We start from the raw sequence: 57,671 nt of genomic DNA on the forward strand, positions 1-57,671 counted from the left end.
AAAACTCCTCTGCTTCTTCCCTTTCATACTTACCCCCTCTCTACTCTTCTATCCTATCTGTTCTTCTATTTATCTCCAATATCCTTGCGGGGTAAATATGTTTTTTTCGGTGAACGGAGAACCGCTCAACGGTCAACCAGTTTCTCTTGATTTCCCAGCCCCCGACGCCGGTCTTACAACTCACAAGTTGCATCTTGGAACTAATCTTGGTTTTCACATTCTCTTTTCGGCTATCGAAACATGAGTCAAGGTAACTGGACATTCCTCTGCACTAAGAACTACTTCCCAGTTCTTTCCTCCGTCTTTTGTGCGCAGTATCTTTCCGAATTGTGGGTATCCGGCCGATGAGCCGACAACCAACGCGTTACTCCTGTCGAGAGCATCTATTCCTAACAGAAAGGAATTGCTCGTTCCTGCCGGAGGCTGCTCCTCCCAACTTATTCCACTGTTTTCAGTAAGGATTATCGTATCGAAATCGCAGGCTGCCCAGTAAGTTGAACTATCCAGCATTACCAGAGAGTTCAGGTCTTTAGCGAAAAGAGGACCTCCCGTAACCCATTGTTTCCCACCATTCGCGGTTACCACATAATGGCCCTGGCCACCGTGGATAACTATGTGGTTTTCATCTGTGGCCTTTACACCTATCCATCCATTGTCATTGTAATTGTTTGGCAGTTCAATCTCTTCCCAGGTCTGGCCACCGTCTTCGCTCTTCAGAACTATGCCGGCTCTGGGTGTTGATTTGTTTCCAACAGCATAAATCACGTCCTCGTTTATTGCATGGATTCCTTGAATAATATACTCTGAAGCCATTTCTGGAAGGTCACATACTGTCCAGCTTCCACCGTCGTCATCAGAGAAGATTACAAGTCCTTCGTCACCGCTTACCCAAATTCTATCTTCAAAAATCGAAAGGAAAGAGAAAAATGAATCAGTAGCAACTTCCGATACTCCAACTATCTCCCAGTCGGAACCGCCGTTAGTCGTTTTCAGTAATAACCCGTCTGAACCGCAAGCCCAGACTGTATTCTCATCTACGGAAAGAACGTCCTCCAAACTCTTACCTTCAGGCAGGATGTCCATGGCCTGGCGTGTCCAGGTTTCACCGGAATCGTCCGAGAAGTAAAGCATTGCGATTCCGTTTGTGTCTGTCTGCCCCACTACCCATGCGCGGTAATTCTTTACTTTGGGAAAAGGGATGCAGCTGCTCACAAGAAATAGAATCACCAGAAAACCTACAAATGCTATCAGTATCTTCCTCTTCATTTTCTCCTCCTTTGAATTCACTCTACAAGAGTAATGGTCGCCACTAAATGTTATCGTGGGAATATTAGAAAGCTGTAGTCCGCATTTGACGGAACGGATTTAGAGCATCTCGTTCATATCGTCTCTAGTAACTAAGAGCTATATGAATGACGACAGTAGAATAATAGCACTTTCACCTTCTTGAAGATGAGTGTTATAGAGTTAGTATCCTTGGAGGAGGGTTCATTCTCGCAGCCCCATGCTTCATGAAAGTCGTGAAGTCTGTCGGCTGTGAATTAATTTTTGGGGTAGTCATGTCAAGTAGATTCAGGATTCGAGCAGGGGTTTGCAGCCCAGTCAGCTTTATGTATCGTCTACCAAACTCAGAGCTATTCAGAGTGAAGAGTGTTTCGATTCCGGTCATTTATATTGATGAAAGACTTGCTATAACCGACGGGCATACAAGAGCCGTTGCGGCAATCATCGAAGGTCAGGATTCAATGCTCGTCGAGATAACAGATGAGAAGCTGGACGGCATATGAGGAAGGTTTGAAGTGGTGCTTAGAGGAAGGGATTTTTACGCCATATGACCTTGTTGGCAGAACAATTATCCACGAGGATTACAGAATGTTCTGGTACGAAAGATGCGAACGTCTTCACGAATAGTTGAAGTCTAAGCGAAGTAGTACGTAGTGAATATCCTATCGGCCGATCAGTTTAGTTTTATCGCTAGGTCTGTTTCTAGGTCTTGCCTGCCTTTTGCTCGTTTAGTGGTCCTTGATAACTAAGCGTGCTTATTACGAAGAATAGTATTGCGGCCGCGAAGCCTCCTGCAACAAAAACAAATGCCAGATTATAGCCACCTAGGGCTATCAAAGAACCTATAAGACTCAAGGCAAGCGATTGAGAGAGCACCATTACTATGTTATTTAGGCCGAAGATCTTTCCCTGATTTGCAAGGGAAACCGTATCTGAGACTATTGTCACGTTGAGGGCGAGAACGATTCCTAAAGCAAAGCTGAAGAGAATCAACACGATCAGCATCAGAAATGGGCCAAGATCCAGGAATCCGGTGTAGAAGACACTCACCAACAAGAAAACGCCGGCTAGAATAGAAAGCGCCGTAATGTGCAGCCTTCTCTGTCCTAGCATTTTGCTTAGAGTGCCAGTCATAAGAGAAGTCACGCCACTCACAAGAGTTGATATTCCCATTATTGACGATGCAGTGCCAAGAGACACACCAATATCGCTGCTGATGAAAGAGGTCAAGTAAGGAAGTATCCCACCCATGGAAAACCATAAGCCAAACTGAGAGATCATCACAAAGACTATCTTTCTGTCAATTCTGAATCTCAAGTCTTCTTCCCTAATACCTACAGCGGCATCATCTACTTGAGAACCAGAACGAAAGAAGAAAATCGGAATAACTAGGACAGCAGCAGAAATCGAGAAAATCACAAATGCGGTCTCTTCGCTTCTTGAAAGGGCGACTCCAATGAACAGGGAACAGAGAAAGGTCGCTATATTCATAACACCCATCATGAATCCGTAGTTTCTGTCCTTTCTGCCGGGCTTACTCACGTTGCTGACAAGGGCAGAGTATGGAGTAAGAAGACTGAATATTGACATGGTGAAAACGACAGCAGCAATACCCAACAAGATTTCATTGCCTGTGCTAAGCATGAACATGCTGGCAATTGCGATGATGAAGAGACCTTTAATGAAGAAAAGGTATTTCCTGTTTCGGTCGCCTAGATAGCCAATTAGCATTCCGGTGAAGATCGTTATAATCATTCCTGCAGAAACCAGGTTTCCTGCCAGAGCGGTTGAGTGAAACTTGCCATTGAGATACGGGATTAGAACGAAATTGAAGATTCCATAGATGATCCCCACAGAGGCACTTCCGGACAATAGTCTAATCATCTATATCACTGGTCTCCTCTACGTATCGCACATACTTCTCCAGATCAAGATTTTCGTTTGTTTTCAATACTCTTTGAGTTATGAAGTGAGGGATATTGTTAGTTTCGCCTTGGAGAGAAGACAGTGAACCTGCTATTGCTGCAATGGTATCGGTGTCTCCGCCGATCGAGGCACCCATTCTTATTGCTTGCCACACATCATCTCTGCAGAAAAGGCCGATGGCAATCGCTGCAACTGCTACGTCTACCGCCTCCATAGTCGTGCCAAACAGATAGTAGATTCTGTCGAGAAAATGGTCAGGCAATTCGCCGCCTATGAGATCTCTGATCAAAGAAAGTCTTTCACCGGCAGAAGGTCCTACGAATTCGGCGCAAGAGAGTTCTTCAGCTAATCTTGAGCCTCTAATGGCTGCTTCGATAATCCCATTGACACCCTGCCCCTTTGCTGCATAGTAGTAGGCGAATCCGACTGCGAGGGAAGCTTCGAGAGCAAGATTCGTGTTATGAGTAGGGACCGTGCATTCTATTATTACTTCAATTAGATGCTTTTCACTTTTGTTGAGGCTGCATAAGACTGGAGCAAGCACTCTCATTGGGGCCCCACTGGTAGTGCCCAGACTCTCGAACTCTTCTTTGTTCTTGAAGGCTTCGATAGCTCTTTTAGTGCTTGGGCCTATGTATCCCTTCGCAATAGGGTCACGCTCGTCGGCCCATCTGCAAAGAGCTTCCTTGACCGTCTCCTGTAAGAAGTTTCTTTTCTCATTGTAGAGCTTTATCAAGTATAGCACCTGCTCTGTGTCGTCAGTTATCTGACCTCTTGTTAGGTTTTTGTGGATAGGTGAGTGTTCCGGTTCTAGCAAATCACTTACGAAGTCGAACCTGGCAGAGATTTGCCGGCGGGTCATGAATTCCGTTACCATTCCCATCGCATCGCCAACGGCGAATGCTTCAAGTGCCCTGAAAATTCTGTTCATTCTTCATCACGTCTTTTCACGCCAAGTCCTGCCCTTCCATTTATTTTCACTTTGATTCCCTTGGATGCTGAAAGATCCACCCTTGGATTTCCATCGATTACGCAGAAAGCTTCGAAGCCGGACAAACTTACTGTATCACTGTTAGTTAGAATGAACTGCTTGATCTCCGCAGAGACTGTCTCGCCCGGTTCAACCATAGTTATTATCGGTCTGGAAGAGACAATCATTGCCGAGTTACAACTCGAGTAAGGCAGCCAGCAAAGGAGGCCGCTTACTGCCTTATAGGCGAACAATCCCTTAGTGTCTTTGGAAAATGGAGAGATAATGATTTGAGATGTACGAAAATGAGGTGAAACCTCCTCTCCGTTAATCTCCAATCTGCTTGTTTCTGAAGCGATTGATACAGGTTCTCTCGGTGTTCTCTCATTCCTGTAGAAGAAGTTCGAAGCGTCGATTGTTAAGTTCTTTCCTTCTACTGTCGAAATCAAAGTTTCGGAAATGACTACATCGTTGAATGCCGAACTTATGTAGTCCTCTTCGAAGACATCCAGTCCCGTTACCCATTTAGGCTCTATATTCAGGAAGTCAAAGTCAAGTATGTCAGCGGCCGATCTGAAGACGATCAGTGGTCCGCAATTGGCCGTTCCTAAAGCCACACCCGCAACTGGCGCAAGCCTTCCAGTCAGCCGCATACCGGCGACAACATCGGATGCAGTTCCATCCCCTCCGATCGATATCACCAGATTCATTTTTGAAAGGGCGTTACCGGCGTTTATGGTGTCTCTGTAATCGTTGTGGATCGTCCCCGATCCGGTTACTTCTAGATTGAAATACTCTTTCAGGTGAAGATGGGTAGATTTCGTGCAGAATAGGTGCAATTTCTCAAACTTCTTGGCAAGAGCCTTCATGAGATCAAGGTCTTTCTCTCGCTTACCAGAGTTTGGATTGTAGACTAATCCGATTCTCATATTAACTCTGCATTCGGAGTATTTGAAGAGCAGTACTCCTATCCGTTACGATTGAATTGATATACCCGGCCTTTATTGACGCATAAATTGCCTGAGCTTTCTCCTTGCCACCTGCAATCCCAATGACCTCTGGTACTTCCTTCAGCTGATCAAGAGATATCCCGAGGATATTCTCATTTCCGGAAACGCAAGGCGTTCCGTCCGCGTTGAAGAATCTCGCTGCAATGTCGCCAACTGCCGCATGTTTCATAAGGTTGGCAAGGAACTCCTTGTCATAGATGTTCTTGAAGGCGTTGGACAGGGATATAGGCTCCCCTATCCCGACAATGGCCAGATCTAACCTCTTCCACATCTCCGACATGAATCTTATAGAACTGTCTTCAAGCATCATGTTTAGAGTCTTCGCGTTTTCTATGAAGGCTGGAGCGAAAAGGTAGTAACGGTTACTGTGAAAGGAATTCGCAATCTTTTCGACAATTGAATTCATTTGATACTCGTGACGCAACTGGCCGACACCGCCGATTAGGGGTATGAATGTTGTGTTTGGAAGCTCCCCATTGAATACGACTCTTTCAACTGTCTCGTACAGAGTTCGACCCCATGAGATCCCCACAAGCTGTCCATTCTTCACGTAATCGGGGAGGAATTTCGCTGCAGACATCGCAATTGAATTGATAGTTCCTCCATCCGATGCTTCGTCCGCAACGATGACGTTCTTCAGTCCGAATCTCTCTTTCATTTCTATTGAAATCTCTTCGAGATTTTCCACTTTTCCCGAATCAATCTCTATCCTAACGACTCCCTCATTCTTGGCTTTTGTGAGCAGCCTGCTGACTTGGGGCCTGGATATTCCAACCAATCTGGCGATCTCGCTCTGTGTCTTGTCCTCAATATAGTAGAGTTTGCAAACTTTCATCATTGTGTCTCTATCAGCCATAAGCCCCTTCATCTTAAATCTTTCCTCCCTTCTACGAGGTTGGGTCCAATTACAGAAACCGCTTCTGCCGCCTTCTTGTGGCCGTAATAGATACTCTGGATTGGATCACCGCACTTCGTGAACTTCTCCATAAATCCTGCGGCGAAAGCATCACCGGCTCCCGTAGTATCCAAGATTTCTTCAGCGATTCCTTCAACCTCGAAGGAGCGGCTATTCTTGTTTCTGTCCATCCAGATCGTTGCAGCCGATCCTCTGGTTATTATAATATTCGAAGAGATCTCACTGATCCTTGTCTGAAGGTTCTCTGCTTCTCCTTCCGACAAAATAGTGTAATCCGATAAACAAGCTACCTCAACAACGGTATCGGCTCCAAAATACAGACCACATCCACCTGGTACATAGACTTTCAGAGATTCAGCTGTCTTTCGGAATGCATCGAGCGCCACTTCTTTGAAACTGTCCGCCACGCAAATCGCATTGTATCTCTTTTCGTCGATTACACCACGAAAGAGAGCATGGCCTCCAAGGGATATGATTCTTCTCTCTCCATGTGAATCTATCATTACTAAAGTCTCAGCGCCAGATCCATTTTCCACGACGTAACTAAGATTCATGCTTGACAAAGAGAGCTTCTCTAGAATCCACTTCGAAGATAAATCATTTCCCGTTCCGAAGTAGAAATCAGTTTCAACGCGACGCGAGAGATTCAAAGCTATGTTTGCTCCCGAGCCTCCGATGAAATCATGTGTGCTTCTTGCAAATACCATAGAATCTCTTTCAGGAAATGAATCGAGAATCACATACCTGTCGATAGAGGCGGCTCCGATGACAGCGATTCTCATTTTATCGCACCTCTCGTAAGCCCTCCGATAAGATACTTCTGTGATAGTAGAAACAGAAGGATTGGAGGAAGAGCAGTGATGAGAGCGCCGGCCGACAGAGCGCCCCACTCTACGGCACCTCCAGTTCCAACAAACCTTGAAAGGAAAACGGGAAGGGTACAATTTGCATTCTCTCTCATTATTACGAGCGCAAAAAAGAACTCATTCCAAGAGAGAAGGAACGCGAACGTTCCAACGGCGACTATCCCCGGAACTGCCATTGGCACGATTATCTTCCTCATTGCCTGAAATCGATTACAACCATCTATCATTGCAGCTTCTTCAAGCGCCTGGGGAATCTCATCGAAGTATCCCTTAAGCAACCAGCTGCAGAACGGAATGGTAAAGGTAGTGTATAGAATAATCAAGCCCAGGGGGTTGTTTTGAAGGGAATACCGGTTCAGGAGAGAAAAAAGACCGATAATCATGAGAATTCCCGGGAAAGCCTGGGAAGCCAGAAGCCATAGTATCAAAGGATTCTTGCCCTTGAACTTGAATCTGGACATTGCATACCCTGCCAGTGTAGTGATAATTATGCAGAGTAGAACGGTGACGAGGGTAACCGTCATACTGTTTGTGAAGTTCCTACCGAAACTGGTGTCCTGGAAGATCTTCGAGTAGTTTCCCAGATAGAATTTCTCCGGAAGCTTCAAAGGATTCTGATAAATGTCAGTAGTTTCTCTGAAAGAATTTAGTATTAGCATTAAGAGAGGAGAGAGAATTAGCAGAACCACTAAAAACGCCACGATGTTCATTGTTATTACTACGCTTCTCTTAGGCCTCATTTCTAACCTCCCTTATATAGAAGGCAACAGGTAGAAGGAGTATAAGCAAACATATGACGCCGATTGCAGAAGCGTATCCCTGCTGGAAGTATGCGAAAGCATTTTGATAAGAATACAGCGATAGTAGCATTGAAGAGTTCCCCGGTCCGCCGTTGGTCATTGAGTAGACTATGTCGAACATGTTGAAAGTCCAGATCGTGTTCAGTGTAACAAGGATAAGAATCAGACTTTTCATTAAAGGCAGAGTGAGATGGAAGAACCTCTTGAATACTCCGGCACCATCTATCTCGGCAGCCTCGTATACATCAGAAGGTAGGGACTGCAATCCAGCCAGAAGAGTCACAATAACGAACGGGAGGCCTATCCAGATGTTTGCGACTATGCAGGCGAAGAGAGAATAACCCGGGGTCACCAACCAATTGGGAGGATTTGCAAAGCCCACTGCATTCAGAAAGGAATTAAGCGGTCCCATAACTCCGAAGATGTATCTCCAGATAAGTGCCGCTACAACGGGGGTTGTCGCCCAGGGCAGAAGGATCAGCGCTCTGTATAGACCTCTTAGCCTTATGTATGGTAGATTGAGCAGCAGAGCTATCAACATACCCAGAACAAGCTCAAATCCGACACACGCAGCCGACCATATAAGGTTATTCTTGAGCCCGGTCCAAAACAGATTGTCAGACACGAGATCTTTGAAATTATCAAGGCCGGAGAAGTACTTTCCTCCTCCGAAGACAGCGTCGGAAAAGAAGCTGTTGTATATCCCGTTGACAAATGGGTATACGCTTATTAGCGCTACTACTACCAGTACTGGCAGTATATATGGCATTGCCTTCGCCGTTTCGCTCTTTCTGATTTGTCATCACTCCCGGCAGTTACCGAGTGAATCGGTAGAATGTATCTAGTAGTATGCCATTTTCGCATTTTACTAGCGAACACACGCTGCTAATACGAAAACCACGAAGAAACGTCTCAGAAAAACTCAGTCTGAAGTGCTGCGAGCTTATGTAGTGTATTCCTTTCATTCTCTACAAGTTGCAGCAAATCATTGAAGCCCGAGTTTCTTCAGCATTTTGTTTCCCTCAGTAACTGTATCCTTCAGGGCGGCGTCCAGACTCATGTTACCCAGTATAACTTTTTCGAGATTAGGTACAAATAGCTTCCACTCGAAGGAGTAGAATCCTGGCATTCCTGGTTTCACGTTGTCCGAGTATTGGAGCCAGGCCTTAGCAACATCCCATTCATTTTCTGGAGAGCTGAATCTTGGATCTTCAAGCGAAGACTCTCTGACAGGGAAGAGATAATCACTGTAGCTTATCTCTGCTGAGTTTTCAGTATTTGTCATGAATTCTATGAATGCAAAGGCTTCATCCTTGTGTTTGGACAGCTTCGATATACCAAAAGCCTGGGGGTCAGATGCATTGATCCTGTTGTCTTCATTCTTGACAAGAAGCATACCCCAGTTGAAACCTTTGTTCTGAAGCAAGAAGCGTCTGTTCCAGCAGCCAAAGGTGACCATTGCGTACTTGCCGTTTATGAACCCCTGCATAAGAGAGGTGTAGTCTATGCTTATGACGTCTCTAGGCATCACCTGGTGTTCAGTTATTAGTGAAAGGTAAAACTCAATTGCCTCTATAGCTCCCTCATTGATCTCAACCTTCCATTTATGATTGCTGTCCTTTGTAAGTATCGTTCCATCTTTCTGAGCGATCAAGGTCCAGTGAAACCTTTCCATAAGAGGAGCAAGGATTCCCCAGGTTATTACATTTTCGTTCTCATCTTTCTTTGTAACTCTTTGAGCAATATCAAGCAGCTCTTCCCACGAAATCATTCTGTCGAGAGGCAACCTGATTCCGCTTTCTTCGAATATGTCTTTGTTGTAAAAGATCACCTGTGTCTCCTGGCACCAAGGGATCCCGTATAAATTTCCGGCAAAATCGTAGCAGTCTTCGAATATATGAGCAGGAATGTCGCCAATTATTTCGTCACTCACGTAACTGTTAAGGGGGGCCGCATATCCCATCATTCCATATTCTCGGAATTTCTCGGCGTCAGTGTGAAAGACATCCGGCGCGTTTCCGCCTTGAAAACTTGTCAGCAGATACTGGTCTGAAGACTCCCAGGTGCCCCAGATAATGTTCACCTGAACATCTGGATTATCCATGTTCCATATATCGACCAGATCGTATATCTTGTCAACGGCTGCAGGCTGCCAGGCAAGACAGTAAAAGTCCAGGGTAATGGCGAAGACCGCCGCAGTAATTATTAGAAGTAATGAAATGACAAATACCTTCTTCACTCAAATCCCACCTAGCTTGAGACCTTAACGACAATCTTGGCTTTGGTCTTGTCTGTAGCATCATTGAAAGCTTCTACGATATTCTCGAGGTCCCGTACTTTGGAAATCAGTTTAGAGAAAGAATCTGGATCACTGGTGATGAAGCCGAAGGCCTTCTTGAAATCCTTCTCGGAGAAACCAAACGTGCCGACGAGGTCTACCTCTTTATAGTGAATAAAGTAAGGATCTATCTCCAGGACTGTGTCTCTCGACATTCCACCAAACAACTCAAATGTTCCACCTGGATGGACGAAAGGCAGAAGCGAGTTGACAAGTTCCTTTCTATCATTTGCAAGGATGATTGAATCGAAACGAGGATTACTGTTCTTGAAGCTTTCGAAACCAGACTCACTGAAGTCTATCGTTTTGAGGCCACAGTTCTCAGCCATAGATAGTCTGTTCTTATCGATATCGGAAATGTATGTCTCGCATTTCATGTTTTTCAGAGCGTTTCCTAGGAGCAATCCCATAGGACCGCTTCCAACAACCAGGACTCTGTCTTCGGCGGTTATCCTGGCTTTGTCTATGCCATGAATTGCACAGGCGAGCGGTTCTGTAAGGGTTGCGGTGCTCTCGGGGACATGATTAGGGATCTTCAGAGTTGCCCTTTTCAGGATCTCTAATGGAACTTTGACATACTCGGTGAATGCTCCTTCGACCCAATGTTTCTTTGAGCAGAGCTCGGGAACTCCTTTCTGACACATTTCACATTTGCCGCACTCTATGTACGGAGCAATCACGTAGCTAGCATCACCGAAATCGTAGTCTACCGACGCTCCCTTTTCAACTATCTTTCCGGTGAACTCATGGCCTAGAATGCAAGGCGGTTTGAACATGTGATGCCCTTTGTTGAATGTCTTTATGTCTGTGCCGCAGACGCCAACCATACCTATCTTCACGAGACCTTCGTCTGCCTGGATAACGGGCTTGCTTATATCATCGATTTCGATCTTCCCGATGCCCTTGTAGATTGCTGCTTTCAAATGAACCACCTCTTATCGCAGATAATGGGGGAGTTGCCTCCCCCATCACGAAATCACATCTCAACCCTAACTTCGATTACGTACCATGCCCAGTTGTCAGACGGATACTTGTCGGTGATCTCCGGGAAGTCGTTGATCGGATATGCAAGCTTTATAGGACCGCCCTGGCTCGCAGGAAGAGCCCTGAGGTTTTCTCCCGATCTGGTTGAGTGAGTCAGCATTATAGGATACTTCAGTGCGTCTTCGTAAGCTACCGCGAATTCTTTCTCGTCGGAGCAGACCATCACTACGTTCTTCGCGCCTGAAGGAACTCCCACGAACTTCAAAAGATCGGCGAGAGTCACTCCAACATATGTCTTGTCTCCCATCCACGGATCGGTTACAAAGAACTCGGTTTGGGGCAGTTCTTTGAACTCATCCAGCGTGAGTTGCCAGGCGCCTTCCTCATTTCTCAATGCGATCACGCCACTAATTTTGATTACAGGATCTGCGATTACCGCAGCAGAAATGAGAAGCATTGCCGCAAGAACAACCAGTAAGGCTTTCTTCATACGTATTTCCCCTCCTTATTCTTCCTGAACAATTCCCTCGGCCACCAACAGCTTGATCGGATCAACCACTCTCTCGCTGTTTCTAAATATTCCGTACAGAGAGTATTTATATTCTTTTGAAATGGTGAAGGGAACGTCCAGATTGGTTATTTGAACCATGAAAGTATCACTACCATCGTTGAATGTGTAGGTTTTACCCCACTGACCGGTATTGGCACAATTCGAGACAAGCACAAGTGATCCCTCGAAGTATTCTGGATTGGTTTTCATAGATTTGATATCTACCGAAGCGCTTCTAACGAAGAGCTTCTTTCTGAACTCTCTATCTCCAGAGTGAACAACTATCTCATTCAGGCCATCGTCACAGGAAGAAAGATTGACGTTGAAGTAGTACTCGCTCCAGAATCTCATCTCTTTCTTCAAAACATCACATTCGACGACACGGTCATTTAGAAGTACTACGATATCTTCTGTTGAAGGAAACGTGCAGAATCTGATGTACTCGACTCCCGAATAGGGGGACTCTCTGCTCATGTCGAACCAGCCGGAACGATCGTATGTAAGAGTTACGAAACAGTAATTTAAATCGCTTCTCTTCATCTCAAAAAGAGTGAACCCATACTCGTCACCAGTTGGAGAGGGACCTTCCCACCATGCTCCAGAAACGGCGCCACAGGTTAGCTCCACAAATGGAGCATCGAAGTACTCAATCATTGTGTGCTTGTGACCGGTAATGTGATATGAACAGTCATCAGCAAAAATCTGCATCAGTTCGTAGTAGTTATCGGTCTTGGCTAGACTGAATACCGGTTCATGTGAAAAGATCACGATTCTATTATTATTGGCAACTAGCTCAATGTCCTTCTTCAACCATTCAAGTTGCGGAGAATCGATTTCATAAACGAAACTGCCTTCGATGATGTTGTGAGTATTAAGAACTATATAGTGTGTTCCAAAGCTATTGAAAGAGTAATATTCGGGTCCGTAGACGTTGTGAAAAATGTCGTACGGATCGGCCTTCTTCTTGTTTGTCTCGTGATTTCCAACGGAGTAATATACAGGGATATTCGAGATGGTTAGATAGTCTTTAACCTTTGTAGCCCATCTGGTTGCAATTTCGTCATCGATGTCTTTGATACTTGCACCCATGTCTCCGTTGCAGACGATAAAATCGGGCTTGACTATCTCGAGAATCGAAACAAGCTTGGACATGTATTCATCTGGGCTGTCAATCATTTCTCTGTCCCCTAGAGATTCATAGAAGAGGTCGGGGTCATCCGCGTAGTGAATATCGTTTACAACGGCAAAGATACCATTCTCCACGGCTGGCATCAGTAAGAAATCGTGATTCTCAAGTCCCTTAACATACCATTCGCTGCACACATAACCGTCCGGTTTGATCAGGAATATGAAGCCATCCGAATCAGAGATACTGTAGAACCCCTCGCTGTCTGAAGAGACTATCTCAATTCCATTTGAAATAAGGCAACCCTGAACTGTCTGATCCTCCGGGTCGAGTATCCCATTTGAGTTCAGATCAACAAACACATGGCCCTCAATTCCGAAAACAGCGCTGAGAAAAAGAAATAGGAAAACCGTCAAGAGTGCTTTCTTCATAAACGCCTCCTCATTTCGGACTAGCCGTGAACAGTTTTCAGAAGTTTTTCGACATATTCGGTCTGATCATCGGCTTGAAATACATTCCTGCCGTAAGCAACCCCCTTTGCGCCGAGCTTCAGAGCCTCCCTCGCCATTTCGAAGGCATCCTTTCCCTTCGGTCCGCCGGCAATCACGACGGGCACAGGGACTGATTCCAGAACCTTCGTAAATGACTCAAAGCCCGTATAATAGACTTTTACAAGATCGGCACCCAGCTCATACGCTACTCTCGTTCCTAGTGCAATATACTCCGGATCAGTAAAGTGATCCGTGGCCTGCGGAAGCATTTCTGCAATCAAGGGCATTCCTAGCTTGCTGCATTTTTCTGCCACTTTTCCTATAATTTCAAGCGACGCGTTTTCACCGTCTCCACCTATGAATCCCATAACAACCACACCGTCGGCTCCTATTGACAACGCATGTTCGACGGAAGTAGTGATTCTGTGGTAGTCAAACTTTGTGGAGTAGTTAGTAGAGGCTCCCGTTATTCTACATAGAATCGAAACCTTTCCTCCAAGCAAATCTCCGTTCTTTTCGATGACGCCAGGATTTAGAATTATTGCATCGGGCCGGCCAGCGACTATGTTGCTCAACGTCCTCCTGACATCCCTGATGCCTTCTATCGGACCCTGGAACTGCCCGTGATCCATAGCGACGATTACCGTCTTTCCGTCTTCTCTAAGTATCCGGTTCATTCTAATCAGTTTTCCCGTCATGACATCTCTCCTATCATTTGTTCAGAACATATGTACCTAGATTATAGTACATTCCTTAAAGAAAACAAAACTGAAGCAAAGGATTTGGTAGTTTCATTTTGCGTGAACAATTAGGAATAGGAGTGAAAATTGGTTTCGGCGTTTGGACACATGAAGGTTTACTACTGTTCAATTTCCGTTCTTTTCTACTGCAGCAGATAATCAAGTTCTGGGTTAGCTTTGACACCAGATGATTCCGGACACGGTTCTATGATGGAATGAAGATTGTTACAGATGCCTTTACTTTGCTGTTCTACAGATTCTGAAGCCGAGATTTGTGATGGCGTGATCTGGCAAACCCTTAGATCTCACATCGATACTGACACCGACGGGGCAGTCTATCCAGCTGCCACCTCTCTTAACTCTGTAAGCTGAGAAGCTGTCAACATATGGATTCGCTTCTTCTGAACAGGAGTAGTCTGTGTGATAATCGCTAACCCATTCCCAAACATTTCCCAACAGATCGAAGATTCCCAGTTCGTTTGGAGCTTTGGTTCCTACCGGATGGGTCAAGTTCTCTGAGTTAGATTTGTACCACGCTACCAGGTCAACTGAGTTTCCTACCAATCTTGTGTAGCCTTCACTCGCGTTACCGCCTCTCGCCGCAAATTCCCACTCTGCGTCTGTCGGCAGCCTGTAACCCTTAACTTCGGAGGGATCAGTCGTTCTTCTGCCCATTGCATCAAGAATATGGCCCTCGGAGTCATAGGCTAGGGGTAACCCTTCCTTAAAGCTAAGCCAGTTACAGTAAGCTATCGCGTCCCACCAGCTTACGTTGATTGCTGGTCTGGAGTCTCTTCCCCATCCGGAATCGTCAGGAACGTTTCTTCCTGTTTCTTCACAGAAGGTATCGAACTCGTCGAAGGTAACTTCGCGCTTCCCAATGAAGTAATCATAATTCAGATTGATCCGTCGAACCGGCTCATTATCCACACCTTCCTCTCTCCATGTCGTTCCCATGAGAAAGCTTCCGCTATTTACGAGAACCTGTTCCGGCATTGAAGCACAGAGGAAAGAAGTGAAAAGGACCATAATAGTAAGCGAGAGCAATCTGTTCATGGAAGCAGCCTCCGGCACAGACAGTCTCCTAGAATACACAAATCCTAGAGACCGCGATGATTTTGTCTTCGCTACTAGTATATCAGTCGAGAGGATCGTGAAGCCTTTACTCAGGATTTGAGCTTTCGGCATTACCAAATCGTTCGTGGAAATTGATGTGTTTTCAAGAATCTTCGTATTGAGCGTGACATATTACTTTAGCTGCTGAGTGAATCGCAACCTGCTGTTAGAAAGAGGTCTCCTGGAAACGAAGTGTCTCTTTCAAATCTGTCTTAACCTATTAGCTCTGGTTTTGAAGTAGAACTAGGCCGAAAGTGTGATATTGATCTGCATATAAATAACTCTGTTATTGTTTGTTAGAAACAAGAAGCAAGATCTTCTACCAACCTCTCGATTTTTCTCTCTCGACCAAAGCTCCACCATCCCACGCTACCCTCTCCGCAGATCTCCGCCCCTTTCTCTCTGCAGATTTTCTTCATGTAGGTCAGTGTCTGCTTCCTTCCCAAAGCGGCTGGAAAGAGACCCGTAGCCATAACGGCAACCTTCTTGCCTTCAAGGGACTTCATTTTGGCAAGGTAACTCTTCATGGCATCTGCGGGTGCTCCGCCATTAACTGGAGAGCAAAAGATCAGCCCATCATATCTTTCGAGATCAGGAGTCTCCGATCTCAACCTTACCATAGATGCTGCTTTCCCTGCAGAAGTCAACTTATCTCTTAGCTTTTCAGCAACATACAAGGTATTTCCTGTTTTTGAATAAGCGATTATTCCGATTCTCACGACTATCACCTGCCTTTCTGGTCAGTATTCCCTCGACTTTGCACATTCCACACATTGTCGATAGGTTCCTTCTCAAAATCCAGTTCCATGTGCGAGGCATTGGCCCAATCTACCAATTCGAGTGAAAGTGATCCGTTATCTCTTTGAGCTTTCACAGTTGTTATTGCGCAGTTGGTTATAGAAATACCAGATCTTGAGAAGAAACTCTTAGGGTCGATCCCGTTGCAGACGAAGGGAAGTGTCATTGACAGAAAACCTCCGTGACTAACGGCCAGGACTTCTCCTTCGGGACATTCCCTTACCACTGTGTTCATAGCCTTCCAGAATCGATCGATAACTTCTCTGTGACTCTCTCCATTGGGGATTTTCTCATCTATCCTGCCATCAATCCAACTTTTAACGAGTTCAAGGAATGCCCTTTCTGCTTCCCCCTGAATGAGCTGACCCTCAAGTTCGCCAACGTGAAATTCACGGATCTCATCAAGTAGTTGAGATTTGATTCCAAGATCAGATGAGACTATTTGTGAAGTCTCCCTTGCTCTCAGTATGGGCGAGGTGTAAATCTTGCGAATATTCCTGAGCTTCAAGTGGCGCGCGGCCATTTTCGCCTGGATTCTCCCATCATCAGTCAGGGGAAAACCATCGTCACCATTTGCGAATACCCTTTCAACATTTGCCTGACTCTGTCCGTGTCGCATGAGATATATTGTTGTCATTTTTTGCCTCCGTGAAGTTACTCAAGAAGATGATAACAGATTTGGTCTGAAGGTTTTTTGGTCAAAACTCACAGAGTATTATGCGATAACTCAGAGTGCTCGACCCGTTTTGATGAGACTTGGGTTCCAGAGGTCAATATGTGAGATGAATATATCGATTCTAAGGCAGTTTTAGAAAGATAACTCTTGCCCACTTGCGGATTTTACGAATATGTCGGCCTAACGCCTAGTTGCCTCCCATGTTCCTTCGGCTGAAGGTTCGAATCTAGTGAAGGTTCCGGACATTGTTCCTTTCTCAGCGACTCCAGCGAAATCTATTTTGCTTTCAGAGGTCCAGGTGTTGATATTTACCCTGTGATCGTTGGAGATCATCCCAAAAAGCTCTTTACAGGTTGAATCAAGACAGAATTTTCCCCTGTAGTTATAGATTATGTGCTGCTCGATATGAAAAGTAGATGTCTTCGAGGCTCCACCAGAATAAGTCATTACAACATCCCAGCTTCCATTCAAATTAGGAAGTCCAAAGAACAGACACCCAGATGCAAGGAAGATTATCGCCAATATCGAGAGTGCGGTCAAAAAGCTTTTCTTCATTCTCAATCCCCTCCGTGTAAAAAGCACATTCTTTTTTGGGCTAACTACGGAATCTACAAAGAGCGCGAATTTGCTCCAATTATACAGTGAATTAAGCTTTGAAAGGGGAATCTTAGTCGCTGCTGAACAGCGATTTTCTATGAGAAAAGACGATAGTACTACTGATCAAATATAGCAATTCCGTGTAGTTAAAAAGAAACTATGAAGCAGAGGCCTCGGAGACAATATCATGTGGAAGCGACATAATTTATGCTGATATTATTTGAACATTACGCCTATTGCTCATGTTGTGATGGATTCATTTTTGCTTGGAAGTTCATTAGATATTGTGATCTAATTAACATGAATTAGAGGCCGGGCTTCCCATACAATCCCTATTCATCCTGACTTCATCTACCAGTTTTTCGACGATTGCCAGACGGTTTTAGATTCATTAAAGGTCAATGATAGAGCAAATTCTCCGAGATGATTTCCAGAATCTTGTGGGTCTAGAAGAATATGCGTGCGGCAGGATATTGAGTTCCATCATCCATAATAATGATGAGAGGAGGAAGTGAAGTGTCCGGGAAAAAAGGAAAATTCGTGTTTAACGCGGACTTTATCTACAAGATGCCGGTGCATTTCGGTGGGGCCCCATTCTACCCGGTTAGAGTTGTCTACGGTGATAATACAGTTATCTGTGTTGACTATGAAACAGACGAAAATGCTCTATTAAGCTACATTCCCGAGGACTTCGAACTTAAGGAGCCGGTTGTCAGTGTCCAGTATACCAATTGTCGGGATGTGGACTGGATGATTGGGGGAGAGTACAGGCTCATTCAGGTGACGACACCTGTAAAGTATGTTGGAAACTCAGAGGGTCTTGAAGGAGTCTACGCGCTTGTAGTGTGGGAAAACAAGACCTGCCCGATAATCGGGGGACGTGAAGAGGATGGAGTACCAAAGGTGTTTGCAGACATCTCGTCCGAGCGTCATCTGGAGAATCACTGGTTTGTGGCGGCCAGCTACGAGCAGTTCACATTCCTAAAAATCGATCTTCAGAGAGGTGATGAGGTAAGTGAAGAGGATCTGTCGGAGCTAAACAAGGATTCGAAGATCAATCTGTTTGGGTGGAGATATCTGCCTAATTTGGGAAAGGGTGGTGCTACTCTGAGCCATGCTACTCTGTATCCTCAAGAGATGGTGTTGAGAAAAATGTGGATTGGTACAGGCGCTGTGAAATGGACTGGCCTGTCTTATGAGCAACATCCTTTGCAGACAAGGATCATAAGATCACTGGAGGCTTTGCCGATCAGAAGGGTTAAATCGGCAAGTATGGCAAAAGGAATTGTGAAGTTGAATGTCGGCGATTCCAGGATACTTCCATGAATTACCGGAGGAGGAAGAGATGAACGAATACTTTGAAAATAAGGTTGCGGTTGTCACTGGAGCGGCTTCGGGAATCGGACTCGGTTTGACCGAGGAGATGCTCTCGAGGGGCGCGAAGGCTGTATTTATGGCAGATGTAAGCCAGGAAAATCTCGATAGAGAATCGGAAAGACTGAGTTCAAAGTATGAAGGGGAAGCAGTACCATTCCTTACCGATGTGACAAAAGAAGAGCAGGTAGAGAAGCTCATCAAATCAGCAAGGAAGTACGAAGGTCATCTTGACTTTGTCTTCAACAATGCCGGAATAGGTATGACTATTCCAACTGAGATGGTGACTCTCGAGATCTGGAAGAAAGTGATAGATATCAATCTCTGGGGAGTGATCTACGGAACGTACCACGCCATACCGATTATGAGGGAGCAGAAGTCGGGCCACATAATTAATACAGCTTCCATCACTGGATTGGTTCCTGTCCCATATCAGGCGCTGTATGCATGCTCAAAGAGCGCGGTTAAAACTATGACTGAAAGCCTCTATTATGAGCTTTTCAATGAAGGATTGAAATTCAGCGTTGTATGCCCCGGAAATGTTAGAACGGCTATCTTCGGAGGGCTTACTCCTCCACCGGACTCAGTATCCGTTGAAGAAGCGGTGAATTACATAGTCGAAAAAATGGAGAAAGGAGATCTGCTGATAGTCTTCCCCCAGAAAATGCGCGATTTTGACGAGCTTTATCGAACAGACAGAGAAAAATTTGATGAATTTGCTTTCAATTTGGCAGCTGAAAGACGGGAGAACTACAGAACCAAAGGAACTTATTATTGATAAGGTCTGATGCCCATGAATCTGACAAAGGTTTTTGATGAATCGGAGCTGTCTCTGGAAGTAGTAATCTTGATGATTGCCGGACTCATCCTGCTTATTACAGGGATACTGCTCTTTCCTGTGGCTACCGGAGGACTTTCTTATTATGAGAATGGTCTTTACGGACTTCTGCTGGTCATGTTCTCCCTGCAGATCATCTCAATGGGGAAAACCCCCTTTGGCGACTTGAAACGATCGAAGCTAGTCTTGCTGGCGGGACTTGTCGTTGGGGGGATTGGAACGATAACTTGTTTTGTTCCGGATGCCTTCAGCGATATTCCCAGATTTATGCTATTCCTTTTCTTCGGCCCGGGAGGAGCTCTATTGCTTCTTCAAATGATCCTGTCGAAGGATAAGCTCAAAGCCTGGTTTGAATACGGTGGAATCTTCAAACACTTGATTGCCGGATGCACGGTGGCATATGTTTCATCGATTCTCATATCAATACTTCTTTGGAATCAGAGCCTATTGAGTGTACAGATGACGGCGATCTTTGTTCTGATCTATGGAGCGGCTATCGCATATCTTTCGTTTGTCCTGAGAAAGATATACAGTAGTTACCCGCAAGAACAGAAAAGAAAGGATGGAGAAGTCGAACTTCCCATCGACAGGGCTATGATTCTATTTACAAGTGTTTTTATGATTATTCTGGGCGTCCTGTTGATACCGGTAAATCTAGGTCTCTTACCGTTCTCAGGAAGTGCCCAGCTTGGTCTTCTGATGATGATTTTTGCGATCCAGATGATTGCTTCGGGAAGCACCCCGATAGGGGTCTTTCCAAGGTCGCTACCTGTAATCCTTATAGGTTTTGTATTCGCTGCCCTTGGAACTGTGTCGTGCATCATCCCAGAGGTTCTGGTGTATCCTCTGACCGTTCTTGTTGGGGTTCTAAACATTCTAGGCGGAGCGATTTCAATTGGCAAGTTCCTTGGACAGCGGGCGAGCAGTACCGATCAACAGAAAGGTAAGATTCCAAAGATACTGGTGAAGTTGAACGTCTCTCAGCTGATTCTGAACGTTCTTGCAATTGCATTCGGTTTATCTATGTTGATCTCTCATCTCTTGCCGGGACTGGTTATTGGCGTGGTTTTGGCGGCTAATGGGGTGGTGCTTCTGTATTTGCTACACATTTTGTTAGTCATAGATAGAATACAAAAGGAGATGGAAACTAGATAATTTTAGAGTATTATCAAAGCTAATCAACTGAATTCAGAGAAAAAACACCGGTTGGATTGGTTCATACCGAAAAACTTCATTCTTAACAACTTGATAGTACTTTTGGAAGCTGTCGTCCGGAAAGTCGGCGGTCAAATTATGGATCATTCATGAAGCAATGCAGATCCTGATCTCTTGAGCGTTATTTGAATTCCCGACTTTTCAGTTTCATCGAAAGTGACTTAACTCTCTTTACCTGTACCACGAACGATTCAAGTCGGCTTTCTACAGTTGGAGTGAACGGGTTTCCATCGGACTCAAAGAAGAGAATCGGAATATTGCCAGCGTTCTTGAAGATCTCCCTCTTGAGTTTGCTGGAGTTTTCTCTCAGGTGTTCCAGACCTCTTTCCGCAATAGCTTCGGCGATCCTTGTAGGCATACATCCAAATGGGCCTATAGAAATAACTCCATCGTAAGTATCTATCGATTCGAACAAAACGGCTCCAAGAGTCAGTATTGCCTCTCCGGTAAGCTTCGGATTCAAAAAGTCTTTAGAAGTGTTTACCATGGACTCGATGTCGACGAAATGTGATTTGTACAGTCCACTCTTTTCAAGAATCTTCTTGATTCTTTTTTCAAATGACTGTTTTACAAGGGTTTCAACGTGTTTCGTTCCCCTCTTGAGCAGACCGAGTTCGGTAGGTACGTATTTCTTCAGCAGAATGTAATCGAGATAATATATCCATTCTTCAATTGGAGAAGCATGCATGATTATTCCGTTGTCAGCAAAAAGTAGCTCCAGAGACTTCCTGGAAAACTCATCATTCCTGACGTAAATCTCTCCCGAGAGAAGGACTTTCGGTGCACTTTCGAAATCGCCCTTTAGAGGAATGTGAGAGATACTCTCGCAAATCTCCTCCAGTTTCTTGGTCATTTCGGTAAAGGAGTCTCTTTTGACACTCTCAAGCATAATCTTGCGGGCCTCTTTGGTCGCTTTGGCTGCTTCATCTCTGTCTGATGCCAGTGTAAGCAAGGCATTTTCAACATTGCAAAATTCGTCGGCAATAATCATGCTCGCCCAGATTCGTAATTTCGCCTTGAGTCCTATGCCGGCATAACCGTTTTCAGAATTGAGAGAGAACAGGAGAACGTTGTTCGCGTTGTTCTTGTCTAGCCAAAGATCTATGTAAGTGCTGTACTGTCCAAATCGGCAAGGGCCGCGAGTGTCGGGCATGAAGTACATTAATATGCTTTCGTCGTCCTTGTTTTCCTCGAGGTAACGAATTAGGCTTCCCAGAGTCAAGTGAAAAGGCAAACACTCCTTGGATAATGAGTTAGATTTTCCCAGTTGAAACTCTAATTCTGTCGGTCTCGGGAGAACGTGAGTGTTAATACCGACCTTTTCGAATGCCGCCGCTATCAGCTGGGCCGCAAACTCGCCCATGGTAGGGACAATTACTTTCACAGAAGGATCTGTAATGGGTATGTGTCTTCCATCCTGCAGCTCTATGCTGAATGTCCCGTTGTTCGGGAGAAGTTTTGGTCTCTTCGCCCTTTTCTTCTCGCCCAAATCAGTCTTTCTTTCGAGGGAGCTTCTGACGACATCGGCGAAGGCTTCGATCCTTGTCTCTACTCCGGCATCTGACGTATGACTATCCAGTTCCAGAATCAGGGACGGCTTTTTCCCCATAATGTCTCTGAAGAAGGAAATCAAGAACGAGTCAGGTCCACAGCTGAAGTTTGTTATGTAGAGTGCGAATAGCTTTGGATTGTTCCTTACATATCTGGCCGCTTTCAAGTTCATTTCACCCCAGGCCCAGTACATCTTCTCATACGATCTTTCGCCTTCATAAGGAAGAGCGTCAAAAGTTACCACCGGGATTCCGCGTGAAGCTAGTTTTTCTGGTATCCCCATGTTGGCGTCACTGGAAAAAGCATTGTAGGCTCGGCCGAAGATAACGACACCAAAATCCGAATTCTTTAGGTTCTCAAGAAACCTCTCTCCAATTTGCTTTATCCTTCTTACACTATCTTCGTAGGATTTCACTCCGTTGGAAAAGGCTGCCAAAGCTTCTTCGCGGTTCCTTCCCATTGACTTCGCAAGTGAAACGAACTTCTCCTTCTCTTTCTCAAAGCCCTGCGAAAAGTCGAAGAAATCTGTCAGGATCCTTTTCGATCTGAGTTCCTCGAAACTCCCCATTAGCCAGTCCGGCTCGCTCTGGACAAATGGACAGAAGACCGAGTTTTCAACGGAGTTCTCAACCTCTAAGCCCTTGACTGCAGGAATGAAGAAGTAGTCTGGATTCTTATCCAGAAGATCATAAGTATAACCATGCGATAGTTCGACTGGAAAACAGAATTCAGATTTCTTTCTATCCCAGCCCCTGGGGTCGGACTTATCCGGTACGACAATTCTGAACCCGAGACTGCTGAAGAAATTGGAGAACAGGGGGAAGAGGGTATTCATCGAGAGAGACTTGCTGATTCCAATAGTCTCCAGGCCCTTTTCTTCTGGCAGCTTAAAGACTATCTTCTCTCTTTCGGTAGTATATATGTATTCGTTTCTGTTTATAGGAAGGTTAAGACGAACATTTTCATATTTGTTGCAAGCGCCGCCGAATGGAAACTTCTTTCCTCCAACTTCAATTATTCGGATCGGGCACTTCCTGTCACACTTCTCTGCTCCACCGTCACAAATGAAGGTGTTGAGATAGCGTACTTCTTTTGAGATCAAGGCTTCAAGCTCAAAGCGTTCTTCTTCCAGTTGACCCGCTCGAAGCTTTTCCTTAACCATTAGTGATACACCAAAGGCACCCATGAGTCCAGGATGAGGTGGGACGATTATCTCCTTTCCAGAAACTGCCGCCATTGCAACTGGGACAGCTTGATTGAGACATACACCTCCCTGCATGAAGACTTTCTTCCCAACCGGTCTCATGGCTTTTACCCTGTTTGTGTAGTTCAGACAGATAGAGTAAACCAAGCCGGCGCAGATATCTTCTCTGGAGATACCCTCGTTGATTGCAGTCTTTATGTCGCTGCTGATAAAAGCCGCACACTGATCACTGAAGTTTGGGGGAGATTGACCCTTGAGCGCATACTCTCCAATCTCTCTGTAATCTATGTTCAGAGATTCCTTTGCGGATTCTTCGAGAAACGAGCCTGTACCAGCAGAACAGGCTTCGTTCATTGCATAGTCAAGGGCAACGCCATTGGATAAGAAAGTGTATTTGGCATCCTGGCCGCCAATCTCAAATATCGTGTCGACTTCTCTATCAAAGAATGAGGCAGCCCTTGCGTGAGCCATGATCTCATTGTAGACGGCACTCGTTTCGCAATAAAGACCCACTATCTTCCTTCCGGAACCGGTGACCCCGAGACCAATTATCTCGATGGGAACGTCCAGTGAATTACAGATCTCATCCAGGCACTGTCGGGTAGCGTTTATCGGATCTCCCATAGTCCTTAGATATGAACTCGCTAGAATAGCATTGTCCCTTGCTCTCATAAAAACTGCCTTGGTCGTAGTCGATCCAACGTCCACGCCGAGAATGCAAGAATCGCCGCTTTCAGCTGTTTTGAAAGGCATGTTCTTGAAATCAACCATGTTAACGAACTTCGAAAGGGGCTCGTTCTTCGGGAAAGTCATTACTCCTTCCTTGAAGACACTCTCTTTCTCTATCTCGATTTCTTCTAGAGTATTGGCATGTAGATAGGCACCGAAGGCCTCGAAGAAGAGAGCCTCTTCTGGTATGGTGATTTCTGCGATTTCTTCTAGATGGTTGAGCATGAGTCGATTTTTTGTTACTCCGCCAACTAGAAGTATCTTCTTTACTCCAGCTCTGTGCATGAGTTCGCCGATCTTATCAGACATGACCTTTCCAAGGCCATTGAGGACCGATTCTTTTGGTGTTCCCTTATTGAGAGCATGTGTGCAGTCGCTCTTGCAGAATACGGTGCACCTTGATGAAAGCTCGTAAATCTCGTCTGTTTCAACGGCGTTTGCATCATCAAGGTCGATATCCATTCGCTTCATTTGCTGGAGAAAGAACTCGCCAGTTCCTGAAGCACATTTGCTGCCTGTAAATACGGCAGTAATGTTTCCCTTATCGTTTAGCTTATACAGGGTAAAATTCTCCCCGCCCACGCTCATAATCGCTTCATGATCTCCATACTTGCTTTTCAGTTCTTTGTAGGCAAATTCAGTAGCTTCAACTTCGGGGATCTGGGGGAGATTCAACAGTTTTCTTCCCTTCTTTCCTGTTGCTACAACCAAACCTGTTTCAAGAATCTCTGGAAGAAAGCTCTTGAGTACTTTCAGTGGATTTCCTTCGTGCAGGAGTCGCCTGGGTGTTTGCCCATCATACCAGGAAATAGTGCTTGAGCCTATGCAAAGTCCGATTCTATTCAAGAAGTTCACCTCAAACCATTAAACAGTCCAATGATAGCATAGACAGAGATTATTGTATTTCAGGATCGCAAAAATCTTCCGCTATGTGATTTACAGTTTTTTAAGTGGACTTTATTGCAAGAAGATTAATCTTCAAAGAAATGGATTCCAATGAAGACGATTTCGTAGATTTCGTCGTGTTAACCAGGTAATCTGTTTCATTTCAGGTCTCCACATTTCGCCTCTTATTCAAAGATTCGAATTCTCTATATCATTAGGATGTTCGAATTAAGACACACCAGACTAATCTCGCGGTCTTCCTTTCTCCACTCCTGGAGGGCAGTACAGAGGATCAAGAGCTCTTGGTGAAGGCAGGTACATTCTCAAGGACAAAGAAAAAGGTCCGTCAGGGGCGGGGAGCCAGTTGCTTTCGAGATCAATGCCGGGCGAATCATGCTGGATATAGATGTCGAGAGATCCATCATCGTTGTATAACAATCTCGACCGATTACCAATAGAATATCTGTCTATCGGGTTGGGAACCATGAACTCGTCATCACCGTACACTGTAATCGACCAGAACCCACCGGGTTCTGTGGGAGGTATTTCATGGCTTTCGAAATGAATCCTGTAATCGTACTTTGAGCCGTCATATGCTTCATTGTCGGCATCGACGTAACTTGTGGGGTAATATGCCTCTTCGAGATCATTTCCATACAGACCCATATATGCTGCTGCCGCCCTGATTTCGTATTTTCCCTGCATTTGCTGACGACTGCCGAATATACGTTTCGTTAAATTCCACCCGTTCTTTGTAACTCCCATCTTCTCGGACGGCCGCAATATGATCCTCATCGCATCTTCGATCCCCTTTTCAATCGCGATGATCATCTCAGGTTGCAAGTCGTTTTCACTAAATGGAAGGTTTGGGCCTATGCCGATTAGACCAAAACGCTCAATGAGAGCCTTTTCAGAAGGATGTATCTCAAGCTGTCCAAGAAGGAAGTTCAAATACGAAATAAAGCCTGCCGATTCAGCTTTTTCCTGACTGAACGGCGGAAAGGCTATCGGTTCGACAGCTGAAGAAGTTTGACCACCGTAAAATGCCCCGAAGGGTTCAATCTTGAAGTTGTTTTGAATCTTCATAACAGCATCAATATCTCCTGGCATTTCGGGATTTACGGAAATTCTTACGATGCAGAAGACGAAATTCCCTTCGCTGGTGAACACCTCATCGATTTCGTTGGGAATCTCAACGAAAGAGGACGGGCCACTGATCATTACTGTCAATTTCCTGCAACCGGTGGTTCTCGTTCCTGCGTATGCGAAGTTATGTGTGTACATGTCGATGAACTGGACTGAGAAATATCTTTCACAGATGCTTGGAATCTCTATTATTACCGGTTCGTTCCTCAGATCAAGCCATGCAGCCGAGAACAACATATCGTTGTTTGGTCTTGCTATTTCTCTGAACTCCGGCCCCAGTAATCCTTGAAGATGTTCAAACTCGTTGAATGAATTTGGAATCACTGCCTGGAGAACCATAGTTCTGTAGTTCTCAAGCATAGGAAAAGCGAAAATATACGCTTGCCTTGCAACTTCCCTTGCTTCTTCGTAGTTGCTTGTTACCGAAGTCGATTCTGCACCAATAATGACAGCGAAAACCAGAATCGCAGATATTAATGCCAGAGAGTTTTTCATGCCCATTTCTCAATCTCCTCACGCAACCGCTCTTTGCCGACTATTCTCGGTCCCCAGTTTTGAACCTAGGATGTTCAGCAGTTTAAAGGGTTCAAACCTCAGCAAAAGATACTTGTAGATATCAACTAGTATTTGTCTGACTGTCCATTGAAAGAAAGAGTTTGCTTTTCTTTTGGATCAGAATTACTAATCCCACGACAAACCCATCTCTTTGATTTCTAAACAGGTCTTCACTCACAATTACAGCACGTGGAAAGCTTCAGTGACAATATAGTGAAGTTACTTACATCAGTACAGCACAAGAGTAATAATAAACCCCTTGAGTCACTCTGGACGTTCAAAGAATCCTGAATCGGCGTAACCATCAACTTGCTTGACTATTACTCAACGTAATAGTATATCCTTGTGATTATGGGAGGAAATTTCTTGAACGCAAAACAGGTTGCCGAGCTCTCAGACCTTTCTGTCAGGGCGCTTCATCACTATGACGAAATCGGGCTCTTGAGACCCAGGCGTAATGCTGAAAATGGATACAGAGAGTATTCGGAAGAAGATCTCGACAAACTTCAGCAGATTCTCTTCTTCGAACAGTGTGGCTTCTCTTTGGAGAGGATCAAGAAGCTTCCAAGCAACCCGAGGTTCGATAGAGTCAAGACCTTCGAGCTTCAGAAGAAACACTTGATACTGGAGAAAGAGAGAATTGAGGCTATGCTCAGCACACTGGAAAGGACGCTCAAGACTTTGAAAGGAGAAGATTCGATGAGTCAGAGAGAAAAGTTCAAAGGATTCGATTTCTCCTACAACCCCTATGAAGAAGAAGCGAAACAGCTTTGGGGTGATGAGACAGTCGAAAAGAGTAACGATTTCATCACTTCGAAGAGCGATCGGGAGAGGAAGGACATGGAGAAGATACTGGATGACCTTTTCAAAGGACTGGCAGAGATTCGGATCAAAGATCCCGATTCAGATCTTGCCCAGGAAGCAATTGACAGAATGTATAGAGTCTTTAACGATAGCTTTGGACATTACTATATTTTTGAGTCTTTTGCCGCTCTAGATAGCATATGTGTAATGGATGATCGGTTCAAAGCAAACACAGATAAGTATGGTGAAGGGTTAGCGGAGTTTCTTTCAAAAGCGATGCGGGAGTATGCAGACAGGGAATCTGAAGGATGAACCGAAAGTGTCGGTGATAGAACTGGTTATCTATGATCATGGGAACTATCACCTGAATTCGACCAGTTTCAAACAAGAGCAAAGCTAGCTGCTGAGATAGGTTCGAAGACTTCCAATGGTCTCTTCGATTTGCCTTTTGTCTATGCAAGGTGAGCAACAATTCAGGAGGTACTCCTAACTCCTGACCTGAAGGCGTTGCGACCAGTTTGTACTGGCTAATTCATCTTAACGTCGCAATTGAAGAGCTATAATTGTGTTACTTGTTTCGGATTGTGTGACCTTCCGCAGAAGCTACTATAAGCATGATCCACATTTATAAGATAGGATCATGAATAACAGAATATAAACAGGCAGTGGACTTGCCTCATGAGCGGGGGAGTTCTTTGAAGAGGAGTATCGCTTTTCAGGGTGAACACGGAGCTTATTCAGAACAGGCTATAAGAAAATTGTTCGGGGAATCACCTACTACTTTTCCATGCAGATCTTTTCGGGAGATGCTGAAACTTGTAAGCGAAGAAAAGGTAGACTACGCAATGCTGCCGGTCGAAAACTCCCTTGCTGGTACTGTGATTCCAGCATATGATGCTCTCATAGAAAGCGAGCTATTTGTTCATGCGGAAGTCATGCTTAGAATTGAGCACTGTCTGATGGCACCAGAAGGGGTAAAAATTGAGGACATAAGATACGTGATCTCCCATCATCAGGCTTTGTCACAGTGCATGAGACATATTGAAGAGGAGGGTCTTGAGGCGAAAGAGTATTATGACACTGCTGGCGCGGCAAGGGACTTGGGCACTTTAAAGATGCCATTTACGGCTGCAATAGCCAGCGAATTGGCGGCCAAAACATATGGGCTGGAAATCCTTAGAAGGGGTTTCGAGGACCTTGATACGAACACGACGAGATTCTTCTTGATGGGAAGAGAAGCCAGAAAGTGCGAGGGCAGGTGCAAGACTTCAATGATATTTACCACTGAGCACAAGCCGGGAGCTTTGTTCAAAGTTCTAGGAGAACTGTCGGATCGCAATTTGAACTTGACAAAGATAGAATCAAGGCCATTTACGAAGGAAATGTGGCACTATCTCTTCTTCGTTGATTTCGAAGGAAGTGTATCGGAAAAGAGAGTTGAAGAAGCTGTCAACGCAATAAGCAGTCGCTGCAGCTACTTCAAGCTCCTGGGTTCCTATCGATCTGCAAATGATGTTGAGCTAAACTCAAATCAGTTAACATAGATAACGTTGACACGGGAAGTGGTAACGGAAAGTGCAGGTAAACTGATTATGCGGTGAAAATTATCATAAGTATGTGGTAATCGATAATTATAAGAGCTATCTATTAGCAGTGTTTCAGTTGACGCCTTTTCAGAACTCTCAAAAAACAGAGGCCTCCTCTCTACAGATTGCCTTGAAAAGAGGCCCAACTTAATCTCTTCTAAAATATAGTTATTCATTCTTCAAAATAGGGAAACTGAGCTATTCTCAACCGTGCCGCACCGTAAGGAATCAAACATACTTTCTCTAACGGCCCCTCTGGTCTTACAGGGCTTTCTGGGAGAGTCCCGGCCGAATTCCTTTCCCACGACCATTCCTCTACCTTGGCTGCATCGGCTTCAATCAAGACTGGAACTAGATTCTGATCAAAGGGTTGTTCAGACAATTGTTGTGTTCGCTTGATAAATGAAAAGCTCTTTTCTGGGTTCTTAAGATCCACTTTCAAGGCGTAATTCCATGGACTGGTTGTATAAACCTCATATTCAGGAAACTCCCCGTCTTTGTTCGTAGTGTTCCACTTTTCATCTAGTCTCAAAGCGAAAAGAAGAGGACCTTTCTCGACACTAAGTGAGTTTTTGAACCATTTAGAGGTTCTAACCCTAGACCGGAAAACCAACTCGACCCTATCACCTCTGTTCCATAAACGTTTTATGGTTAGGTAACCCTCATTGTTTTCCGGATCAAACGCTGAACCATTGAGAGTAACTTCACTTTTTGTGGCCCATCCTGGAATCCTGAAGTGAAGTGGTATTTCAAAATCAGCATTATTATCAATAAGAATTTCGATTTTGTCGTCAAAAGGATAATCAGTTACTTCTCTTATCAAAATAGTCTGCCCCGCTACGGATGTTTCTATCTTGCAAGGACCATAAACGCCGAAAACCAGTCCGCCGTCATCACTCTTGTAACATAGATTCTTAACGAATTTTGGCCACCCTTGATGCATGTTCGCTGTACAGCAACCAAAGTTCGGTTCAAGTCCGAAGAGATTTGAGTCATCTAGATTGTTATACCAATTGCGTTTGGCGTGACTGCACATAATCTGATTCACTTGTTGATCGTATTGGTGTGTGAGTAGCTCCTTATCAATTGTTGCAGGCAATGCGTTGTATGCAATTTTCTCGAGAATATCCGCGAACTCTGTATCGTTGAAAACTCTAAAGAGTATCTCGAGTGAGAACATATACTCAACCACCGCACATAACTCAGTTCCTCGCGATGGATCGTTTCCATTTAAGTGTTCGTCACCTGTTACCATTCCATTTGATGTTCCGTGGTAATCAATGAGCTTTTTTATTCCTTCTTTGACTATTTTTAGCTGATTCTTCTCTCCGTAGAGTAGGTACCTTAAAGCCGGATACTTAACACCCATAACTACATTTACTACATGAGTTTCCTGAAACAACTTAGAATATGTAGTGCTGTTCGTTCTTTCCTCGTATTCGTAAAGCCCTTCGAGTCCCTTTCCGCCCGTAGCTTTCATAAATTTCTCCCAGTCCAGATACTCTCCGGTCGGTTTTGTGTACTTGAAGTTTTCGAAATAATTGGACCAGTTCATTGACTTTTCAAAAAACCTTTTGGCTAGATCTATCAGGAACCCTTCTCCAGTGATGCTATAGAGCCAGAGTATCACGTAAATATTCTCCACACTTCTTGTGTTTTCCCAAATTGCGAACTCTCTGGAATCTATATTTTGCAGTTGATACATGAAATACCTGGTCATGAAATGAACTACACGCTGATCCTTAGTGTATTCAAAGTAGTTCTTCAAAACCTTGAGCATGACCATTCTTGGCCACCAATCATCATTATCCCTGGGCCCGAAGAACCCCTCCTCGTTCTGGCTTTCCAAAGTCCAGGATATCCATTTTGCTGCCTTTCCCTTCAGTTTTTCATCCTCTAGTAGATAGGCCAGAGGAATGAGACCATCACAGTAATATGGTCCTCTTTCCCAGTTTTCACCGCTTCCCCCGAGCCAGCCGCTATCCGGTCCCACATCTTTCCAAACCTCTTCCAGTCTTCCTGTCAAACCTTTTGCCTGAATCTTGAGTTGTCTTTCCAGCCACCCGGCAGGTCGAATCTCACCAAGAGGCAGTTCCATAAGCTCCACATCTATCATTGTTTCACTTCCTTTGTATTCATAAAGCTTTTCTATTCTTTGTTAGTTCCTGCTGTCATGCCTTCTACATAGTATTTCTGCAGGAGAAGGAACACAAGAATACTGGGTATGATGCTGAATGTTGCGCCAGCGTTTATAAGTCCCCAATCGCGCGTAAATCTAGTTGTAGCGAATAAGGTAATTCCAACCTGTATGTTTCTAACGTCATTTGAGCTGGTGAAGTTTAGAGCGAGTATAAAATCGTTCCAGGTCATCAAGAATACATAGACTATTACAGTTGCAATTGCAGGGAGCGCAAGCGGTAGATGTACCTTGAAGAGTATTCGCATTTCTGAAGCCCCGTCTATAAGGGCGCTTTCCCTAAGAGTATTTGGCAATGAAGAGAAGTAATTCTTCATCATAAAAATGCAGAAAGGCATGGAATAAGTTGTGTAAATAAGCGAAACACCAAACAACGAATCTAGAAGTCCCATCGCATTCATCAGATCATACAAGGGAATCAGAAGAGACTGATATGGGACCATCATTATAGACAGGATTATCACAAAGATGATATTGCTACCTTTGAAAGCGAGCTTGCTTAAGGAATAACCTCCCATTATACTAAGTATCAGAACCATCCCTATACTTAATCCACAAAGGATGAAAGTATTTAATACATATCTTGTGAATATGGAATCCCCGGCCGTGAAGAGCTTCGTAAACTGGGCTAAGGTTGGTTGTTTCGGTACTAAACTGGGCGGATATGACAAAACTTCACTCGAGGGTTTAAAGGAAGTTATCGCAGCCCAGTAGATCGGTATTACGAAAATTATCGAGATTATGATTAACGTAATGAAGAGTTTCTTACTCATTCTGGAATCCTCCCGCCTTCAACTGCAAATAACTAATGAGAAGCAGGATTCCCAAGAATATTACCGACACCGCCGAGCCAAATCCAATGTCGTAAAATTCGAATCCGATTTTGTTTATGTACATTACAATAGTCTCTGTAGTTTTTAGTGGGCCTCCCTTAGTCATTATGTAGAAGTGATCGAAGGCTTTGAAGGAACCAGCCAGTGAAAGAATCAAAGCCAGTACCAGTGTAGGACGAAGAAGAGGAAGCGTTATGTACCTAAAGACTTGTGATTTCTCCGCCCCATCGATCGAGGCTGCTTCATAAATCTGGGGGGAAATACCCTGCAACCCTGCAATGACAATTATCATAGTGAATCCAAGAGTCTTCCATGCAACCATTATGGAAACCATAACTCTTGACAACCATGTCTGCCCAAGCCAGTTTATTGGTTGGCCTATCAAGTTAAGAGATATTAAAATGTAATTCAGTATTCCATAGGAATCGTTGTAAATCCATTGCCAAATATAACTAGCAGCAACAAAGGAAATCGCATATGGTATGAAAAAAATCGTTCTGAAAATTTTTGTGGAACGTGAAGTCTTTTTCAAAGCGTTGGCCAGCAAAACTGCAGGAACAAAAATCATTGGGGTAACTATTATTGCGTAGATTACGGTGTTCCAAAGGGTTTTCCAGAACTCATCATCTACGAGTGCCTTCTTGTAGTTTGACAAACCTACAAAACTCGATCCCCCCATTATCTTCCATTCTTGGAATGACATCAACACTACCTTAATCAAGGGATAGATGAAAAATATGCTAATCATCACAATAACTGGAAGAAGGAATATGAACCCAAATAATCCCTTCCTTGTCTTCTGTTTCATTGGCGGTTCCTCCTAAAAAAATCGGGATGGTAAAATGCCATCCCGATGAGGGAAGAAATATTTATTCTGCAAGTATCTTCTCTATTTCCTTTGTGCATTCTCTTACTGCTGTTTCTGCATCCATCTGACCTAGAAAGACGCTCTCAAAGTAATAACCAACTGGATCATAGATTTCATTGTACTTAACAGTGTATGGAGTTTGCGCTATGCCAAGTATATCTGCGAAACGCATCATCTGGGGGATGTCCTTGTAGTATTCGTTATCATAAAGGCTAGGTCTCGCCACTAGCTGTAGACTTGGAGCGAAGGCACCGACCTGGGCTTCTTCAGAGAACGCAAATTCCATGAATTCTTTCGCCGCTTCAACATTTTTGCTTTGTGAGGTTATTCCGAGAAGGCTTCCACCACCGAAAGAAGCGAATTCCCCTCTGTTCTTAGGGATCATAGCTACTCCAAATTCCATATCAGGTGCATCTTGTAGCAGAGACGTTATGTTGAAGTTGCCGCCGAGGAACATAGCGAGTTTCCCTGAAACGAACGCATTGTACCTGTCGCCAGAACCATACTGGACAGATGAAACAGGAGCAATCTTGTGCTTATGAACAAGATCCGCCCAGAACTGTAGAGCTTGAACTGTCTCATAAGAATCTAGCGCTACGTTTCCTTCATCATCAAACATTCTTCCGCCGTTACCCCAGACAAAGGGCATGAACCAGAACATATAAGCGCCAGCTCCGCCACCTGCAAGGTTGAATCCCCACTGATCAATGATTCCGTCTCCATCTTTGTCAACGGTTAGTTTCTGCCCCATTTCGACAAGTTCGTACCACGTTTGAGGTGGCTGTTCAGGATCCAAACCTGCCTCTTCAAAAAGGCCCTTATTCCAAAGCATTGTTGATAGGTCAATCTGGTAAGGCAATCCGTATATCCTATCATCCTTCATGCCAATTTCTAGCATTCCTTTCGTTAATTCATCAAAGAAAGGTAGTTCTTTGGCCCATTCCGTAATATCAGTGAACGCGCCGATTGAAATAAAGAAAGGAAACTGAACAAGATCCATTCCGTAGAGGTCAGGAGCAATTCCAGCGGAGAGGGCCGCCATGAACTTCGGAACCATTTGGTCGTAAGGTATCAGCTCAAGCTTCACTTCGATATCCTTTCCTTCTGCCTTCATTTTTTCGTTGAACATCTTGACTATGTCTTCCGTTGCTGCGAGCTGGTCCCACATGACGAGTGTCGTTTTTGCCATTAGGATGCCAGAAAAAGCAAGAGTCACCACCAGGATCAATACCAACAGTCTTCTTGACATAATGAAACCTCCTTCTTGGATTATCAGTTGTAGTCCTGTCCGAAATTCCATCACTTGAGAACGTTCCCGGGTGCGTTACCACCCTGATTCTATCATAGTTTTCGTTTCAATCAAAACCAGCCATAACTAATCTCATCGAGTGAGACGCCGTCTATCTCGATAACTACACTGTTTCTTGCTTTAGCGCGATCTTTCCACACCGAAAAACTCTGATAGAATAATATTACTTGGTCCAGTAATGAGGTGATGCTTTGAAGAAGAACTACGCTACCATTAAAATGATTGCTGAAGACCTTAATCTTTCAACTTCCACAGTTTCGAGGGTAATCAACAAGCATCCAGATGTTTCGCAAGAGACTAGAAGGAGAGTGCTTAAGAAGATTGAGGAGTTAGGCTATGTAAGAAACGCTACAGCTACGCTTATGCGAAATAATGTAAGCACGACAATTGGAGTTATCTTCGAGGCTGAGTACGATCCGTTCTTTTCTGAGATACTACAGGGAATTGAGAAAGGTATATCGAAGTACAACTATAGAATGATTTTGATCAACACTAAATTGAGATCTGCAGAGGCTAGGAGTGCAGTAAACATGCTTCTTGAGCATCGAGTTGGAGGGATAATAATTGTCCCAAGCAATCCCGAGATCTCTTATGCTAAAGATCTAGTCAAGCGTCAATTCCCGGTTGTAGTAATCGGTAGAGATTACAAAGAACTTGATGTAGATGAAGTTTTTACAGACGACTACCATGGCGGTGAGCTTGCTGGAGAGTATTTGGTATCTCGTGGAGCAACTCGTCTTCTGATGATCAATTCCAGAGATTCCGGTTCTGCTTCCAGTGAGAGGGAAAAGGGTTTTGTAAAGATTGCCGAGGATAAGAAAGTGTACTATGAAGTAATAAATGATCGTGTTACGGATTACGATAATACTTTCAAGATAGTGAGATCTATCTTTTCAGAGTCAATTCCTTTCGATGGTATCTTCTGTTTCAATGACACTAGAGCCTTTGCAGCTATCAATGCTCTAAGGAGCATAGATGAGTCGTTGCTTAGAAAGATATCTGTAATTGGATACGATGACATTATCTTTTCCTCTATTTTCTCTCCAAAACTAACATCCATCAGAATAGACAAAGATATGGAAGGATTCGAGGCTGTGAAGTTGTTGGATCAAAGGATCAGAGGAGTAAGAAAGTCAGTGAAAAGAGAGGTACTGAACGTATCTTTGGTAATAAGAGAAACTTAGTTGCTTCATATGCCGTTTGTCTTGCTGGTTCTATGAAGAAATGAAGATTCTCTTGAATACGCGATTTTTCTAAATACAGATGCATTAATTCTTTCCGAGAAATCGGAATCCCTAAGTAGTCAAGATTAAAAGTAATGCTATCTTCAACACCAGGGTTATCAAAATGAACAGCCGGAGACATTCGCAGTCCCCGGCCGGAAAAGCTTTCTTCGTTAAAGTTATTACTGGCCGAGCATCTTCTCCATTACTTCTAGCGCTTCGTCAGACAGAAGTACCATTGCGAGTCTTTGAGTAGTGAATTTGTTTTGCACGGGTCTCTCAACTATACCTGGTCTGCTGGCATTGAGCCTGTCGGTCATCTTCTCTTTCATGACTCTCGTTCTTTCGTCAACATCGAGATTCTTGAGGCGTTCCTGAGCTTCGGGAGGGAGATTTCTGAACTGCTGTCTCATCTGTTCCTCAATCTCCGGAAGTCTTTCTTCGATTCTCCCTATAATGGGTGCATTTTTCTCATGCACTTCAGAACGATTGGCTAATGGCCTTTCTCTGAAGTATTCAGCAAGATTCTCGGCCTGTTCGACCGTGATAACTGATTTCAGACCGCTCAGATAATTCTCGACTATCGACTGCATTCTTGTCCTGGTTGAATCAATTTCTGGAAAAGTCGCTTCTTCGCCTGAGATTGCTTTTTCCAGAGTTTCTTCAAGAGTATTTGTGACTCTTTCCTTTAGAGCTTCGAGTTCGTCGCGGGTGGATTTTGCGAGATCGTACACTTGACCCAGCTGTTCAGGAGAGAGGTTGGCTGCATTTATTGCATTTGCAATCTGGATTTGCAGACGTAGTTCCAAAATCTCCCCATCCATATCATTTCTAAAACCGGGAGAAGCTGTGGCCACTACTCCTAAAATCAGCATTAGGATCGAGAGAACTGCTATCTTCTTCATTTCTGTCACCTCCATTTGAGACTAAGACTATTATAAGAACCTGTAAGTGGAAGGAATGTGAAATGGTTTAACGTTCTTATTCCTCATTCGTGATAAGGCTCCTCAAAGCAATTGAAAACAATATTCAATATGGGGGACGAGGTTGAATCCTTTTTTGGGGCTTTTTGTCAAGGTTATTTCTAATTGATCATTTTGAGTTGTTTTAGCACGGATTGAAGAATCTGGTGATCTCCTTTTCAGCTCGAATAGACGGGCATATCTTCATCTTTTCTACAATGGCGAGAAGGCCGCCAAAGATCAGGCAGAGATGAACGATTATCTGAGCAGACTATACAATGATCTGGTAAACAACACACGTGAAGAATACCGCATGAAGGACTACGACAAATACTTTACTGTTTCCAGTAAATCCAGGAAAATCACACCGAATGAAGAGGCGATGCGTGAAGCGGCAAGAAACTATGGCTATTTCGCACTGCTCTCCAATGAAGTCAACGATCCCTTCGAGGCCTTATCTCTCTATCGCAGTAAAGACATACTGGAAAAGGGGTTTGGGAACCTAAAAGACCGGTTGAATTTCCGTAGAATGCAGGTTTCATCTGAACTATCACTGAATGGAAAGCTGTTTGTCGAGTTTGTCGCCTTGATTTATCTTTCCTACATAAAGAAGAAGATGCAGGACACCGGTCTCTTCGAGAACTGGACATTGCAAGATCTCCTTGACGAACTTGACACCATTGAAAGGTTTGAGTCTCCCGAACATGGCCGCTTGATCGGAGAAGCCACTAAAAAGCAGAAGGATATCTATGTCAAGCTGGGGGTGAAATCACCCTCGTTATAATTTTCGGGAATGTCGGCAGCAAATGAACTCTTGCTTAGAAAGATCTGTATTCCCAACGAAAACATCCACAGGATCAGAGGTGAACTCTCTCAATAAGAGGCTGTCTCCGAATATAGAAACGAGCCGATAAATTACTTCAGAGGGTGTGACGTAAGTTTCGATCTTGTCATACTAGGGTTTGGAGAGAATGGGCACACTGGGTTTTTTTCCCGGGTCGAAGGAAATTAGCGATGTCCGTTCCCTTGTTCTTCCCACTGAAGGAACTTATGACGAGAGGCCTTCAAAAAGGATTACTCTCGGTCTTCGAGCACTGAATCAGTCCAGGAATGTCATCGTTTTGGGCACGGGAGTCTAGAAGGCCGATATCGTCAAGAAGGTCTTTCTTGACAAAGATTCCGAACTGCCGGTCTCAAAGATTTCTCCCGAGGAAGGTAGATTAGTCTGGCTGCTGGATAAAGACGCAGCTCGATCTCTGCCATATAAATTTCTCTCGCAGTCTTCATGACGGATTCCAAAATCATTTGAAAGAAGTTGAGATCCCCAATATTCATCGAACTCGAAGAAAGATCTTCTTCCTGAAGAGACAACCCTTGAAGCGTATTTCTCCTTCACTTTCACTCTCATTAAGAAAACTTCCTGTTCACTCTCGTAAGATCCGTAACCATCACTTCGATCAATTTCCAATAAACGCAGGTCCTTCATTTAGAGCAAAGAGATTTCGCTCAATCAACTTCTGACACTGAGAAAAATAACAGTGTTTCGATTCCCGTTTCTTTAAATAAAGTTCCTGTGATTAGCGTGATAAGCTGAAAAAGCTCTATTCGGACGAAAATAGAATCACAAAAGACTGCCTTTGCGGAGGAATTCGATAAATGTTGGGATTAATCGATCGCCTGCGATTCTAGTCAGTCCAGAATAGACCTCAACGAGTTTAGAAAAATGACCCACAAGGGAATAAAATTTCATTGAAAGAAATCACGTTTCATTAAATGAAATATTAGGAGGCGTATTTATGGACGTTGTTGGCAAGTTTGGAAGGATCCTCATACCAATGAGCACAGCATTTGCAGCTGACTATTCCATTGACTATCCAATGACAAGAAGAATTGCCAGTTACTTGATCAGTAAGAACTATTGCGATTCTCTGGTGATAGCCGGAACAAATGGGGAATTCTATTCGATGAGTTTTGAAGAGAAAGTTAGACTCTTCGCAGAGGTCAAACAAGAGGTCGGAGAAAGGGTGCCGCTTATAGCCGGTACGGGCACTGCTAACACTCACGAAACAATTGAGTTGACAAAAGAAGCGGCGAGACTCGGTTATGATGCAGCTATGGTTGTTGTGCCTTATTACTGTCACCCTACACAGGAAGGAATTTATTATCACTTCTCTCAGATATGCAAGAACACGGATCTTCCCATAATGGTCTATAATATCCCGCTTTTCACTGCTTCTAACATTGATCCTTCTACCCTTGCAAAACTCACCGAATTTGAGAATATCGTGGCGGTCAAGGATGAAGCGGGAATAAATCCTCTGCAAACCTCTGCCTTCTTGAAAGCAACCGAGGGAAAGATAGTTGTCTATTCCGGCGATGATCTGATGGTTCTCTCTGTCATGAGCCAGGGAGGAATTGGTGTGATAAGCGGAGGATCCCACGTTATCGGCGATATGATGAGAAATCTGATCGAGGAATTCCTTTCAGGCGACGCCACGAAAGCAACTGGCAGTTTCAAAGAGTTGTATTCGCTGTTCAGCGCATTCTTTGGAAGGAACAGGCGTTTAGTAAATCCATTGCCGGCGGTGAAGAAGGCCTTTGCATTACACTCCGGACTTGATGTCGCACGTGTAAGGCCACCATTAATGGAAATCGAAGAAGACGAAGTGGCAGTATTGAAAGATACACTCAGAAAGTTTGGAAAAATCTCCTGACTTTCAGGAACAAAAAACCGAAAGGGGGTTTGGCGATGAAAAAGGCATTTATCTTAGTTTTCCTTCTGCTCACAGTGTTCGTTTGCTTTGCCGTTGAGGAGACCTATACAATTCGCTTCAATACGGTGGCTGCACCGACTCAACCGCAGGTCCTTGCAATGAATAAGTTTGCCGAAGTTGTCGAGAATCTAAGTGGAGGCAAAATAGTTGTCAAGGTCTTCCATTCAGGTCAGCTCGGAGATCAGCAGACATCTTTGCTGGCAGTAATGAGGGGAGACCTCGAGATGGCCGGTGATGGAGCGCCATCGTGGTTCGCCGATCTTGGGAATATGCCTAAGATGGGAGTGCTCAATGCAGCCTACATTTTCAAGAGCCTTGACCACATGTATTCCGTCATGAACAGCCCGATGGTAAAGGGATGGTTCGATGAACTGGCCTCGAACACCGGAATGAGGGTTCTGGATACATGGTATCTCGGTATGAGGCAGCTCAACACAACCGAAAAGGCTGGTCCCGTTTACAAGCCGGAAGATCTCAAAGGCATGAAGATCAGAATGCCAAATAACGAGGCCTTCATGGACATGGGACGCGCAATCGGAAGCAATCCTACTCCAATGGGCTTCGGAGAAGTATATCTAGCACTCAAGTTAGGTACTATCGACGGTCAAGACAATCCGCTTCCCACCGATCTCTCGGCAATGTTTGTTGAGGTAACGAAGTACATAATCCTAACAGATCATTCTATAGGAATGATCAACCCTGTGATTAACGAGAAGTTCTGGCAGTCTCTGCCTTTCGAGTACAAGACTTACATTATTAAAGCGCTTGAAGTTGCCCGCTACTACATGAACTATCTTGTTCTGGAGCAGGAATCAAAGCTTCTGAAGCAGTTTGTAGATGAATACAACATGGAGATAATCGTGCCCGACAAAGAAGCCTTTATGAATCTGGCGAGGGATTTCTACTCAGATGAGAAGTTTGACAAAGCCTGGGGCGAAGGAATGTATGAGACGATCCAGTCGTATCCTCTGAACTAGAAAGATGAGCTAGTTACCCTGGACCGGGAAGACAACCGGTCCGGGGTATCGTTTTGGGGGTTGTCATGAAAAAGATATTCTTGTCGCTTTTGAAGACATTACAAATTCTGCTGAATCTAATTGAATCTTGGGGCGGGACTATTTTTCTCGGGCTTCTGTTCCTCAGCATTTTCTTCCAGGTGATTTTGAGGTATGTATTCAGCAGTCCCTCCCCGGAGCTATTCGAGATAGCGCAATATAGTTTCATCTGGACGATATTCCTGGGCGCCCCTTACGCAAGAAAGTTCGATGCTCATATAAAGTTCGATATTCTCTTCCTTAGGTTTTCCAGGAAGGTGCAGCTGATACTCCAGATAGTGTTCGACCTTTTCTTCTGCATAGTCCTTCTGGTCTCTCTGGGGCCAGTGCTTGGCGATGTGATCTTTTACAAAATAATAAAATCAGAGGTTCTCAGAATACCCTGGACATATCTCTTCATGTGCTTTCCGATTTTCATGGTATTGACGTTCATTCACAACGTGATCTGGATAGTGAAGAGCTTCCTGGAACTCATTTCCGGGAAGACATTTGCTAAGGAGGTTGAACCATGGGATTGATACTCTTTTTTATTATATTTGGTGCAACCTTCGCTCTGGGGTATCCGATAGCCTTTGGGATGATCATGGGGGGCTTTGCCTACTTCATTACTTCCGGAATGGATCTGGGAATCTTCCTAGACATAATGGCAATCGAACTGAGGGCCCAGGACGTTCTCCTTGCGGTTCCCATGTTCATATTTGCCGCGAACGTTATGAATGATACTGAGATTACTGACAGGCTTTTTGGCTTTTTGAAGCAACTCTTGGGAGGTGTAAGGGGTGGACTTGCGTACGCAAACATTGGCGCCAGCATTATCTTTGCGGGAATGAGCGGATCGGAAATAGCTGATGTTTCAGGTCTCGGAACAATAGAGATAAAAGCGATGATGGACGATGGTTATGACGGTCCATTCTCCTGCGCGGTAACGTGCGCTTCGGCAACGATTTCGCCGCTGATCCCTCCCAGTATCCCCATGGTTATCTATGCTATGCTGACAGGGACTTCGCTCGGATACCTATTTCTGGCGGGAATTGTTCCGGGGCTCTTTCTGGGTTTTATCGAGGCCGGTATGGCTTTGTACCTCTCAAAGAAAAGGAACTATCCCAAAGGGCAGAGATACCCACTCAAGGTAATTGCCAGGAGTTTCGTTAGGTCGTTCCCGGCTTTGCTCGCCCCAGTCATTTTGCTTGCTGGAATATATGGCGGCATATTCACACCGACTGAATCGGCGGCGGTACTGGCTGCATATTCAATTCTCGTTAGCATCTTCATTTATCGCACGCTTGGATTGAAGAAGCTACGAAAGATAATGCTAAAGACAGTGTACAACGTTGGCGCAATAAGCTTCATGATTGCCGGCGCCTTTGTTGTGAAATATGTCCTAGCAAGAGAAGAGATACCGCTGTTGCTCACTAATGCATTCGTGGATATGGGCCTTCTGTCAAGTGCCTGGGTGCTTCTTTTGAGTGTTAATGTTCTCTTCTTCATCCTTGGAATGTTCTTCGACGTATCGGTCATACAGCTGGTAATTATACCGATCGTCTTTCCACTTGTGAGGGCTGCAGGGATAGACCCCGTTCATTTCGGAATCGTAACCACTTTCAACCTTATGCTTGCGCTGGATACGCCTCCTTACGGACAAACCGGTTTCATAACTAGTGCTATCAGCAAAACTCCCGTCGGAAAGGTCTTCAAAGAGATGCTAAAATATTGGATACCGATAGAAGTTATGGGACTTGTAATAATTACTTACTGGTCCGATTTCGTTTTGTGGCTTCCAAGATTGCTTGGGTATGCGCATTAAGGTCAGATCATAGTCGAGGGGTTTATATGCAGAGTGTTGAAAGGATCGTCAAAATTCTCAGTTCATTCAGTCTTGAAGAATCGAGACTGAGTCTTGATGATCTGACTAAAAAGAGCGGTTTGCCCAAGGCAACCGTGTATCGAATCGCGGAGGCCCTCTGCAAAGAACATGTTCTTAAAAAGGATAGCCAGACACCCACATATAGAATAGGGATCAAGCTTTTTGAGCTAGGAAGTCTTTATCTCTCTTCAATGAAACTGAAGGATGTGGCCTTTGCCGAAATGGAGAAACTCCACCTTCAGACTGGAGAAACGATACACATGGGCATACTCGACGGAACGGAGGTTGTCTCGATTGAAGGCTTCGAAAGCTTTAAGTCGCTCCACACCAAGTTATACATAGGAAAACGTGCGCCTCTCTACTGTACCGCCGTGGGAAAGGCGATACTTGCCTTTCTTCCCGAGGCTGATCGCGAAGGACTTATTGACACTCTTGACCTTATTCCCCAGACTTCGAAGACAATAACAGACAAAGCCAAGCTCAGGGAAGAACTGGAAAGGATAAGATCAAGAGGGACGGCCTTCGATAAGGGGGAGAATGAAGACGGTATTGCATGTGTCGGAGCTCCAATATTTGATTCATCGGGCGTAGTTGTAGCGTCGATAAGCATATCCGGTCCTATCTTCCGGATGGAAGAGGAAGTTATGAAGAAATACTCCGATCTCCTCAAGAAGGTTGTGTCAAGGATCTCTTCAGCACTTGGGCATGGATTACAGCAATGAGGCAATGCATCATAATTAAATCTACTCAAGAGAGAGTTAATGCATCAAAATAAAATCTACTCGAAGTCGAGATGAAGGAGATTAAGAACACCTCCCTTTGAGTTAGATTTGGACTTCATTATCTGTATGTCAACCAGTGATTCTTGAGAATGTGCTATATTACTCTTGAGTTTGTATAAATCTAGGGCTTCGTGAACCTTACGAAGCTCATCTTTTTTTGTACAGTCAATCCAGGGAGAGTTAAGCACTCTTTCATAAGGAGTAGCGAACTTGTCGTATTTCTTCACTATCCTTGTACCATCTCTGGTCTTTTCAATCATCTTTTGAGTAGGCTGGAAATGGTTGTTGTAGAGATTCAAGCTTTCATATAGCTCATTCAAGATACTCAGTTCCTCCAAAGTGTCATATCTGTAATAGCCAACGGCCCTTCTGACCAAAGACCAGTTCTTTTGTTCCACATGAGGATTGTCGTTCTTGTTGTAACTCCGGCTTCTGGTAAAGACCAATCTTTCATCCAAACAATACTTATACAAATGAGCGTTAATGAACTCCGAGCCATTGTCGGAATGAATTCCCAAAAGAGGAAAAGGAAGTAACTCTCTCAATGCAATTATAGCTTCGAGAGTCCATCTTTGAGCCTTGTTCCTTATCGGTGCAACGATACTCCAACCACTGGCAACATCCACCATATTCAGGCTATAACAGAATTTTCCCGAGCTATTACCCCTATCAGAATCAATCATTAACCTGAAATAATAGCTGGATAGACTGACGATCCTTTCTCTTGGTGGATTTGATAATCGCTCCGGCGCAACAAATTGATCGTCCCGAGTCTTTTGGAGGTCTCAGTTTTCCAATCCGTTCTGAGTTCGAGCAAACGCACCTACTACAATCTTGATTGCCAATAATTCTTCGTTCGAGCCTCCATAGTATCAGATATCTGCAGTGATCTATTAGAGAGTTTTGTAAGAGGCTTGCTTCATCAAAAAAAATGGATGAAAGTCTAACTAAACGCACATCGGTTCTCTCTTCCGAGGTAGATTCCACAAAGAACTGAGCATCAACTCCTATCTTTCTTCTCAACTTAAAATATCTTGTGATTGCCTTCATTATAAGACTTCTACAAAAGCATGCGTGGACGCTGACGTTCTTCTCTTTCCCGTGAGCATTTATGAACAGATTGGATTGCAACCACTAATGGATAAGGGCAACCAATGACTGAATGACTGTTGATAATGATTTTTTCACAAATGCTCGGGAATATAATACGTTTGAGAGAAGACCATGAACCGAGCAACATAAATATGTATTTCGGAGGTTTTTCTTTGAGAACCTACAGGAATAGAAAACTCAGGTTTCGGAAACTTATGATCTTCGTTGCAGCAATTTCTTTTATCTTCCTATCTACTGAGTGTATCTTCAAGACCGTAACTCTAACTATGCTCGAGCCAGATGAGGGAGGCGAGGTTCAGCCCCTTCCCGGGAATCATAAATACTTGATCAACACGTCTGTAGATATTCAGGCCATGCCCGATGATGGGTGGGACTTCGACCGATGGGAAGTAGATGAGGAATTCTATTCAAATGAGAAAGAGACGAAACTGGAAATGGATTCCGAAAAGACAATCAAAGCTTTTTTCTCGAGACAACCGGTTACCTTAACTATGGAAGATGAAGAAGGAGAGGGAAGTATTTCACCGGTACCGGGAGAGTATCAGTTTGATTATTCTACCCTGGTCGGTCTTTCAGCTACTCCGACAGAAGGCTGGGAATTCGACCGATGGCAGGTTGACGGCGTTTTCTATTCGAGTGAAGAAGAGACGGAATTGTCTATGGACGCAGATAAGATAGTAGAGGCGTTCTTTAACGAGGAGCCTGTGGCTTCGGTCACTCTGTCTATGCACGAACCAATTGGTCAGGGAGCGGTTGCTCCGACTGTCGGAGATCACAAGTATGATGCAGGAAAGTCTTTAACACTTCAAGCGACACCGGCAGAAGGGTGGCTCTTTGAACACTGGCTTGTTGAAGATGCAGTCTATTCCTCTGAACATGAAGCCGAACTCACAATGAACACCGATAGAAATGTTAAGGCAGTCTTTGTCCGTAAGACACACACGCTTACAATGCTTGAGCCCTCCGGAAGCGGAAATGTCGAACCTGCGGTCGGTATAAGTATATATAAAGAGGGTTCAGTTGTTACCCTTGTGGCTACACCTTCCAACGGCTGGGACTTTGATTTCTGGCAGATAGATGGAGCTCTCTTCTCATACAATTCGCAGATAACGATCACCATGAATGCCAGCAAGACAGCTAAGGCGTTTTTTGTTGAAGAACCGCCAACAGTTTTCACCCTGACAATGGTTGAGCCAATCGGTCAGGGTTCGGTCAGTCCTCCGGTCGGAGATCACACATACATAGAGGGAACCTCCGTGCCCCTTTCGGCTACTCCCGCAGACGGATGGGAGTTCGAGGCCTGGTACCTTGACGGTACTTTTTATTCAGATAGCGAAACTACTTCGATTATCATGGACCGTGACAAATCAGTCTCGGCAGAGTTTGTGCAAAAAGCAGAGAAAGTAACTCTTGAGATCTACAAATATGGAAGAGGGACCGTCAGTCCTCCCGAAGGAACCTACGTTTACGATAAAGGATCCTCAGTTGATCTAAGCGCGACGCCTGATTCCGGATATCATTTTGAAGAATGGCTCGTTGATGGAACGACCTATGAGGTCCCGGAAATAACTATAACGCTTGAATGGGATACTATTGCGCAAGCAGTTCTCAGATGTAATTGCGGAGGCTCATGCGAGAAATGATGAATAATTGCTTTTTGCGTCGACTTATGATGGTGAACTGACTCTCAATATCTCAAGAAACTTTTCTATCACGGCTGGATCGAATAGCTTTCCGGAGTTCTCTAGAAGGTACTCTACGGTTTTCTCTTTGCTCCAGGCTTTTCTATACGGCCTATCTGAAGTCAGAGCGTCATAAACGTCTACAACGGCAAATATCCTTGCAGCCAGAGGAATCTCTTCTCCTTTAAGTCCGCGGGGATATCCGCTTCCGTCCCAACGCTCGTGGTGACAGTAAGGAATATCCAGCGAAGGTCTAAGGTACTCGACTTGGGACAACACTTCATACGCCGTTGTCGGATGAGTTTTCATTACCTTCCATTCGTCTTCAGATAGAGGTCCTTCCTTCAGTAACACGCTGTCCGGAATAGAAATCTTCCCAATGTCGTGCAGCAGGGCGCCTCTGTACATGTTTTCTATTTCTTCTTCCGATGCCCCCATTTTCTCGGCAAGCCAAACTGTAAGATCGGCTACTCTCCTTGAGTGTTTCTTGGTGTTCATGTCTCTCATTTCCAGTGTTCCTACAAGAACTTCCAAAGTCTGATCGTAAGCTTCTGCGATCTTCCTGTTGCTGTCTTTCAAATTATCTATCATCAGAGCAACATCTATCGCTAGTGAAGCTTGTGCCGCAAGCATCTGCAGAAAATCATTCCATTCACTGTCTCTGTGAATTTGCATCATGTCGAATGTTTCAAGGACTCCCAGAATTTTTCCTCTCGTTTCAAGGGGTACGGCATGATAGTCCTTCACTTTCATATCTATCAGGTTCTTGAGCCTCGGGCATTCGGGATTGCTAGAGGTGTCCAACGGACCGGAGTAAGGCTTTCCCGACGAAGCAACCGAACTAGGTATAGTTCCTTCCATTGGAAGCTCTCTGAAGTCCATTTCTCCAGTGACTATTCCCTTTCCATGAGCGAATCTCAGAACACTTCTTTCTTCGTCAATTAAGAAGACATCGGCGCCATCTACGCCAAGCCTCGAGATCAATCTTTCGAGAAAGACATCCAGCATCTTTTCAAGTTCGAGGTGATAGCTGACGGCCATATCTATTTCGTGCAGTGCGCGAATATTTGCCAATCTATGCGTTGCGCTTCTTTCTGATTCTACCAGTTGAGTTATATCTACACCTGTCAAAACGAAGTAATCATGTTCCCCTCTCCAGCTTGTAAGATTGCTCAATGCCCATCGGATGTGTAGAGTAGTCGACGAGGTTTCTAAATCGGCCTCATAGAAGTTCTCTATCTCTCTATCCAGTGTCTTGCTTGCGGTGTTCTCGATCCAGTTTGCAAGATCAGGGGATGCGAAGACTTCGGAGCAGTTCTTTCCAATTATATCCTCCGATTTGAGTGAAAGAATCTCCTCAAAAGTCTCATTTGTGAAGACAATGACCCCTTCGCTATCTAATACTGCAACAAAAACGCCCACCGTGTCGAGGACTGCGTCGGAAAGGTCTTTCTGCTTAACGAGTTCGAGTTGAGTCTTGTTTTTCTCGCTGAACTCACGGTAAATGAGAAAGTAGAAGAGAATCCCACTGAAGATAACAAAGGCCCAGCCCTTGTAGGTTTGAGCATGAGCAACAAGATCTTTTTCGACAAACATCAAATCGACGATCATATCAGAAAACAAGATCCATATAACACCAAATACAACGTATAGTAACGCAACTTTGAGCGCTGGATTCTTCATATTAAAATCTTACTCAACCGTGCCGGAAAAAACAATTAACGAATGCAAAGGGATCTCTTTGAGTAGATTTATTTATGATGCATTAAGGGGATCTAATCACTATCTACGCGGTGATATGCGAATTTCTAATCTTTCCTTTCTGTGCAATCTATGCTATTTCAATAAGGTTTGCCGAGAAAACAAAACAACTTCAGGTTATCTCTCATCTTTTCCCATACTTCTGCGACAATACTCCCAAAATCCTTTCTTATAATCTGTTTGAAGATGAACTGAAGAACTCTAAGGCGAGTATGAAACATAGAAGTACAATTAGCGACAACTAATTACCAGGCGCAGCAGAACTGACAGAGGAAACCTTCATTACCTTTCTCACCCCATCCCTTAAAGCCGGACCAGATAAGGTCCGGTCTTCCTATTGTCTTTGATCTGATAAACAAGGATATTCTTGCAGGCTTATCTAGGATAATAGATCATGGGGTTCAGATGGGAGTCATTCAAGACTGGGGATCTTCAGATACCATTTTTGCGATAGGCTTCTGAGTATTGATGTATGAAAATCCGTCGCGGAGCTAAGAGGAAAATGACAGTGAGCAGAGTACGGAAAATCAGCAAGATCTTGACAGAGGTGTGCCTCTGTTGATAGGGCCGGAGTAAAACTCGTTAGGGTTTTGGGTCATAGAGACGTTGAGGATTTCGACCCCTTTCTATTGCTTGACGCCTTTGATTCCACTGATCCGGAGGATTATGTCAAGGGCTTCCCTTGGCATCTTCACAGGGGGTATCGAGACCGTAACTTAACTTATTAGCGAGATTATCGAACACGGTGACAGCCATGGTAACAAAGGAGAGATACTAGATGTTGACTGTCAGTGGATGACCGCGGGTTCGGGAATTATCCATCAGGAGATGCCTGAGTCAGCTGAGAGGATGCTTGGGGTTCAGTTGTGGTTGAATCTTCCGGCAAAGGATAAGATGACTGACCCGAGATACGGTGATATAAGAAGTGAAAACGTTCGATTGTAACTGAAGAATGCGTAAGAATACGAGTAATAGGCGGGTCTTAAAAGGAATCGGCAGGAGCTTTTGAAGGCAGGTACGTGAAAGCCACATATCTTGACGTGTGGGTCGATGCAGGGAAGGAATGGTTATACGAGTCTGAGAGTCGCACCACTCTTTTCATATACATTCTTCAAGGTAGTGGGAGTTTTGATCCTGGCCAATCTGAAGCCAACGAAAACGCGGTTTTTCTTCGGTGAGGGTGAGCTGTTCTGGGCCAAAGCCGGCAGAAGGGAATGAGATTTCTTCTGTTTTCGGGAAAACCTTTGAAAGAGCCCATAGCATGGGAAGGCCTCATAGTTATAAACAAAAATGAGGAGCTTGAACTTGCTTTCAGGGAACTACTCGATAATTCCTTCGTCAAGAACGCCGGCAGATAACTACCGGTAGCGGAAATGACATTTCGAGAAGACCCTTTGAATGCTTCAGATGATAAACTACTCATATGAAGTCGTTCTGACGGTTCTTTTGAAATCCATCTGTCATGTATGTAGTTAACGATTGGATTGACCTCACCTGTTTCTTGAATGTGCAGACTTGTTATTTAGCCAGCTCTGTTTGGAGCATTTAATAGGGGGAGAGCAACTTGAAGAAATATATCCTATTCGTTCTGTCTTTGTCCTTGATTTTCCTGCTGCTCGGATGCCCGGCCATGAACAAATCGCCAGAAGTTGTAAAGCTCGATGGAGCTAACGGCAAAGTGACAACAAGCAGCTGTACATTCCTATGGTCGGGAAGTGACACCGACGGTTCAATTATCAGATATGAGTATAGAAAGGACTCCGCTGACTGGGAGAGCAACGGAAACGAAACCGTGTATACCTGGAGCGAATACTCTGAAGGCGAACACACATTTGAAGTAAGGGCTCTCGACAATGAAGGGGCCTATTCGGAGACAATCGTGTGGTCGTTCAACTACGACCCTCCCAACGTGCCTCCAGCAGTGACAAAGACCGGAGGAGTTGAAGGAGAAACGGAAGAGTCGAGTAAAAACTTTCTCGGTGAAACCGAAAGCGAACACACGTTTGAAGTGAGGGCGCTCGACAATGAAGGGGCCTATTCGGAAATTACTATCTGGATCTTCAATTACGACCCTCCCAACGTGCCCCCAGTAGTAACAAAGACCGGAGGAGTCGATACAGAGCTTTCCGATGAATACACATGGAACGGTTATTCCGAAGGCGAGCATACATTTGAAGTAAGGGCTCTCGACAATGAAGGGGCCTATTCGGAGACAATCGTGTGGTCGTTCAACTACGACCCTCCCAATGTGCCACCAGCAGTGACAAAGACCGGTGGTCTTGAAGGAGAGACAGATAACGCCACAAACGCCTTTTCCTGGTCGGGCAATGATCCCGATGGAACAATAGTTGAATACGAATACAGAAAAGATACTGGGGCCTGGATCGTCAATGGAATGGAAAACGAATACGTCTGGGGCGATTACTCTATCGGGAATCACTCTTTTGAGGTTAGGGCTAGAGACGACGAAGGATTGTATTCTCCAACTCTTGTCTGGAATTTCGAATATGTACCGCACAATAATGCTCCTACAGTAACAAAGACCGGTGGAATTGAAGGCGATACTACCAGGTACCTCAATACATTCACCTGGACGGGAAGCGATTCCGATGGATCGATAGAACGGTATGAATACAGAAAGGACCGCGGTGACTGGATAAGTGTAGGTACTGACTTGAGTTATACGTGGAGGGGATACTCAGAAGGAAATCATGTCTTCGAGGTTCGCGCTCTGGATGATGGAGGCGCGTATTCGCAGATAGTTATCTGGTCATTCACTTACAGCTATGCGAATCAGCCCCCGGTGATTACAAAGACTGGCGGTCTTGAAGGCGATATATACGTGTCAAGCAACTCGTTTTCATGGACAGGCAGCGACTCAGATGGCACGATAGCAAAGTATGAATACAGGAAAGACAACGGTGATTGGGTCGATTTTGGACTCGGGACGAACTATACGTGGAGTGGTTACTCAGAGGGAAGCCACTCATTCAGAGTCAGAGGACGTGACGATAGGGGAGCGTATTCCGAAGAGGCTCTTTGGAGTTTTACATACAGTATTCCGCCGCAGGAGATGGGGGCCTTCAAGGTCGTTAATTCATGGGGAGTAGGTGGCTGGGAAAACGTTCCTGACGGCTTCCTGTACATTACATACGAAGCAATGAAGGAAAACCAGGTCCGCTGCTTCACTATAGACCCAAGAGAGGACTACGAACCGAGAGCAATTGCAGTATTCGAAATTTCACATGGAATAAGAGATGATTGCGAGATAACGGTTGGGGTAGGCAACCCTTCTTCTCCCATAAGAGAAAAGAGATTCGATGACTATAGCTATAGAGGAGGGCAGCATCCTTTCCCTGACAACAAGATGGTGCTGGATATCACCGAGCTCCTTCCATTTGAAGATGAGACATTATTCCTGAAGGTATTTGATTCCTTCAGTGACTTCACCACGGGAAGCATAGAGTTCTTTTCCGTGGAAGTATTCGACAGTTATCAATCTGAAACTCCTGTGGCGATATACACTTCGACCGAGACACCAAAGAACACCGTAAACAACTCATTCGTGAACGTGCAGATTCATAATGTCCTTGCAACGCAGGGCTCTTCATACTACCTTTCAAGCATAAGGCAGGGATTATCAACGGAAATGCTCGAACTTCTGAAAGCAGACCTAGGGGTCCTCGAAGAAGGGAGAAACTACAACGAGATTATTGACGGACACGGTACTGGTTTGCGTCCTCCTTCTGAAGACGATTGGGATGAAATCGCCAGGACCTGGCATCTGATGGACGGCTTCTCAGTCCAGGGAAGTTTACCATCGACTTTAGACCATTCCGTTTCGATGTACTTTCCTCCCGTGGGAGATCAGGGCGGCGAGGGCTCGTGTGTAGCCTTTTCAAATGGGTATTATACTTCCACTTTCTATGAAGCCAGGGATAGAGGCTGGGATCTCAGCGGCGCAGACTGGACAGATGGAGGAGAACCTACTCCTTCGTATCAGAACAGGATATTCAGTCCTGACTTCATCTATCATCAGATAAATGATGGTGAGGACGGCGGGTCATCATACCTCGATGCTCAGAAGCTGTTGTCGAGAGTTGGAGTAAGCAGCTGGGAAAAGATGCCTTACGATACGAGCGATCACACTTCATGGCCTTCCGAATCTGCATGGAGAGAAGCTCCTAGATACAGGAACGGTATGAATGTGATTAGCTACTTGACCGTAAGGACGGATCAGGACATACTGACTATCAAGTCCTATCTCGCCGCGGGTTATCTGGTATCTGTTTCAATAGACGCTAATCAGTACAAGAACCTTACAGAGAAAGACGTCTGGAACACATCAACTTACATTTATCCCGATACTAATCACGCAAACACAATAGTTGGCTACGACGACAATTTCAACGGCTCTCCTTGATTAACGTCAGCTTCTCAATTTGCGGCAGTACTGCGCATTGAGGATGTCTACAGAAGCATTCTTTCTGTAGAACTGCGATGCTTTCGAATTCACAGGTTCTTCGGAATCAGTATTGTTTCGCCTTAGAACTACGATTTCCCTGTAGACGAGTTTGCGGGGAAGTGCGTGGAAATGAGATTGAGTCAGAGGGTCTGGCTTCATTTGCTATCAGCAAAAGTTTCTTCTGTAGTTTCTTTCATGCGTTGTTTTATCTGTTCACTTTTGCAAGGTATTGCTTCGAGACGAATGTATAATCTGTTTATACGATGGCTTTGGCAGGAATACAGTCGCTCTCCGATCGGTCAAAGCTCAACAGAGCCAGGGACATCTCGGAGGTGCCGCATGAAGAAGGTTTTTGTGCACGTTTTAAAGTCCGTTAGATCTTGGCTGCTGATAATGCTTCTAATCCCTTTTGGATTACTTTTCTCAGAGAACATGGAAACACCTGCTGACAATTACAAACCTCCCACAGAGGTTTCCGGGACTATAGCCGAGGACACGGTCTGGACAATCGATCGTAGCCCGTACCTGGTTAGGGCGACAATAACGATTTCTCCAAATGTGATCCTCACAATAGAGCCCGGCGTGGAAGTCCTCATAGTTCAGAATCAGGATTTCATCGTTAACGGTACACTGAGGGCCGTTGGCAACGAGGCAAACCCGATTGTTTTCACAGGTACTGCTCAGGTACCAGGTTGGTGGAGATCGATAAACATTCAGGGAGAAGGTTCGGCATTTCTTGAGTGGTGCGAAGTCTCCTTTGCAGGAGCGTCAACGGGGGCCGGCATTCTCAAAGCGGGATCGGGTTCTCTGAGACTCGTCAATTCCGTTGTTAGAAGGGTTATGGGAGATGGCCTTCGGATTTCGGCAGGGTACTCCTCGTTTGAGAGTATCAATAATACCTTCATGTATAACACAAACGGGGTTAGGCTCGGAATAAATGCATCTTACTCTGATCAGAGTTCGACCTTTATTTCGAACCAGGTTGACATCCATCTTGACGGCGGAGCGATTACTGGGATCGTAAAATGGGGAGCCAGTAGTGATTACTCCATGACGGTAACCGGAGATGTCTCTGTAAACGCAGGAGCATCGCTAGAAATAGCTCCGGGAACGGTTGTCAAAATGAGACAAAACAACAGGTTTTTGGTTTACGGTCAGCTTCAGGCAAGAGGAAAAGAAGATCAGCAGATCTACTTCACCGATTTGCGCGATGATACTGTCGGAGGGGATGCTAACAGAGATGGCAGTGAGACGATCGCTGAAGAGGGATGGTGGAGGTCAATCAACATCCAGAATGAAGGCTCGGCCGTTCTTGAATGGTGTACTCTGGCCTACGGAGGTAGATCGGATGGTGCAACTCTGCTCAAGAGCGGAACGGGTTCTATCAGGATATCCAATTCAGCGATCGTAAGAAGTTCCGGGGACGGGCTAAGGGTAGCTGCAGGATACTCTCTATTTGAATCTTCGGACAACTATTTTGGGTATAACTCGGTTGGTATTCGATTAGGAATAAATTCATCTTTCTCTGATTTCACTTCCCGTTTTGAAAACAACGATCTCGATGTCCATCTTGACGGCGGGACGATTAGCTCCAATGTGGTATGGGGTGCAAGCAACGAGTATTCAATGGTAACGGGCGGCGACGTAGTTGTCGCTGCGGGAGCTTCACTGAAAGTCATGCCCGGAACTGTAATCAAGCTTAGGCAGAACAACAGAATCATCGTCTACGGTCATCTTGAGGCAGCCGGTCAAGAAAGCACCCCCATATACTTCACAGACTTCCGAAATGATCTTGTCGGAGGGGACGCAAACAGAGACGGTGAGGCCACCATTCCAGCAGGCGGCTGGTGGCGCAGTATAAGTCTGCTCACAGAAGGTACCGCAAACTTTGAGTATTGCACGATTGGTTATCTTGGAGTAAGTGACATGGCAGGAGTAATAAAGAGCAGTACCGGCGCCTTTTCTATTCTGAACAGCACTATTCACGACGTTACCGGTGACGGATTGAGGATTGACAATTCCGCAGGAAGTGCGGAAGTGAAGTATTCGACACTATCTTATAATACCGGTGCCGGACTGTACTACAAAACCGACGGCGTCCAAACTGAGGCGCTGACCATAGCTTCCAACGGAATTGGGATAAGACTCCCGGCGGGCTGTTCGGTCGAGGTTGATGAACAGACCAATTTTGATGGGAACAATATTGCAATACAGATCGACCCCGGCACAATCTCAGGCAGAGTGACGTGGGGAGCACCTGACTACATATCCATATTGATGAACGGCAGTGTTTCAGTTGCATCGGGGGCAAGTCTTACCGTTAAGCCCGGCAGCGTGATAAAAATTGCTCAGAACTCATTCCTGGCGGTGGACGGAGAACTAATCGCGAGCGGAACCGAGGATAACCCTATCTTTTTCACTGAGACTCGTGACGACTCGGTTGGAGGGGCGTTGCCCGGTGATGGTTCTTTGCCAGAAGCGGGCTGGTGGAGATCTATAAACATACGCAGCGAAGGATCAGCCGTTTTCGACTGGTGTACAATTGCATATGCCGGTCGTTCCGACGGGGCTGCGATATTGAAGAGCGGTGCAGGCTCTCTAAGAATATCGAATTCAGTTCTGTCGCACACTTCTGGAGACGGTCTACGCTTATCTTCGGGTTATTCGTCCTTCGAGCACTTTCAGAACGAGTATTCTTACAACACGACTGGAATCAGGTTGGGCATAAACGCTTCATTTGCCGATGTAACGACCAGGTTCGAAGGCAACTCCACTGATATTCAATTGGACGGTGGCGCCATAACCGGTACAGTTTCGTGGGGATCGAACAACGATTACTCAATGGTAATAACAGGCGATGTGAGCATCTCGGCCGGTGCCTCGCTAAGCATTCTTCCGGGAACTGTGATCAAGTTCAGACAGAACAACAGAATCCTTGTTTACGGAAGCCTCGAGGCATTGGGAGAAGCGGATTTGCCAATCTGCTTCACCGACTTGAGGGATGATCTTGTTGGTGGAGACGCGAACAGAGATGGTGGAGAAACTTCCCCCGCTCCTGGCTGGTGGAGATCGATAGGAATCATGACTGACGGCACGGCGAGTTTCGAACACTGTATGATTCGATATGCCGGATACGGTGATCGATGCGGGGTTCTAAAAAGCAGTACTGGAGCGGTTTCGATTACAGACACGATAATTGAAAAAGTTGCAGGGGATGGCTTCAGAGCAGATAATGCTGCTGGAGGAGCGAAGATCGGCAGATCGACTTTCTCTGAAAACTCCGAAGCCGGGCTGAACTGCAGGACGGACGGGGTTTCGGTAGAAGAATCAGTCTTCGTATCCAATGATACTGGTGTAAGGACAGTCGCAAACGCTTCTCTGATTTTAGATGACGAAACCTACTTCTCTGAAAACAGCAAAGACATTTATGTAGAAGCGGCAACTATTAGCGGTAGTGTTGTCTGGAGAGTCCCTAAGCACCTCTCCTTACTTCTCAGCGGCAGCACCTCAATCTCAGTGGGAGCGAGACTTGAGATCAAGCCGGGAACTGTAGTTAAGATGGCTCAAAACTCTCTGATCACTGTCGATGGGGAGCTCATCGCGCTTGGAACTGGAGAAGAACCCGTCTTCTTCACTGATTATCGTGATGATTCCGCAGGCGGCGACTCAAATAGAGATGCAGATGCAACCTTGCCGGTCAAGGGCTGGTGGAACTCTATAAATATTAGAGAATCCGGATCGGCTGAATTGGACTTCGTCGATATCGGCTATTCGCAGAATGGTATTGTCAGAGCCGGTTCGGGATCATTCACACTGACCAACTCCAATATCCATGATGTTTCTGGAGAAGCACTCAAGCTTCTTTCGGGATACTCCTATCTGGAGCTGTCAAACAACGTGTTCCTTAGAAATGGCGCTGCAGTTCGATTGGCTACAAACGTTTCTTTCGATGACACTCTCGCCGCATTTGAAGAAAACGGTACCGATGTGTACGTAGATGGAGGCGAGATAAACAGTAATGTTGTTTTCGGCTTGAGTAGTGATTATTCATTCTACATCTCTGGAGAACTGACTCTCACAAAAGGGGCAGTTCTCGAGATAAGACCCGGAACGGTCCTAAAGTTTGCCGCCAATAGGGGACTAAGGATTTCGGGAAGTCTTAAGATGTTAGGAACTGAACAGGCACCGATAACACTTACCGACTGGCGCGACGATTCTACGGGAGGAGACGCAAATCATGATGGTGATGCCTCGCTTCCTGAACCCGGTTGGTGGAGGTCGATCTACATACAGGAAGAGGGCAGCGCAGAACTCGAATGGGCCAGAATAATGTATGCAGGCTACGGAGACAAGGCAGGTGTCTTCAAGACAGGTTCAGGATCTCTAATCTTAAGAAATTCAGTGATCTCTCGAATTGCCGGTGATGGTCTTCTGGTAAGCAGTAGTTCGGGCCATCTGGAAGTCTCCGGCTTATCATTCCTGGAAAACTCGACAGGAGTGGGTATCTCATCTCAGCAGACAGTTCCTCTGGAATTTGTTGATTGCGTCTTCGAGGGAAACGTCGTTTATGGTATTAGAAACGATAGCCCGGTTGAAGCCGTCGCCGTCGATTGCTGGTGGGGCGATATATCGGGGCCGCATCATCCTTCTCTGAACAACCGGGGAACAGGAAATCCCGTTAGCGACAATGTATCATTCGATCCATGGATAGGAAAGGAAGAGCTCATGAATGAGTCCGAAAGTGAGGAAGTGCCCTCTGAGAATGCTCAAGAGGTAGTTCAAGAGACCGTTGTTGCGGAATGGATAGAAGTCTCTTCGGACGGACTGTGCTATGAAGTACCTTCTTCCTGGTTCGATGATTCGGAGGGGTACAGACTCGAACTGGAGGGCGATGAGAATTCGAAGCCGGTAAGCAGATGGTTTGATGCTGAACCCGGCTCAGAGAACATCTTCTTCGTCATCGCTAAAGTGAAACCGGAGTTCCTCGAAAAAGAAGAAGAGGAAACAAGACTCAACATGGAAGTTGTCGAAGAATTCGAAAGGCTAATCGCCGGGGAGCCGGGAATATGGATAGAGCTTACGGCTGCGCAATGGAATGTTGAGAGATCTATCTACTCTCACGTCTACGAACCGGGAAACGATGGATACTGTCTTTCAGTCGGTTTTGCTGCGAAGACAGGCTTCTGGACTCAGTACGAGCCTGTACTGGAAAGAATAATGGAAACGTTAAGATACTGCGGAAACTGAATCGGCTATCAGAGCAAGACGCGCAAAAACACCGGCAAAGGTGGAAATCTTTGCCGGTGCTTTTTACAAAAGATTACTCTACCTCGAGAAATCACTTCTTTGATGACGGCGTCTATCAATCAAGAAGACATCACAATCCTTCATCTGAACTTGATTCAGAATCTCGATTCTTCTTATCGATCAACTGAGAACCGTTCAACGAAGTATCAGTTCTTTTGCTCTTTCCGACCCCTTACCCGCTAACCCCAACCACGGTTCCTCAGAAGCTCGGATCCCGAATCAAGTTTGGGGTAGCGAAATCCAACAGCTCAATCATCAAAGACCGAAAGGTCATTTCTGGAGAATACATTCTTCTCAGTACGGTCCAGGTATTTCAGTCTGAAGATGAAGTATATCATTCCGATTACTTCCCAGACGATAAAGAACAGGAAGAAAGACGTGCTAAAGTCCACTCCGACCTG

46 protein-coding genes and 2 pseudogenes (1 of these 48 running past the window's edge) are annotated in these 57,671 nt (G+C 45.0%); 20 read left to right on the forward strand and 28 right to left on the reverse strand.

Going from position 1 to position 57,671, the window contains the following annotated elements:
* Positions 1-244 (forward strand): hypothetical protein (locus tag Y696_RS14140; protein ID WP_220668780.1); only part of this gene is annotated, 244 nt, incomplete at its 5' end.
* Here the strand turns inward: Y696_RS14140 and Y696_RS00010 are convergent.
* Positions 214-1,266, reverse strand: a complete 1,053-nt coding sequence (locus tag Y696_RS00010) for a YCF48-related protein (RefSeq protein WP_121509485.1) — start codon at positions 1,264-1,266, stop codon at positions 214-216. The two genes, Y696_RS14140 and Y696_RS00010, sit on opposite strands and share 31 nt — an antisense overlap.
* Positions 1,267-1,559: 293 nt before the next feature.
* Here Y696_RS00010 and Y696_RS00015 point away from each other — a divergent pair, with 293 nt between their 5' ends.
* Positions 1,560-1,787 (forward strand): hypothetical protein, encoded by a 228-nt coding sequence (locus Y696_RS00015; RefSeq protein ID WP_147431758.1) that lies wholly within the window; start codon positions 1,560-1,562, stop codon positions 1,785-1,787.
* Between the two features lie 199 nt (positions 1,788-1,986).
* Here the strand turns inward: Y696_RS00015 and Y696_RS00020 are convergent, their stop codons facing one another.
* The 16 genes from Y696_RS00020 to Y696_RS00095 form a co-directional block, all read right to left on the reverse strand.
* Positions 1,987-3,168 carry an MFS transporter gene (locus Y696_RS00020; protein WP_121509487.1) on the reverse strand — a complete coding sequence of 394 codons (1,182 nt, stop codon included), beginning with the start codon at positions 3,166-3,168 and terminating at the stop codon, positions 1,987-1,989.
* Positions 3,161-4,141, reverse strand: a complete 981-nt coding sequence (locus Y696_RS00025; RefSeq protein WP_121509488.1) for an ADP-ribosylglycohydrolase family protein — start codon at positions 4,139-4,141, stop codon at positions 3,161-3,163. Before Y696_RS00025 ends, Y696_RS00020 begins: the two co-directional genes overlap by 8 nt.
* Positions 4,138-5,109, reverse strand: a complete 972-nt coding sequence (locus Y696_RS00030) for a diacylglycerol kinase family protein (RefSeq protein WP_121509489.1) — start codon at positions 5,107-5,109, stop codon at positions 4,138-4,140. The genes Y696_RS00025 and Y696_RS00030 overlap by 4 nt, the downstream gene beginning before the upstream one ends.
* A 1-nt stretch (position 5,110) precedes the next feature.
* Entirely contained in the window at positions 5,111-6,046 is a 936-nt protein-coding gene (locus tag Y696_RS00035; protein WP_183084162.1) for a sugar-binding transcriptional regulator, read from the reverse strand.
* Positions 6,047-6,054: 8 nt separating this feature from the next.
* Positions 6,055-6,888: a PfkB family carbohydrate kinase gene (locus tag Y696_RS00040; protein ID WP_121509491.1), complete on the reverse strand. Its 834-nt coding sequence runs from the start codon at positions 6,886-6,888 to the stop codon at positions 6,055-6,057.
* Entirely contained in the window at positions 6,885-7,712 is an 828-nt protein-coding gene (locus Y696_RS00045) for a carbohydrate ABC transporter permease (protein ID WP_121509492.1), read from the reverse strand. Before Y696_RS00045 ends, Y696_RS00040 begins: the two co-directional genes overlap by 4 nt.
* The gene (locus Y696_RS00050; RefSeq protein WP_121509493.1) at positions 7,702-8,541 is read right to left on the reverse strand and encodes a carbohydrate ABC transporter permease; all 840 of its coding nucleotides are present in this window, start codon (positions 8,539-8,541) and stop codon (positions 7,702-7,704) included. Before Y696_RS00050 ends, Y696_RS00045 begins: the two co-directional genes overlap by 11 nt.
* A gap of 216 nt (positions 8,542-8,757) precedes the next feature.
* Entirely contained in the window at positions 8,758-10,011 is a 1,254-nt protein-coding gene (locus Y696_RS00055; protein ID WP_121509494.1) for a sugar ABC transporter substrate-binding protein, read from the reverse strand.
* Between the two features lie 11 nt (positions 10,012-10,022).
* Entirely contained in the window at positions 10,023-11,033 is a 1,011-nt protein-coding gene (locus tag Y696_RS00060) for an alcohol dehydrogenase catalytic domain-containing protein (RefSeq protein WP_121509495.1), read from the reverse strand.
* A 53-nt stretch (positions 11,034-11,086) separates the two neighbouring features.
* Entirely contained in the window at positions 11,087-11,584 is a 498-nt protein-coding gene (locus Y696_RS00065; protein ID WP_121509496.1) for a molybdopterin-dependent oxidoreductase, read from the reverse strand.
* Between the two features lie 15 nt (positions 11,585-11,599).
* Positions 11,600-13,201, reverse strand: a complete 1,602-nt coding sequence (locus tag Y696_RS00070) for a metallophosphoesterase (protein ID WP_121509497.1) — start codon at positions 13,199-13,201, stop codon at positions 11,600-11,602.
* 20 nt (positions 13,202-13,221) lie between these two features.
* Positions 13,222-13,959: a class I fructose-bisphosphate aldolase gene (locus Y696_RS00075; protein ID WP_121509498.1), complete on the reverse strand. Its 738-nt coding sequence runs from the start codon at positions 13,957-13,959 to the stop codon at positions 13,222-13,224.
* 279 nt (positions 13,960-14,238) lie between these two features.
* A complete protein-coding gene (locus Y696_RS00080; RefSeq protein WP_259459811.1) occupies positions 14,239-15,057 on the reverse strand; it encodes a formylglycine-generating enzyme family protein in 819 nt (272 codons plus the stop codon).
* Between the two features lie 356 nt (positions 15,058-15,413).
* Positions 15,414-15,836, reverse strand: coding sequence for a flavodoxin domain-containing protein (locus tag Y696_RS00085; RefSeq protein ID WP_121509499.1), 423 nt, complete (start codon positions 15,834-15,836; stop codon positions 15,414-15,416).
* A gap of 5 nt (positions 15,837-15,841) precedes the next feature.
* Positions 15,842-16,552 (reverse strand): histidine phosphatase family protein, encoded by a 711-nt coding sequence (locus Y696_RS00090; protein ID WP_121509500.1) that lies wholly within the window; start codon positions 16,550-16,552, stop codon positions 15,842-15,844.
* 219 nt (positions 16,553-16,771) lie between these two features.
* Positions 16,772-17,146: a hypothetical protein gene (locus Y696_RS00095; RefSeq protein ID WP_006489997.1), complete on the reverse strand. Its 375-nt coding sequence runs from the start codon at positions 17,144-17,146 to the stop codon at positions 16,772-16,774.
* 558 nt (positions 17,147-17,704) lie between these two features.
* On the opposite strand from Y696_RS00095, the gene Y696_RS00100 reads away from it, so the two are divergent.
* The 3 genes from Y696_RS00100 to Y696_RS00110 are packed head-to-tail and all read left to right on the forward strand — an operon-like array spanning position 17,705 to position 20,555.
* Positions 17,705-18,514: an acetoacetate decarboxylase family protein gene (locus tag Y696_RS00100; RefSeq protein WP_006489999.1), complete on the forward strand. Its 810-nt coding sequence runs from the start codon at positions 17,705-17,707 to the stop codon at positions 18,512-18,514.
* A gap of 19 nt (positions 18,515-18,533) precedes the next feature.
* Positions 18,534-19,340: an SDR family oxidoreductase gene (locus tag Y696_RS00105; RefSeq protein WP_006490001.1), complete on the forward strand. Its 807-nt coding sequence runs from the start codon at positions 18,534-18,536 to the stop codon at positions 19,338-19,340.
* A gap of 15 nt (positions 19,341-19,355) precedes the next feature.
* Positions 19,356-20,555: a hypothetical protein gene (locus tag Y696_RS00110; RefSeq protein WP_039882539.1), complete on the forward strand. Its 1,200-nt coding sequence runs from the start codon at positions 19,356-19,358 to the stop codon at positions 20,553-20,555.
* A gap of 181 nt (positions 20,556-20,736) precedes the next feature.
* Here the strand turns inward: Y696_RS00110 and Y696_RS00115 are convergent, their stop codons facing one another.
* Positions 20,737-24,945, reverse strand: a complete 4,209-nt coding sequence (locus Y696_RS00115; protein ID WP_121509501.1) for an acyl-CoA dehydratase activase — start codon at positions 24,943-24,945, stop codon at positions 20,737-20,739.
* 282 nt (positions 24,946-25,227) lie between these two features.
* Positions 25,228-26,631 carry a DUF1254 domain-containing protein gene (locus tag Y696_RS00120; protein ID WP_121509502.1) on the reverse strand — a complete coding sequence of 468 codons (1,404 nt, stop codon included), beginning with the start codon at positions 26,629-26,631 and terminating at the stop codon, positions 25,228-25,230.
* 420 nt (positions 26,632-27,051) lie between these two features.
* Here Y696_RS00120 and Y696_RS00125 point away from each other — a divergent pair, with 420 nt between their 5' ends.
* Entirely contained in the window at positions 27,052-27,801 is a 750-nt protein-coding gene (locus tag Y696_RS00125) for a MerR family transcriptional regulator (protein WP_006490011.1), read from the forward strand.
* Between the two features lie 383 nt (positions 27,802-28,184).
* Entirely contained in the window at positions 28,185-29,033 is an 849-nt protein-coding gene (gene pheA, locus Y696_RS00130) for a prephenate dehydratase (protein WP_259459812.1), read from the forward strand.
* A 214-nt stretch (positions 29,034-29,247) separates the two neighbouring features.
* On the opposite strand, the gene Y696_RS00135 is transcribed toward pheA, so the two are convergent.
* The 4 genes from Y696_RS00135 to Y696_RS00150 all read right to left on the reverse strand — a co-directional run bounded on the left by Y696_RS00135 (position 29,248) and on the right by Y696_RS00150 (position 34,222).
* Positions 29,248-31,191, reverse strand: coding sequence for a beta-L-arabinofuranosidase domain-containing protein (locus Y696_RS00135; protein WP_014731736.1), 1,944 nt, complete (start codon positions 31,189-31,191; stop codon positions 29,248-29,250).
* Between the two features lie 32 nt (positions 31,192-31,223).
* Positions 31,224-32,045 (reverse strand): carbohydrate ABC transporter permease, encoded by an 822-nt coding sequence (locus Y696_RS00140; protein ID WP_006490014.1) that lies wholly within the window; start codon positions 32,043-32,045, stop codon positions 31,224-31,226.
* A complete protein-coding gene (locus Y696_RS00145; protein ID WP_014731735.1) occupies positions 32,038-32,913 on the reverse strand; it encodes a carbohydrate ABC transporter permease in 876 nt (291 codons plus the stop codon). Before Y696_RS00145 ends, Y696_RS00140 begins: the two co-directional genes overlap by 8 nt.
* A gap of 61 nt (positions 32,914-32,974) precedes the next feature.
* Positions 32,975-34,222: an ABC transporter substrate-binding protein gene (locus tag Y696_RS00150; protein ID WP_014731734.1), complete on the reverse strand. Its 1,248-nt coding sequence runs from the start codon at positions 34,220-34,222 to the stop codon at positions 32,975-32,977.
* Positions 34,223-34,473: 251 nt separating this feature from the next.
* Between Y696_RS00150 and Y696_RS00155 the strand changes: the two genes are divergently transcribed.
* The gene (locus Y696_RS00155) at positions 34,474-35,466 is read left to right on the forward strand and encodes a LacI family DNA-binding transcriptional regulator (protein WP_014731733.1); all 993 of its coding nucleotides are present in this window, start codon (positions 34,474-34,476) and stop codon (positions 35,464-35,466) included.
* A gap of 221 nt (positions 35,467-35,687) precedes the next feature.
* On the opposite strand, the gene Y696_RS00160 is transcribed toward Y696_RS00155, so the two are convergent.
* Complete coding sequence (locus Y696_RS00160; protein WP_014731732.1) at positions 35,688-36,410, reverse strand: hypothetical protein; 723 nt, start codon at positions 36,408-36,410, stop codon at positions 35,688-35,690.
* 232 nt (positions 36,411-36,642) lie between these two features.
* Between Y696_RS00160 and Y696_RS00165 the strand changes: the two are divergent.
* Together Y696_RS00165 and Y696_RS14425 are read left to right on the forward strand one after the other, a co-directional pair.
* Positions 36,643-37,251, forward strand: a pseudogene (locus Y696_RS00165) (transposase); the annotation flags it as partial.
* A gap of 187 nt (positions 37,252-37,438) precedes the next feature.
* Positions 37,439-37,606: a 6-phosphogluconolactonase gene (locus tag Y696_RS14425; protein WP_147431759.1), complete on the forward strand. Its 168-nt coding sequence runs from the start codon at positions 37,439-37,441 to the stop codon at positions 37,604-37,606.
* On the opposite strand, the gene Y696_RS00175 is transcribed toward Y696_RS14425, so the two are convergent.
* Positions 37,603-37,875, reverse strand: a complete 273-nt coding sequence (locus tag Y696_RS00175; protein WP_147431760.1) for a hypothetical protein — start codon at positions 37,873-37,875, stop codon at positions 37,603-37,605. The genes Y696_RS14425 and Y696_RS00175 overlap by 4 nt on opposite strands.
* A gap of 388 nt (positions 37,876-38,263) precedes the next feature.
* Between Y696_RS00175 and dapA the strand changes: the two genes are divergently transcribed.
* The 5 genes from dapA (at position 38,264) to Y696_RS00200 (ending at position 42,882) form a co-directional block, all read left to right on the forward strand.
* Positions 38,264-39,181 carry a 4-hydroxy-tetrahydrodipicolinate synthase gene (gene dapA, locus Y696_RS00180; RefSeq protein ID WP_006490028.1) on the forward strand — a complete coding sequence of 306 codons (918 nt, stop codon included), beginning with the start codon at positions 38,264-38,266 and terminating at the stop codon, positions 39,179-39,181.
* A gap of 35 nt (positions 39,182-39,216) precedes the next feature.
* Entirely contained in the window at positions 39,217-40,218 is a 1,002-nt protein-coding gene (locus tag Y696_RS00185; RefSeq protein ID WP_014731731.1) for a DctP family TRAP transporter solute-binding subunit, read from the forward strand.
* A 65-nt stretch (positions 40,219-40,283) separates the two neighbouring features.
* Complete coding sequence (locus Y696_RS00190; protein ID WP_014731730.1) at positions 40,284-40,814, forward strand: TRAP transporter small permease; 531 nt, start codon at positions 40,284-40,286, stop codon at positions 40,812-40,814.
* Positions 40,805-42,100: a TRAP transporter large permease gene (locus tag Y696_RS00195; protein WP_014731729.1), complete on the forward strand. Its 1,296-nt coding sequence runs from the start codon at positions 40,805-40,807 to the stop codon at positions 42,098-42,100. Before Y696_RS00190 ends, Y696_RS00195 begins: the two co-directional genes overlap by 10 nt.
* A gap of 26 nt (positions 42,101-42,126) precedes the next feature.
* Positions 42,127-42,882: an IclR family transcriptional regulator gene (locus Y696_RS00200; protein ID WP_014731728.1), complete on the forward strand. Its 756-nt coding sequence runs from the start codon at positions 42,127-42,129 to the stop codon at positions 42,880-42,882.
* 56 nt (positions 42,883-42,938) lie between these two features.
* Here Y696_RS00200 and Y696_RS00205 read toward each other — a convergent pair.
* Positions 42,939-43,607, reverse strand: a pseudogene (locus tag Y696_RS00205) (ISNCY family transposase); the annotation flags it as partial.
* Between the two features lie 600 nt (positions 43,608-44,207).
* Here Y696_RS00205 and Y696_RS00215 point away from each other — a divergent pair.
* Positions 44,208-45,698 carry an InlB B-repeat-containing protein gene (locus Y696_RS00215; RefSeq protein WP_014731727.1) on the forward strand — a complete coding sequence of 497 codons (1,491 nt, stop codon included), beginning with the start codon at positions 44,208-44,210 and terminating at the stop codon, positions 45,696-45,698.
* A 24-nt stretch (positions 45,699-45,722) separates the two neighbouring features.
* On the opposite strand, the gene Y696_RS00220 is transcribed toward Y696_RS00215, so the two are convergent.
* Entirely contained in the window at positions 45,723-47,420 is a 1,698-nt protein-coding gene (locus Y696_RS00220) for an HD domain-containing phosphohydrolase (protein ID WP_014731726.1), read from the reverse strand.
* 849 nt (positions 47,421-48,269) lie between these two features.
* Between Y696_RS00220 and Y696_RS14430 the strand changes: the two genes are divergently transcribed.
* The 4 genes from Y696_RS14430 (at position 48,270) to Y696_RS00240 (ending at position 57,210) form a co-directional block, all read left to right on the forward strand.
* Positions 48,270-48,443: a pirin family protein gene (locus tag Y696_RS14430; RefSeq protein WP_349770881.1), complete on the forward strand. Its 174-nt coding sequence runs from the start codon at positions 48,270-48,272 to the stop codon at positions 48,441-48,443.
* Positions 48,444-48,712: 269 nt separating this feature from the next.
* Entirely contained in the window at positions 48,713-48,856 is a 144-nt protein-coding gene (locus Y696_RS14150; RefSeq protein WP_201764207.1) for a pirin-like C-terminal cupin domain-containing protein, read from the forward strand.
* A 206-nt stretch (positions 48,857-49,062) separates the two neighbouring features.
* On the forward strand, positions 49,063-51,921 hold the full coding sequence (locus tag Y696_RS00235) for a Two component regulator three Y domain protein (RefSeq protein WP_121509505.1): 2,859 nt from the start codon (positions 49,063-49,065) through the stop codon (positions 51,919-51,921).
* 381 nt (positions 51,922-52,302) lie between these two features.
* Complete coding sequence (locus Y696_RS00240) at positions 52,303-57,210, forward strand: right-handed parallel beta-helix repeat-containing protein (RefSeq protein WP_121509506.1); 4,908 nt, start codon at positions 52,303-52,305, stop codon at positions 57,208-57,210.
* Between the two features lie 308 nt (positions 57,211-57,518).
* On the opposite strand, the gene Y696_RS00245 is transcribed toward Y696_RS00240, so the two are convergent.
* A protein-coding gene (locus tag Y696_RS00245; protein WP_236609158.1) for an APC family permease crosses the window boundary here: on the reverse strand, positions 57,519-57,671 show its 3' portion. Its footprint extends 1,191 nt past the window's final position; 153 of the gene's 1,344 nt are visible here — the last part of the coding sequence; its start codon lies beyond the right edge, outside the window — the gene reads right to left on this strand; it ends in the stop codon at positions 57,519-57,521.

The organism is Mesotoga sp. H07pep.5.4, assembly GCF_003664935.1.
Lineage (GTDB): Bacteria > Thermotogota > Thermotogae > Petrotogales > Kosmotogaceae > Mesotoga > Mesotoga prima.

Excerpts from the sequence above, each read along its gene's own strand:
- Y696_RS00090 (WP_121509500.1), bottom strand. The coding sequence starts at position 16,552 with ATGACAACAATATATCTCATGCGACACGGACAGAGTCAGGCAAATGTT.
- Y696_RS00070 (WP_121509497.1), bottom strand. The coding sequence starts at position 13,201 with ATGAAGAAAGCACTCTTGACGGTTTTCCTATTTCTTTTTCTCAGCGCT.
- Y696_RS00120 (WP_121509502.1), bottom strand. The coding sequence starts at position 26,631 with ATGGGCATGAAAAACTCTCTGGCATTAATATCTGCGATTCTGGTTTTC.
- Y696_RS00025 (WP_121509488.1), bottom strand. The coding sequence starts at position 4,141 with ATGAACAGAATTTTCAGGGCACTTGAAGCATTCGCCGTTGGCGATGCG.
- Y696_RS00065 (WP_121509496.1), bottom strand. The coding sequence starts at position 11,584 with ATGAAGAAAGCCTTACTGGTTGTTCTTGCGGCAATGCTTCTCATTTCT.
- Y696_RS00020 (WP_121509487.1), bottom strand. The coding sequence starts at position 3,168 with ATGATTAGACTATTGTCCGGAAGTGCCTCTGTGGGGATCATCTATGGA.
- Y696_RS00135 (WP_014731736.1), bottom strand. The coding sequence starts at position 31,191 with ATGATAGATGTGGAGCTTATGGAACTGCCTCTTGGTGAGATTCGACCT.
- Y696_RS00010 (WP_121509485.1), bottom strand. The coding sequence starts at position 1,266 with ATGAAGAGGAAGATACTGATAGCATTTGTAGGTTTTCTGGTGATTCTA.
- Y696_RS00190 (WP_014731730.1), top strand. The coding sequence starts at position 40,284 with ATGAAAAAGATATTCTTGTCGCTTTTGAAGACATTACAAATTCTGCTG.
- dapA (WP_006490028.1), top strand. The coding sequence starts at position 38,264 with ATGGACGTTGTTGGCAAGTTTGGAAGGATCCTCATACCAATGAGCACA.
- Y696_RS00140 (WP_006490014.1), bottom strand. The coding sequence starts at position 32,045 with ATGAGTAAGAAACTCTTCATTACGTTAATCATAATCTCGATAATTTTC.
- Y696_RS00040 (WP_121509491.1), bottom strand. The coding sequence starts at position 6,888 with ATGAGAATCGCTGTCATCGGAGCCGCCTCTATCGACAGGTATGTGATT.
- Y696_RS00095 (WP_006489997.1), bottom strand. The coding sequence starts at position 17,146 with ATGAAGAAAAGCTTTTTGACCGCACTCTCGATATTGGCGATAATCTTC.
- Y696_RS00160 (WP_014731732.1), bottom strand. The coding sequence starts at position 36,410 with ATGAAGAAGATAGCAGTTCTCTCGATCCTAATGCTGATTTTAGGAGTA.
- Y696_RS00015 (WP_147431758.1), top strand. The coding sequence starts at position 1,560 with ATGTCAAGTAGATTCAGGATTCGAGCAGGGGTTTGCAGCCCAGTCAGC.
- Y696_RS14425 (WP_147431759.1), top strand. The coding sequence starts at position 37,439 with ATGGGCACACTGGGTTTTTTTCCCGGGTCGAAGGAAATTAGCGATGTC.
- Y696_RS00200 (WP_014731728.1), top strand. The coding sequence starts at position 42,127 with ATGCAGAGTGTTGAAAGGATCGTCAAAATTCTCAGTTCATTCAGTCTT.
- Y696_RS00185 (WP_014731731.1), top strand. The coding sequence starts at position 39,217 with ATGAAAAAGGCATTTATCTTAGTTTTCCTTCTGCTCACAGTGTTCGTT.
- Y696_RS00150 (WP_014731734.1), bottom strand. The coding sequence starts at position 34,222 with ATGTCAAGAAGACTGTTGGTATTGATCCTGGTGGTGACTCTTGCTTTT.
- Y696_RS00035 (WP_183084162.1), bottom strand. The coding sequence starts at position 6,046 with ATGGCTGATAGAGACACAATGATGAAAGTTTGCAAACTCTACTATATT.
- Y696_RS00195 (WP_014731729.1), top strand. The coding sequence starts at position 40,805 with ATGGGATTGATACTCTTTTTTATTATATTTGGTGCAACCTTCGCTCTG.
- Y696_RS14150 (WP_201764207.1), top strand. The coding sequence starts at position 48,713 with ATGAGATTTCTTCTGTTTTCGGGAAAACCTTTGAAAGAGCCCATAGCA.
- Y696_RS00145 (WP_014731735.1), bottom strand. The coding sequence starts at position 32,913 with ATGAAACAGAAGACAAGGAAGGGATTATTTGGGTTCATATTCCTTCTT.
- Y696_RS00175 (WP_147431760.1), bottom strand. The coding sequence starts at position 37,875 with ATGAGAGTGAAAGTGAAGGAGAAATACGCTTCAAGGGTTGTCTCTTCA.
- Y696_RS00030 (WP_121509489.1), bottom strand. The coding sequence starts at position 5,109 with ATGAGAATCGGATTAGTCTACAATCCAAACTCTGGTAAGCGAGAGAAA.
- Y696_RS00220 (WP_014731726.1), bottom strand. The coding sequence starts at position 47,420 with ATGAAGAATCCAGCGCTCAAAGTTGCGTTACTATACGTTGTATTTGGT.
- Y696_RS00080 (WP_259459811.1), bottom strand. The coding sequence starts at position 15,057 with ATGAACAGATTGCTCTCGCTTACTATTATGGTCCTTTTCACTTCTTTC.
- Y696_RS00105 (WP_006490001.1), top strand. The coding sequence starts at position 18,534 with ATGAACGAATACTTTGAAAATAAGGTTGCGGTTGTCACTGGAGCGGCT.
- Y696_RS00240 (WP_121509506.1), top strand. The coding sequence starts at position 52,303 with ATGAAGAAGGTTTTTGTGCACGTTTTAAAGTCCGTTAGATCTTGGCTG.
- Y696_RS00075 (WP_121509498.1), bottom strand. The coding sequence starts at position 13,959 with ATGACGGGAAAACTGATTAGAATGAACCGGATACTTAGAGAAGACGGA.
- Y696_RS00045 (WP_121509492.1), bottom strand. The coding sequence starts at position 7,712 with ATGAGGCCTAAGAGAAGCGTAGTAATAACAATGAACATCGTGGCGTTT.
- Y696_RS00110 (WP_039882539.1), top strand. The coding sequence starts at position 19,356 with ATGAATCTGACAAAGGTTTTTGATGAATCGGAGCTGTCTCTGGAAGTA.
- Y696_RS00050 (WP_121509493.1), bottom strand. The coding sequence starts at position 8,541 with ATGCCATATATACTGCCAGTACTGGTAGTAGTAGCGCTAATAAGCGTA.